48 protein-coding genes and 1 riboswitch (2 of these 49 cut by a window edge) are annotated in these 57,671 nt (G+C 47.8%); of the genes, 20 read left to right on the top strand and 28 right to left on the bottom strand.

Going from position 1 to position 57,671, the window contains the following annotated elements:
* The 25 genes from Q4551_RS03495 to Q4551_RS03375 form a co-directional block, all read right to left on the bottom strand.
* Positions 1-40, bottom strand: partial view of a hypothetical protein gene (locus tag Q4551_RS03495; RefSeq protein ID WP_303431821.1) — the beginning only. 650 nt of this gene lie to the left of the window's left edge; only the first 40 of its 690 coding nucleotides appear in the window; it begins with the start codon at positions 38-40; its stop codon lies beyond the left edge, outside the window.
* On the bottom strand, positions 3-2,225 hold the full coding sequence (locus Q4551_RS03490; RefSeq protein ID WP_303431820.1) for a polysaccharide biosynthesis tyrosine autokinase: 2,223 nt from the start codon (positions 2,223-2,225) through the stop codon (positions 3-5). Before Q4551_RS03490 ends, Q4551_RS03495 begins: the two co-directional genes overlap by 38 nt.
* Positions 2,226-2,232: 7 nt before the next feature.
* Positions 2,233-2,784, bottom strand: a complete 552-nt coding sequence (locus Q4551_RS03485) for a polysaccharide biosynthesis/export family protein (protein WP_303431819.1) — start codon at positions 2,782-2,784, stop codon at positions 2,233-2,235.
* Between the two features lie 83 nt (positions 2,785-2,867).
* Positions 2,868-4,058: an outer membrane beta-barrel protein gene (locus tag Q4551_RS03480; protein ID WP_303431818.1), complete on the bottom strand. Its 1,191-nt coding sequence runs from the start codon at positions 4,056-4,058 to the stop codon at positions 2,868-2,870.
* A 532-nt stretch (positions 4,059-4,590) separates the two neighbouring features.
* A complete protein-coding gene (locus Q4551_RS03475; protein WP_303431908.1) occupies positions 4,591-5,994 on the bottom strand; it encodes an undecaprenyl-phosphate glucose phosphotransferase in 1,404 nt (467 codons plus the stop codon).
* A gap of 405 nt (positions 5,995-6,399) precedes the next feature.
* On the bottom strand, positions 6,400-7,833 hold the full coding sequence (locus tag Q4551_RS03470; RefSeq protein ID WP_303431817.1) for an MBL fold metallo-hydrolase RNA specificity domain-containing protein: 1,434 nt from the start codon (positions 7,831-7,833) through the stop codon (positions 6,400-6,402).
* A gap of 131 nt (positions 7,834-7,964) precedes the next feature.
* The gene (locus tag Q4551_RS03465; RefSeq protein WP_303431816.1) at positions 7,965-9,134 is read right to left on the bottom strand and encodes a nucleotide sugar dehydrogenase; all 1,170 of its coding nucleotides are present in this window, start codon (positions 9,132-9,134) and stop codon (positions 7,965-7,967) included.
* 64 nt (positions 9,135-9,198) lie between these two features.
* Positions 9,199-10,623, bottom strand: coding sequence for a phosphomannomutase (locus Q4551_RS03460; RefSeq protein WP_303431815.1), 1,425 nt, complete (start codon positions 10,621-10,623; stop codon positions 9,199-9,201).
* 80 nt (positions 10,624-10,703) lie between these two features.
* Positions 10,704-11,702: an acyltransferase family protein gene (locus tag Q4551_RS03455; RefSeq protein ID WP_303431814.1), complete on the bottom strand. Its 999-nt coding sequence runs from the start codon at positions 11,700-11,702 to the stop codon at positions 10,704-10,706.
* Between the two features lie 61 nt (positions 11,703-11,763).
* Entirely contained in the window at positions 11,764-13,203 is a 1,440-nt protein-coding gene (locus Q4551_RS03450) for a mannose-1-phosphate guanylyltransferase/mannose-6-phosphate isomerase (RefSeq protein ID WP_303431813.1), read from the bottom strand.
* Between the two features lie 329 nt (positions 13,204-13,532).
* Positions 13,533-15,512, bottom strand: coding sequence for an acyltransferase (locus Q4551_RS03445; protein ID WP_303431812.1), 1,980 nt, complete (start codon positions 15,510-15,512; stop codon positions 13,533-13,535).
* Between the two features lie 51 nt (positions 15,513-15,563).
* The gene (locus Q4551_RS03440; RefSeq protein ID WP_303431811.1) at positions 15,564-16,595 is read right to left on the bottom strand and encodes an acyltransferase; all 1,032 of its coding nucleotides are present in this window, start codon (positions 16,593-16,595) and stop codon (positions 15,564-15,566) included.
* Between the two features lie 135 nt (positions 16,596-16,730).
* Positions 16,731-17,528 (bottom strand): sulfotransferase family 2 domain-containing protein, encoded by a 798-nt coding sequence (locus Q4551_RS03435; RefSeq protein WP_303431810.1) that lies wholly within the window; start codon positions 17,526-17,528, stop codon positions 16,731-16,733.
* An 18-nt stretch (positions 17,529-17,546) separates the two neighbouring features.
* A complete protein-coding gene (locus tag Q4551_RS03430) occupies positions 17,547-18,842 on the bottom strand; it encodes an oligosaccharide flippase family protein (RefSeq protein WP_303431809.1) in 1,296 nt (431 codons plus the stop codon).
* 5 nt (positions 18,843-18,847) lie between these two features.
* Entirely contained in the window at positions 18,848-19,624 is a 777-nt protein-coding gene (locus Q4551_RS03425) for a sulfotransferase family 2 domain-containing protein (RefSeq protein ID WP_303431808.1), read from the bottom strand.
* A complete protein-coding gene (locus Q4551_RS03420) occupies positions 19,624-20,472 on the bottom strand; it encodes a glycosyltransferase family 2 protein (RefSeq protein ID WP_303431807.1) in 849 nt (282 codons plus the stop codon). Before Q4551_RS03420 ends, Q4551_RS03425 begins: the two co-directional genes overlap by 1 nt.
* Entirely contained in the window at positions 20,459-21,688 is a 1,230-nt protein-coding gene (locus tag Q4551_RS03415; RefSeq protein ID WP_303431806.1) for a hypothetical protein, read from the bottom strand. Before Q4551_RS03415 ends, Q4551_RS03420 begins: the two co-directional genes overlap by 14 nt.
* Positions 21,682-22,770 (bottom strand): glycosyltransferase family 4 protein, encoded by a 1,089-nt coding sequence (locus Q4551_RS03410; RefSeq protein ID WP_303431805.1) that lies wholly within the window; start codon positions 22,768-22,770, stop codon positions 21,682-21,684. The genes Q4551_RS03415 and Q4551_RS03410 overlap by 7 nt, the downstream gene beginning before the upstream one ends.
* Positions 22,770-23,480: a WecB/TagA/CpsF family glycosyltransferase gene (locus Q4551_RS03405; RefSeq protein WP_303431804.1), complete on the bottom strand. Its 711-nt coding sequence runs from the start codon at positions 23,478-23,480 to the stop codon at positions 22,770-22,772. Before Q4551_RS03405 ends, Q4551_RS03410 begins: the two co-directional genes overlap by 1 nt.
* Positions 23,470-24,552, bottom strand: coding sequence for a glycosyltransferase family 1 protein (locus Q4551_RS03400; RefSeq protein WP_303431803.1), 1,083 nt, complete (start codon positions 24,550-24,552; stop codon positions 23,470-23,472). The genes Q4551_RS03405 and Q4551_RS03400 overlap by 11 nt, the downstream gene beginning before the upstream one ends.
* Positions 24,553-24,578: 26 nt before the next feature.
* Positions 24,579-25,979 carry a sulfate adenylyltransferase subunit CysN gene (gene cysN, locus Q4551_RS03395; protein WP_303431802.1) on the bottom strand — a complete coding sequence of 467 codons (1,401 nt, stop codon included), beginning with the start codon at positions 25,977-25,979 and terminating at the stop codon, positions 24,579-24,581.
* A 321-nt stretch (positions 25,980-26,300) separates the two neighbouring features.
* On the bottom strand, positions 26,301-27,209 hold the full coding sequence (gene cysD / locus Q4551_RS03390; RefSeq protein WP_303431907.1) for a sulfate adenylyltransferase subunit CysD: 909 nt from the start codon (positions 27,207-27,209) through the stop codon (positions 26,301-26,303).
* Positions 27,210-27,257: 48 nt separating this feature from the next.
* Positions 27,258-28,079, bottom strand: a complete 822-nt coding sequence (gene cysQ / locus Q4551_RS03385) for a 3'(2'),5'-bisphosphate nucleotidase CysQ (RefSeq protein WP_303431801.1) — start codon at positions 28,077-28,079, stop codon at positions 27,258-27,260.
* Positions 28,063-28,695, bottom strand: coding sequence for an adenylyl-sulfate kinase (gene cysC / locus Q4551_RS03380; RefSeq protein WP_303431800.1), 633 nt, complete (start codon positions 28,693-28,695; stop codon positions 28,063-28,065). Before cysC ends, cysQ begins: the two co-directional genes overlap by 17 nt.
* Positions 28,696-28,723: 28 nt before the next feature.
* Positions 28,724-30,508: an SLC13 family permease gene (locus Q4551_RS03375; protein ID WP_303431799.1), complete on the bottom strand. Its 1,785-nt coding sequence runs from the start codon at positions 30,506-30,508 to the stop codon at positions 28,724-28,726.
* Positions 30,509-31,093: 585 nt separating this feature from the next.
* Here Q4551_RS03375 and Q4551_RS03370 point away from each other — a divergent pair.
* From Q4551_RS03370 to Q4551_RS03360, 3 genes are all read left to right on the top strand, one after another.
* Positions 31,094-31,705, top strand: coding sequence for a hypothetical protein (locus Q4551_RS03370; protein WP_303431798.1), 612 nt, complete (start codon positions 31,094-31,096; stop codon positions 31,703-31,705).
* A 125-nt stretch (positions 31,706-31,830) separates the two neighbouring features.
* Positions 31,831-33,198: an O-antigen ligase gene (locus Q4551_RS03365; protein WP_303431797.1), complete on the top strand. Its 1,368-nt coding sequence runs from the start codon at positions 31,831-31,833 to the stop codon at positions 33,196-33,198.
* Positions 33,195-33,854 (top strand): metallophosphoesterase, encoded by a 660-nt coding sequence (locus tag Q4551_RS03360; protein WP_303431796.1) that lies wholly within the window; start codon positions 33,195-33,197, stop codon positions 33,852-33,854. Before Q4551_RS03365 ends, Q4551_RS03360 begins: the two co-directional genes overlap by 4 nt.
* A 95-nt stretch (positions 33,855-33,949) precedes the next feature.
* On the opposite strand, the gene Q4551_RS03355 is transcribed toward Q4551_RS03360, so the two are convergent.
* Both Q4551_RS03355 and Q4551_RS03350 read right to left on the bottom strand, forming a co-directional pair.
* Positions 33,950-35,383: an AmpG family muropeptide MFS transporter gene (locus tag Q4551_RS03355; protein ID WP_303431795.1), complete on the bottom strand. Its 1,434-nt coding sequence runs from the start codon at positions 35,381-35,383 to the stop codon at positions 33,950-33,952.
* A complete protein-coding gene (locus Q4551_RS03350; protein WP_303431794.1) occupies positions 35,383-35,868 on the bottom strand; it encodes a YajQ family cyclic di-GMP-binding protein in 486 nt (161 codons plus the stop codon). Before Q4551_RS03350 ends, Q4551_RS03355 begins: the two co-directional genes overlap by 1 nt.
* A gap of 416 nt (positions 35,869-36,284) precedes the next feature.
* Here Q4551_RS03350 and Q4551_RS03345 point away from each other — a divergent pair, with 416 nt between their 5' ends.
* The 10 genes from Q4551_RS03345 to yacG all read left to right on the top strand — a co-directional run bounded on the left by Q4551_RS03345 (position 36,285) and on the right by yacG (position 47,778).
* Positions 36,285-37,220, top strand: a complete 936-nt coding sequence (locus tag Q4551_RS03345) for a ketopantoate reductase family protein (protein ID WP_303431793.1) — start codon at positions 36,285-36,287, stop codon at positions 37,218-37,220.
* Positions 37,221-37,318: 98 nt separating this feature from the next.
* Positions 37,319-37,573, top strand: a riboswitch (cobalamin riboswitch).
* Positions 37,574-37,719: 146 nt separating this feature from the next.
* On the top strand, positions 37,720-39,906 hold the full coding sequence (locus tag Q4551_RS03340) for a TonB-dependent siderophore receptor (protein ID WP_303431792.1): 2,187 nt from the start codon (positions 37,720-37,722) through the stop codon (positions 39,904-39,906).
* Positions 39,907-39,963: 57 nt separating this feature from the next.
* Positions 39,964-41,241, top strand: coding sequence for a hypothetical protein (locus Q4551_RS03335; protein ID WP_303431791.1), 1,278 nt, complete (start codon positions 39,964-39,966; stop codon positions 41,239-41,241).
* 616 nt (positions 41,242-41,857) lie between these two features.
* On the top strand, positions 41,858-42,313 hold the full coding sequence (locus Q4551_RS03330; protein WP_303431790.1) for a pilin: 456 nt from the start codon (positions 41,858-41,860) through the stop codon (positions 42,311-42,313).
* Positions 42,314-42,421: 108 nt separating this feature from the next.
* A complete protein-coding gene (locus Q4551_RS03325; protein ID WP_303431789.1) occupies positions 42,422-42,874 on the top strand; it encodes a pilin in 453 nt (150 codons plus the stop codon).
* A 97-nt stretch (positions 42,875-42,971) separates the two neighbouring features.
* A complete protein-coding gene (gene pilB, locus Q4551_RS03320; protein ID WP_303431788.1) occupies positions 42,972-44,669 on the top strand; it encodes a type IV-A pilus assembly ATPase PilB in 1,698 nt (565 codons plus the stop codon).
* A gap of 55 nt (positions 44,670-44,724) precedes the next feature.
* On the top strand, positions 44,725-45,957 hold the full coding sequence (locus Q4551_RS03315) for a type II secretion system F family protein (protein WP_303431787.1): 1,233 nt from the start codon (positions 44,725-44,727) through the stop codon (positions 45,955-45,957).
* Between the two features lie 2 nt (positions 45,958-45,959).
* Positions 45,960-46,850, top strand: a complete 891-nt coding sequence (locus Q4551_RS03310) for an A24 family peptidase (RefSeq protein ID WP_303431786.1) — start codon at positions 45,960-45,962, stop codon at positions 46,848-46,850.
* Between the two features lie 6 nt (positions 46,851-46,856).
* Positions 46,857-47,495: a dephospho-CoA kinase gene (gene coaE, locus Q4551_RS03305; RefSeq protein WP_368501360.1), complete on the top strand. Its 639-nt coding sequence runs from the start codon at positions 46,857-46,859 to the stop codon at positions 47,493-47,495.
* A gap of 46 nt (positions 47,496-47,541) precedes the next feature.
* Entirely contained in the window at positions 47,542-47,778 is a 237-nt protein-coding gene (gene yacG / locus Q4551_RS03300; RefSeq protein WP_303431785.1) for a DNA gyrase inhibitor YacG, read from the top strand.
* 81 nt (positions 47,779-47,859) lie between these two features.
* On the opposite strand, the gene Q4551_RS03295 is transcribed toward yacG, so the two are convergent.
* Positions 47,860-48,444 (bottom strand): copper chaperone PCu(A)C, encoded by a 585-nt coding sequence (locus tag Q4551_RS03295; RefSeq protein ID WP_303431784.1) that lies wholly within the window; start codon positions 48,442-48,444, stop codon positions 47,860-47,862.
* Between the two features lie 271 nt (positions 48,445-48,715).
* Between Q4551_RS03295 and prmA the strand changes: the two genes are divergently transcribed.
* The 7 genes from prmA to Q4551_RS03260 form a co-directional block, all read left to right on the top strand.
* A complete protein-coding gene (gene prmA, locus Q4551_RS03290; protein WP_303431783.1) occupies positions 48,716-49,615 on the top strand; it encodes a 50S ribosomal protein L11 methyltransferase in 900 nt (299 codons plus the stop codon).
* A gap of 187 nt (positions 49,616-49,802) precedes the next feature.
* The gene (locus Q4551_RS03285; RefSeq protein ID WP_303431782.1) at positions 49,803-51,527 is read left to right on the top strand and encodes a DUF3426 domain-containing protein; all 1,725 of its coding nucleotides are present in this window, start codon (positions 49,803-49,805) and stop codon (positions 51,525-51,527) included.
* A gap of 130 nt (positions 51,528-51,657) precedes the next feature.
* Complete coding sequence (gene dusB / locus Q4551_RS03280) at positions 51,658-52,647, top strand: tRNA dihydrouridine synthase DusB (protein ID WP_303431781.1); 990 nt, start codon at positions 51,658-51,660, stop codon at positions 52,645-52,647.
* 74 nt (positions 52,648-52,721) lie between these two features.
* Positions 52,722-52,958, top strand: coding sequence for a DNA-binding transcriptional regulator Fis (gene fis / locus Q4551_RS03275; RefSeq protein WP_303431905.1), 237 nt, complete (start codon positions 52,722-52,724; stop codon positions 52,956-52,958).
* 90 nt (positions 52,959-53,048) lie between these two features.
* Entirely contained in the window at positions 53,049-54,677 is a 1,629-nt protein-coding gene (gene purH, locus Q4551_RS03270) for a bifunctional phosphoribosylaminoimidazolecarboxamide formyltransferase/IMP cyclohydrolase (RefSeq protein ID WP_303431780.1), read from the top strand.
* Positions 54,678-54,729: 52 nt separating this feature from the next.
* A complete protein-coding gene (gene purD, locus Q4551_RS03265; RefSeq protein ID WP_303431779.1) occupies positions 54,730-56,016 on the top strand; it encodes a phosphoribosylamine--glycine ligase in 1,287 nt (428 codons plus the stop codon).
* Positions 56,017-56,140: 124 nt separating this feature from the next.
* On the top strand, positions 56,141-57,671 hold the 5' portion of the coding sequence (locus tag Q4551_RS03260) for a response regulator (protein WP_303431778.1). It continues 806 nt past the right edge of the window; 1,531 of the gene's 2,337 nt are visible here — the first part of the coding sequence; the start codon lies at positions 56,141-56,143; the stop codon falls past the right edge of the window.

The raw sequence follows: 57,671 nt of genomic DNA, 5'->3' as shown, positions 1-57,671 counted from the left end.
AATCAGGACGGTTTATCATCAGCGGTGTAACCATAGGCATCGTAATAACCAGCATAGTAGCCATAGCTACTGTAACGAGCTTCCTTGTTTACATCCAACTGATTCAGCAACACACCAAAGATACGAGCGTTTGAATCGTCCAGCTTGCTCAGACTTCCTTTCACCCATTTATCCTTGGTCGCATCCGCTTTCACAACGTACACCACACCATCAACCAGCGTTGAAAGATACAATGCATCACTGACCAGGCGCATAGGCGCAGTATCGATAATGATACGATCATAACGGCCACGCAAGGTGTTCAGTAATTGCTCAAAATTACGAGAGCTTAGCAGTTCCAGCGGGTTTGGAGGAATCGGTCCTGACGGAATAACATCAATACTCAAATCTTCCAGGTGATGAATACATTCATCCAGTGCATCCGGATACGCCACCGCATTCGACAGACCTTTACTGTTATGAGGCAAGCCCAATTTCTTCGCCAGAGTGGGGCGGCGCATGTCAGCATCGATCAGCAAGGTTTTTTCCATCTGACCATAAGCCTCAGCCAGGTTGGCAGAAGTGGTCGTTTTCCCTTCACCAGGCACCGACGATGTTAACAGCACCACCTTGGCTGAATGCTCCAGGCCAGCCAGCGTCAAACTGGTACGCAACGTCCGTACCGACTCCGAAAAACCATGCAAGGCATCATCAGAGAACGCCCGTACCAGTCGCCCTTCCTCAAGCCCCAGTTTTTTTAATACTGACGCCTCAATCATAGGCAGCATACCCAATAACGGCATACCCAACTTACGGTCAACATCTTCAGCATTTTTGAGCGTTGCATCCAAGGCATCCAGCAAAAACGCCAACCCAACCCCAAACATTAAACTGACTATCATCGCCAAGGCAACCACCAGTTTTTTATTGGGCTTAACCGGTGCATTAGGCAATACCGCCGGGTCAGAAATACGGGCATTGGCAGTTTGCAAATCACCGGTTTCCGTGGTCTCACGTATACGATTAAAAAATGTCTCGTACATGGTCCGGTTGGCATTCACTTCACGTGTATATTCATTCAAGGCAAATTCTGTGCGATTCAAATTCCGCACATCCTCGATTTTGTCCGCCAAGGCTTGCTCTAATGCTGCTTCTTTGGTTTTAGCTGAAGCATATTCAGTTTCAATAGCGGCAGCCAGCCGTCGCATTTGTGTTGCTACTGATTCACGCACAGCATCCAGATCCGATTGCGCGGCAATCATTTTGGGGTGCTTGTTACCATAACGTTTGGAAAGCTCAGATACTTTTAATTCAGCCTGGGTTTCATTTCCCCGAAGATTGACTACCAACGGGTTACTGAGAATCACAGGCAAACTGCTCAAACTGTTATAACTACGATCTTTTAACGACTGCAGTTGCTGATAAACAGTTTCCGCTTCCAGCCGCTTGGAACTGGCATCCACCAACCGCTCAGTAATTTCATCCAGCTGTTTTGACACCAAGGTATCCACACCAGCAACATCAATCAGGTTATTGGCTTCACGATAATTCTGCAGCTTTTGCTCCGAGGCTTCCAGTCGCTGCTTTAAACCACCCAAGCGTTCTGTCAACCAAACAGCCGCCTGCTGAGTCAAGCCAATACGAGCTTCCATTTGCGACTGAATATAGGCATTCGCCATCGCATCTGAAGCTACCTGCGCCAGCTTTGGATCACGACTTTCTACTGATATTTTCACCAACTGGGTTCTCGCTAACGGCGCAATAGACACAGATTTCCAGAAGGTATTAACTGTAACAGCAAGAATAGCCGCTTCAGTAGGAGGTTCCCTTTCTCCGACAATATATTCACGTAGAGAAAAAGATTTTCTATTCGCTGGGTGAAAGGGATTAAATTCCGGGTTTTCTACCAAATTCAATTCAAGCGCCACTCGCTTGGCCAACTCCCGAGACTTCAGTATTTCAAACTGGGTCTGAAAATATTCGGACGATTGACCATTCAAGCCATATACTTCTTCAATCGATAAAATTTTGGCTTCTTCTGCTTCAATCAATAATGTAGTGGTAGCCCGATACACAGGCGTCATCGACATTACCACCAAAGCGGCAATAACAGTCGCCACAACACTGAGAGCAATAATTTTGGTCAAATGGCGACGAAACACATGCCAATAATGCATCAAATCGATAACTTCGACTGATTGAGGTACTGAAGAACCAAACTCCAGTGTTCTTTCATTCATATTCATATACCAATCAGAAGAAACTCTGCTCCACAGTAATCACATCGCCAGGTTGAACAACATCGTAAAGCTTTAACGCCTTCTTCTTTTTACTTTGCTGTTGCTTTTCACTCACCGATTCATAAGGGCTTTGGTCATGCATGACAAAAATTTTGCCTTTGGAAGCACGCTCAGTGAATCCCCCCGCAATAGAAATAGCCTTATCAACCGTCAACCCAGGGTGAAAAGCATAATTCCCTGGCCTTGCTACCTCGCCAGTGACATAAAACGGCCGATACTCTACGATAGACACTGTCACACTGGGATCCAGTAAATACGGACCCTTCAAGCGCTTGACCAGATTTAACTCTAGTTCTTTAGGGCTGAATCCAGCAACGGTCACATCACCCAACAACGGGAAAGAAATATCACCAGACAAGCCAATACGCACGTTCAAACTCAAGTCTGGCTCATCATACACACTGATTTGAATAACATCACCAGCACCTAAACGATACTGACTGGAGTCCGCCAATGTGGCGAAGGAGAGAAAAACAAGAACAAACAGGCTGGGCAACCGCAGCATTAGGACATCCTGTAAACAACTAACCAAAAAAATCACCGGCCATAAAACTGACCGATGATTTACAAGCTTCAAGAGGTGTTAACTCAGAATGCCAAGTTAAGACCCACTGATAAGACTTGCTGCTCATAATCAAGGCCAGAAGCATCGGAGCTTCGAGACGTTTTTTCCAAACCAGCAGTTACATCCAGCATTTTATTTGGCGAGAAAATTCCTGTCACACCCATAGCCGTTGTCGTATCTTGACGATCTTCATCATCACCACTGGCCACTACGAAGTTATCCTTGTTCAGAGATAACTTGGCATTCAAAGCCCATCGGGGAGAAAAAGTATGATCCCAACTCAACTTGGTATATTGATTGGCATTGTAGTTGCCTGGCCCGGTAGTCTCTTTCGCTGACTCACTAGTGGTGAAATTCAGTACAGAATACGTTTTAGGAGACCAGGTAATACCTGCCTCCCAAGCAAAGCGGCTATCACTATCCACATCCTCACCATCAAAGTCGCGAGTTGTGGTACCAACTTTCACATTACCAGTTGTTTTACCGGCAATATCCCAACTGGCACCGGCCAGCAGCGTCATAATGCTACCATCCTTTTCCTCGATAGCTGTATCAGTATCGTAGGCCAGAGTCGCATTACGTAACTCAAATAAAACCCGTGTTGCAGAGCTGACTTTCAACCCCAGCTCAGCGCCAATTGTTGTTTTGTCATAGTTCAAATCGTCGGTGGCTGAGGCATTATTGGAGTATTCCTTGTTAAACATAGTCCCATACACAGTTACATTGGCAAACGCGCTGTCTGCACCATAAGTGTAGTAACCATCGATCGTTGTATCCTTGTACACACTGGGGTCAATTACAGTTTGCCCTTCCAATGAGCCAGAACCACGTGGATCATGGCCTTTATTCAGAGAGAAATTCAATCCCAGTTCCTGACGGGACGTCATTTCGATTGCGCCTCCAAAAGTCAGCAACTGATCAAGGTAATTATCATCGGAGTCGGCATCGTAGGAAGCACTTTCCACTTCATAATAAGCCGCCAGCTGAGTAGCGCCCAAGTCTGCCGCCAAGCCAACATTAGGCCGGATCGTGGTAATTGTTGAGCCTGTTTCATCGTTTTCTTGCAGATAGATGTTGCTATCGTCACTGATGGATACTTCCACACCAGGCAGCAATGTCACCCCACTTCCAAGCATAATTCCATCTGGTTGAACTGCATATGCCGTCGTGCTCACGGACGCCATTGCAAACAAAGGTAGCTGCCAAGCTTTCATATCAATCCTCTCATAACTGGCTTGTATAAGTTTTACGTCTGCCAGAGTCTCTGGCGTCCAAAATTCGGGCAATTATGACCGTTACTTACAGAAATTAACAGCGAGCAAATTCCCATTCACTCCAAAACACGACTCATCGACAATTCTCTTGCCAGTGCCGTCACAAGAACAGGCCATTCTCTGGTATCACGCAACAAAACAACCCAGTCGTTCATAAAATTCCAACAGCATCGTTACCAAAACCAAACTACCACACCTTGTCTTCAGAGGTTGGGTGCAATGATTAATTATCGAAAAAACCAACCCAATCCCGACAAAACTTCACTCACTATCCATTGCTTTTACAAAACAAGCACTGACCGTGAGTCTACGTTCGGGATGTGAACAATATATGAAAGAGAGTGACTCCAGTCAAAAACACGTCACACTTAAAAGTGATAACACAAGAAATGTCATTGACATCCAATCGCTCCTGCACCTCGATCGCATAATAATACCTGGCATGGAATCGAGGCGCCCACAAAGGGTCGAATCAGTGAACATGACTACCGGTAAAACCTTTGAAAAAGGTCAAAAACACAATTTTGACATCCATCCACAGTGACCAGTTTCTAATATAATCAAGGTCATAATCCACGCGGCCAGACATTTTATCCAGCGTGTCTGTTTCACCCCGGTAGCCGTTAATCTGCGCCCACCCAGTGATCCCCGGTTTCACCTTGTGACGCAGCATGTAATAGGGGATCAGCTTGCGATACTCTTCATTATGAGCCACTGCATGGGGGCGAGGCCCAACCACTGACATACGTCCCTGCAACACATTGATAAACTGCGGCAGTTCATCCAAGGATGTCTTGCGTATAAATGCCCCAACACGGGTAATCCGTGCATCCCCTTTACGAGCCTGAACAACGGTATCGGAATTTTCCATCACACTCATGCTTCTGAATTTCCACACCTGAATCTTGCGACCATCCAATCCGTATCGGTATTGTTTGAAAATCACAGGGCCGGGCGAGGTGTACTTTACCGCAGCAGCAATAATCAGCATAGGCAGAGCAATCACACTTAACACACAAAGAGAAAACGTCACGTCAAACAGGCGCTTCAGGACGTCGTTAAAACCAAAGATAGGGGTATCGTAAACACTGATAGTCTGCATGTTGCCCACCTCACTCAAGCGAGCATGAATCAGATTGTAGGTAAAAAAGTCTGGTATCAGATGAACAGATGCGGTGGTATCCCCACAATGCTGCAAAATTTCATCTATGCGACCTTGAGCCTTGAGCGGTAGCGCCAGAAAAATCACCTCGAACTCGCCGTTACGCGTGCGGGTGATCAATTCATTAATGCGGCCTTCCAAGTTAATGTCCGGATACTCTTCCAGTACCCGATTACTGCTGCGATCATCAAAGAAACCACCAAACTCGTAACCCAGCTCAGGGATAGATTCCAATTGCTCGCGCATGGCCAGGGCACATTCATTAACACCAACGATGGCTGCTCGGCGGGTGTTAACCCCCTTGGCTCGCAAATACCCCAGGAAACGACCAAATCCCAAGCGCCACAGCATCAACAACAGCAGGCTGGACAACATCCAGCCCCCCATCACCACTCGGGAATAATCAGCCGTTACCTTGGCAAAAAAGGCAAGTGCCATCAAACCGACACAAACCATCAGCCACACCGCCCCTGCAACAGAAAGAATACGCAGAGCCGAAGTGCCACGCCAGGACCGATACACCCCAAATGATTCAGCCATCAACAAGTAAGCCACGGCTGCCAGCAAACCAGTCGACACATACACGGAGGTCATGGGCTGGCTGTAAGCCCACAAACACAGTGGTAACAGCCCCAGGATCAGCACAACATCCAATAAACGAAACAGAGCGCTATAAGTATTTTGATACGATCGAATCATTCCCTGAGCTGTCATCACACGTCTCTCATTAACATTGTTTGACTCAATCTGAACACATCCATAACCATGTCTATCCATCTACTTCTGATTTACTGCTTACCTACTTCTCCGTACCCGGGCTTTTACCTACCTACACCCAGGCTGCTATCTTTAACGGCCCGTCCAATCCACTCCAGCCATCACATGGAAAACAACATCAATCTTACAGTCGTCACCCTGTGCAGCTAGCAAAATTATCCTGACTACACCGTGAAGTGTCCATCACTTTAAAACAGCAACAACATCAATTCTTCCTCAGACAGTCCAGTAGCAGCACCCAAAAACACTGACGGAAGCTATTTTCTGACACACACATCGTGCGCCTGACCACAGCCCAGGAAATTATCCTCCAGAAAAATCCTCACTCTCCTGAAAGACGAGTTACTCCGCAACTGCCGCTATAACCACTCTGGCATCAGGCAACACCGTCTGTAACCGGCTTTTCAGTGCCTGCTTGGCAGCGGAGTCGCCATGCACAATCCGGATATCCAACGGCGGATATCGCATCCGCCTGACAAAGTTGATCAAGTCTTGCTGATCCGCGTGGGCACTGTACCCCGACAAGGTCTGAACATTGGCTCGAATGGTTACACGCTCTCCATCCAAAACCACGTACCCTCTTTTCGGCCCCCAGTACTGGATATCCCGCCCGGGTGTCCCTTTGGCCTGATAGCCTACAAACAGTACATCTGTGCGTTTATCGGGCAGCAGCGCTTTCAAGTAATTCACAATACGCCCGCCAGCACACATGCCACTGGCAGCAATTACAATTGCTGGCCTGCCAGTACGCCGCAAGTAGTCTACCGTTTGTAGATGCTCTTCATGGGAATTAATCGTCAATAATTGCTCAAATGACAATGGATGACGACCTCGCGCCAAACGCCCTCGCGCCTCCGCATCCCACAAGCGACTCAAACGGCGATACTGACGTGTAAATTCAGCCGCCAGGGGTGAATCAATAATCACATCCAGATATTCATGCAACAGTGAAGGCTCAGCAGCAGACCGGTTCACTCGGTAGAAAATATCCTCCAGCTCATACAGCAATTCCTGGGTGCGACCAATCGAAAATGCCGGAATCAGAATACTTCCGCCATCTTGCAAACAATGCTCCAGCGCCCCCTGCAATCGTTGCCGCCTGAGCCGACGACTTTCATGGAGACGATCACCATAGGTACTTTCAATAATCAGGGTATCAGCTCGATAAGGGGCCCTGGGAGCCGGTAATAACGGGGAATATGGTGCCCCCAGATCACCGGAAAAAATGACTCGCTTGCGATCACAAGCCAAGCTCTCAGTACCAATATCCAACTCAATATATGCCGACCCGAGGATATGCCCGGCCACCCGAAAACGGGCCTTCACCGGTGCTGAAGACTGCTCAAAACCCGCAACATCAAACCAGTGATCATAATCCATCGGTACCAGTTGCGACGCCAGCGCACCGACTACCCCATCGATAATCGAACGATTACGAGTCACCCCGACTTTAAGTGCATCTTCAATCACCATCGGCAGCAATTCACCGGTCGCTGAAGTTGCATAGATTGGCCCATCAAATCCAGCCGCCAGCAAATAAGGAATACGCCCAACGTGATCAATATGACAATGCGTGACCAGTAATGCCCGGACACTGCCTACCTCAAAACCAATACGTGTACGATCCTGTTCATTGTCCGGCTCGCCGGATGCTGTCGCCTCAGCTCCCTGAAACAAGCCACAGTCGACCAGTAACGACTCCCCGCTGTCGACAGTCAATCGGTGACAAGAGCCTGTTACACCAGACACGGCACCGTGATGCTGAAGATGGTACATTCTCCCTCTCCCTCCCTGGGACAACCCAAAAGGACATCACCCCAAACGGTACGATCTTTTTTATTCAGATGTCCTGCTGGCTAGTCCGTTAGCCGAGTTTTGCAATATTAATAAAAACCAATGGTTACTGATCAAGCATCCCCACCAAATAAATCCCGGGTGTACACCTTGTCTTCAACCCCTTCAAGATCCGCTGACAAGCGATTCGCCACAATCACATCACATGTCTGCTTGAACGCATCCAAGTCACGAATGACCCGAGAGTGGAAGAAATGCTCTTCTTGAAGCACCGGTTCATAAACCACAACCTCAACACCCTTGGCCTTGATACGCTTCATAATGCCCTGGATCGCCGACGCTCTGAAGTTGTCTGAGTCCGACTTCATCACCAAACGATAAATACCAACTACTTTGGGATTCCGTCGCAAGATAGCGTCTGCAATATGATCTTTACGAGTTCTGTTGGCATCCACAATGGCTCTCACCAGATTACTTGGTACTTCTTCAAAATTGGCCAACAACTGCTTGGTATCTTTCGGCAAACAATAACCACCATAACCAAATGATGGATTGTTGTAGTGAGAGCCAATTCGAGGGTCAAGGCCAACCCCTTCGATAATCTGACGGGTGTTCAGACCATGGGTTTCTGCGTAACTGTCCAGCTCATTAAAATACGCTACACGCATCGCCAGATACGTATTGGAAAACAACTTCACGGCTTCCGCTTCGGTTGAATCGGTAAACAGTACATTAATATCCTGCTTGATCGCGGCATCGGACAGCAATTTGGCAAACACCTGGGCACGTTCAGAACGCTCACCGATAATAATCCGTGAAGGATACAGGTTATCGTACAGTGCCTTGCCTTCACGTAAAAACTCTGGCGAAAAAATCACATTGGTGCAGTTCAATTCCTGCTTCAAGCGCTTCGTAAAGCCTACTGGAACCGTCGATTTTACCACCATCACAGCGGTAGGATTGATTGCCATCACATCCCGAACCACACTCTCTACCGTAGAGGTATTAAAGTAGTTGGTTGCCGTGTCGTAATCCGTAGGTGTTGCAATCACAACATAAGAGGCATCAGCATAAGCTTCTTGTTTATCTAGCGTCGCACGAAAGTTCAGCGGTTTTTCGGCCAGATAATGCTCAATCTCAGCATCCACGATAGGAGACTGCTTCCTGTTCAGCATCTCGACTTTCTCTGGAATCACATCCAGAGCAACAACTTCATTGTGCTGGGCCAGCAACATGGCATTGGACAACCCGACATAACCCGTGCCTGCAATGGCAATTTTCATAGTATTTTCCATAAACAATAAATAAACTTATCAAGCCAACAAGCGTTAGCGACACGAGTACAACCTACCCACTAACAATCCGTTGTACTCGCTCCAGACACTGGTTAACCAATGCCTTCGCTTTTATATAATCATCTGCCTCGGCATAACAACGTAATTCTGGCGCATTACCCGATGGCCGCAAATGCACAATATCACCAGAAGACAAGGTAACCCGCAAACCATCGGTTGTATCCACCGTTATCGCCTCACCGGGCAAATGCAATGACTCCAGCATCGCATCAAGATTATTGGCCCAATCGGCAATTAATGCCTTACTGCTAGTGGTTGGTACATCCTTGATGCGATCGCTGGCGGTAAAGCGTTCCGGCAATTCAGCCAACAACGCACTGACTGGTTTGCCCTGCAATGAACTACCGGCCAGCAACATCAGTGCAGGCAACAGCGCATCACGAGTGGGCAGTGGAGCAATAACTGAATTCTCCATAGCCACGGCACTTTGTAATAAAAATCCACCGTTGGCTTCAAAACCCGCAACCCGGTCAAATTGCTTTGCCAAATCCGCCATCCCCTCAATCACATAGGGCGAACCAATACGCGTACGTTTTACCTCAGCAAATGAACCGCTTTTTTCAATCGCGGTATTACAACTGACCGGTACCGCCAACGCCTGGATATTCAACGCCCGAGCACACAACAATCCAAGAATATCACCTCGGAGCCAATGACCATGCTCGTCTGCGATCAAAGGGCGATCGCCGTCACCATCGGTTGAAAAAATCGCATCCAGCTTGTATTCAGCTGACCAGGTCAGCGCCTGTTGTTGATCTTCCTCAGAGACAGCTTCGGTATCGATGGGCACAAAAGTATCGGTGCGCCCCAGGGAAATCACCTCAGCCCCCAGACTTCTGAGTACATCTGCATTCAGCTCACGGCCGGCGGCGGAATGTTCATACAAACCAATACGCTTGCCCTGTAGCAAATCTGCCGCAAACAAGTGTGTATAACGCTCCATATACAATTGACGCGCTTTAACCGATTCGTCTGGCAACAATGGCAATACCGATGGAATCTCAACCTCAGCCTGTAAAATAGCCTGCTCATCCACCTTGGTGATTTCACCATCCGGGCGATAAAACTTGATGCCATTACGGTCAAAAGGAATATGACTACCCGTAATCACAATAGCTGGAACACCATCCTGCATGGCTTGCAAAGCCAGCGCTGGCGTAGGTAACACGCCATAATAATCGACTTCGACACCCAATTTCACGGCAGCCGCAGCACACGCAGCAGCCATTGCTGGACTACTGGGGCGGCGATCAATCCCCAGCGCCACCCGCTCAACAGTAAACTCCTGCTTCATTACATGCAGAAAGGCCTGTGTAAACGCGGCACACACCGGATCAGTAAATTGTTCAACCAGACCACGAGCGCCACTGGTGCCAAACTGGATACCACTCTGAGCAAGTACAGTGTTTGATAACATAAATGACCCCAATATTGTAGTTTCAGTAGAAAATATCTCTCATTATTCCAAAATTAATTAATAATACCAACCCTAAAAAATCATCCTTTCAAATATCTAAGATATTTCTTCCAACTGGGCACTTTAGCTTCAAGAAAGTCAACAATAGAAACCTGTATATAAACCAAAATTATACTACTAATTAACACACCGAAATAACGCACACCCCATTCGTACTCAGACAACGCATATACAGACAAAAAGGCAATATGCCAGAGATAAATCCATATAGAGTTCCCTGACACAAATCCAACAAACATTTCCATTTTCAAAAAAATTAAAAAATGCGACATATAAGACCTAACAATATACAGAACAAAACTCACACACATAGCATAGGAAAGATACATTAACTGTGGAGGATATTTATAGCTCTGAGTATTAACCCACCCTCCTTCATAATTTACAAAGAAAGAAAAACTAAAAACCAAAAAAGAACATAAAAAAGCATAAATCAATTTCTTTGAACCAACTGCTGCAACCCAATACCCAAGCACAAAAACCCCCAAATAACCAAGAGTATAAAGAATTAATACTGAAAATATTTTCCCCAAACCATCAAGCAAATAACCATCAAAACAAAAAAACAAAACTTGAACAAGAGAAATTAAAAACAAACCTATAAAAGGCAAATTAATTTCAAATCTTTTAGAAATATAAATGACTACGGGCGCTAAAATTGCCATCAAAAGAAACACTCTTATTATCCAAACATACCCAATACCACCCGTTAGAAATAATGTTCCAAATAATTGACGAAAGGTAAATGACTGCTCTAAAACCACAATAAAAAACATAAAATAAAAAGCAAAAAATATCCAAACTGGCACCACTAGTCTTTTCAATCTTTTTATGAAATATTTCAAATAGCTTCCAGACATACCACCTGAAAGAAAATAAGAAACCCCTGACACAAAAACCATCAAAGGGACATCAAAATTCCTCAACTGAAAAACAAAATAAGGGGGAGATACATGGGCAAGGACGATACATAAAAGTCCAATCACACGCATAATATCAATACCAAGATCTCTTTTCATAAAATATCCATATATAAAAAACCTTACATTAAAAATCAAGTCCCCCTATTTCTATTTCACATCAAGCCCTGCCGTACAAATCCTTAAACCGTACGATATCGTCTTCTCCAAGATACGATCCGGACTGTACTTCGATCATTTCAAGCTCAATCACACCGGGGTTTTCCAGTGCATGCACCTGACCAATAGGAATATAGGTGGACTCGTTTTCTGTCACCAGATACGTTTCTTCACCATTGGTTACTTTTGCCGTACCAGATACCACAATCCAGTGCTCAGCCCGATGATGATGCATTTGGACCGATAATTTTGCACCTGGCTTAACCGTAATACATTTAACCTGGTAACGTTCGCCATTATCGACGGAATCGTATTTACCCCAAGGGCGATAAACTTCCCGGTGCTGTTCGAACTCGGAGCGCCCCTGTTGTTTGATTTGAGCCACAATTTTTTTGACTTCTTGCACCTTGTCTTTACTGGCAACCAACAAGGCATCCGGTGTATCGACCACAACCACACCATCCAGGCCCAATGTCGTCACCAGGCGAGCACCGCTATAGACAAAACTGTTGGTGGTATCTTCCAGAATAACGTCACCGCTGCCCAGAGTGGCATTACCGTTTTCGCATTTATCAGCAATATCCCAGAGAGCAGACCAGCTACCCACATCGCTCCAGCCAGCATCCAAGGGTGCAACCACAACCTGAGCCTCATCGCCATCCAAAGCCGACAGTGGCTCCATAATGGCGTAATCAATGGACTCATCCGGGCATTCCGCAAAGGATTCAGCATCGACCCGAACAAAGTCCATATCTTCTGCCGTGGCTGACATCGCTTTCACACAGGCAGCATGAATATCCGGACGGAAGCGCTCCAGTTCTTCCAGATAACGATCGGCCCGCACCATAAACATGCCACTGTTCCAGAAATAATTTCCGGCATCCAAGTATGCTTGCGCTGTTGCTGCATCTGGCTTCTCAACAAATTGCTGTACTGCCAGGCAACCACCGTCAACTTCCGCTCCCGCCTGAATATAACCATATCCCGTCGCCGCTTCAGTGGGAACAATACCCAAAGTACCAAACTGGCCTGCTTTTACGGCCGGCAGCAGCTGCTCTGCCGCAGACTGGAATGCTTCAATATCCTGAATCACATGGTCAGCAGCCAGAATTAGTAGTACCGGCGCATCTTCACCATCAGGTAAATCTTTCAACACCTGCAATGCAGCCAATGCAATCGCTGGTGCCGTATTACGGCCAACAGGTTCAAGAATAATTGATGTCTTTTTACCACCCAACAGCATTTGTTCCGCCACAAGAAAACGGTGCGCTTCATTACAAATCACCACAGGATCCTGATTTGACAAGCCATCCAGGCGTGCCGCCGTTTGCTGCAACATGGTTAATTGCCCACTCAGCTTCAAAAACTGCTTGGGGTAGGCCGTTCGAGACAGAGGCCACAAACGAGTGCCGGAGCCACCGGCCATGATGACGGGGATCATAAATAAATTCCTTGTACGGTCATTTAACATTTAATTTTTGGTCTTTGTCACAAAATTATATGACTATTCAAAAAAATTCAACAACACACATTTAAAAGCATAACTCCTTCCATCATTGACTATAGAACAGCTCACGATAGCAACTCCAAATAAGGCTTTAGCATAAAACACTAACGAACAACCAACGCTTGTCTCTACACCTTCATTTCAGCACAATATATTAAAACCAACTCAAAATTTGATCACAACTCAGCCAGTCAATTCCTTATAATGAAAGACAATTTCCTAACGACAAAAGCCATCCTAAAAAGTAATTCACACCTAAAAAACTATCTCAACAACAATTCATCCAACCATAGTGCTGTTTTCTCATCACTCAAACTTCGTTCCCCGAAATTCTTAATACCTTCGAGGGTAAGGTGATCACCATCACGCCAGTATATAAAATCACAACTAACTATATCTTTTTTTGGATCAAATGAAAATATTTCCATTTGAGAGTGATATAAAATAGATTTTCTCTCATATATTTTATTTTTAATTTCTCGCTCAAGCCGTAAAAAATTTTCTTCTTGACCTCTTCGTAACTTAAATGAATAGTCACACCCTTTGTTGACAATATAATTAATAGAAAAATGTGGCTCTATTCTAGGCCCATACCACACTACTTTAGTTTTTTCCGAAAACAACTCCAAGTAATCGAGGACCAAATCGATAGCATTGAAATCGATAGAAAGCATTCCCATGCTGCCTTCTGCTTGAACCCTATTAAAGACAGCACGTTCATGCAACATACCTTCTGGTCTGAACAATTGGTATCCGGCTTGTTCAAAAATAACGACTTCAAAAATATCCGGATCACTTTCCATCAACTTCACAAACTCCAGATAAGGACATTCAGAACCCATATCCTGGACTCGACAACCACCCTTGGTTGTTCCAAAAACAAATGGATATCCTGTATAAACAGATTTAAACATATCAAAAGTATTAACACTATGACTGTCACCTGAAATAGCAATTCCAGGCCCATATTTTTGATAACAATCATTCAATCTATTTACCACCAATTCATTTATTTCCCATACATTAAAAATACAATCTTCATTATCACGATTTATTTTTAAATCAGTTATATCCTTATAAAGATTATAAGTTTTTATTTGTACTTCATCATGCATTCTATTCCATAACTTCTCGTGCATGGGCACAGTAAGAGCCAGCCCTGCCAACCCCACAACACCAACAGATAAACCTGCAGAACGAGAAAACACATATTTTCTTGAAAATCTTTTCCGGTCCCGAAATGGCAACTCAATATACTTCCAGCTCAGGTAAGCAGCAACCACGGTAATAATGAAAAATTCACACATAACTAGCACTGGTGGCTCTGCATTATAATAATATCGTGCAAAAGCAAAAACCGGCTGATGCCAGAGATATAAACTGTAACTAATTAATCCAACACTGACCATAAAACGGGAGGATAGTAACTTTCCTATGATATCCGCTGAAGAAACACAGCCAATCAAGAGTACCGTCCCAATCACTGGTGGTATTGCCGCAAGTCCAGGGAATAAGATTTGATTGTTGTAAATCAACATAGTTCCTACTACTAATACAACACCAATCCATCGCAACAGCGCTACTACTCTACAAGGAAAATTTCGTATTTTATCTATATTGACTGCAAGATATGCCCCTGCCAGTAATTCCCAAGCCCTTCCAGGAAGTAGAAAAAAAGTAGCTGATGGAGCTCTTTGTATTAACCAATGAGAAAATATCAAGCTACCCAAAATACCAACCAATATAATACCCGACAAATACTTTCTACCAGAAAGCCGAAATATAAAAAGTAAAACTAGCGGAAAGAAAACATAATACTGCTCTTCTACTGCTAAACTCCAAGTATGGAGCAATGGCTTTAATTCTGAGTCAGAATCAAAATAACCACTTTCCATCCAAAAGCCAATATTGGATGAAAATCCAACAGTCAACATTAGGCTTTTAAGATATGCATCCATATCAGATGGTAGCATTAGCCACACTGCCAGCAAACTTGTCACGATCAGAACAACAATCAATGCCGGAAATATTCGTCGAATACGGCGATCATAAAAATCAATCAGACTATATCGACCAGAATCCATATCATTTACTAAAATCGTTGTAATCAAAAAACCACTGATCACAAAAAAAACATCGACACCAACATAGCCACCAGGAAGCAAATTAAAGCCGGCATGGAATAACATAACAGGCAGTATTGCCAATGCCCTAATACCGTCAATTTCCGGTCTATACTTCATTTTAGCCTCATTCTATTCAAATATCTTATTCTGCGCATGATTAATGATCAGTTATTTTTTTGAAAATAAATTTTCAAATAAAAATCGTTTAGGAGGTTTCAAAATAAAATTAATATTAAAAAATATGGCCATTTTTAGCATCACCAATGGAAGAACTACTCCAAACATCATTGCTGCAATAACATGAATATGAAAATCATCAATACCAAAGGCCGCAGCCAATATGATTCTTATTCCGCTAGTAGCAAAAATATGTAGCAAATAGATAACCATACTCATCGAACCTATATATAACAAAACAGGAATATCAAACTTTGACAAAAAGACAGAGCAAGAGATCACAAACCCAATAGATATGAAAGCTATTATCATTGACAACCCCCCCCTATCAAGGTAAGTAAAGCCAAGATAGACATGAAAGTACCATTGCATGACTAAAAAAAGAATCCCAAGCATCGGGAGGAAAAACAAATTTTTACCGCCTACAAGATTCATCAATGTCCTAGAATAAAAAGAAAATATAACTCCAATCATAAAATAAACAAGATAATTTGCATATGAAGAAATCACCCACATACCTAAAAAGCAATCAGAAAAAATCATCATAATCATAGAAACAAAAAACAACCACCACAAGCACTTCCGCCCCCCAATATAATAAACAATCCCAACCAGAGCAAAAATAAAAAACAAAGCATACAAAAACCAAAACTGTGCTCTCGGAATCCATATAGAAAAAATATCCCAAGCCTCAACACTACCATTAGTATATCCAGAAAATAAATACTCTATTGCTCCTTGCACTAACGACCATAAAACATAAGGATATAAAATTGTATCTATTTTATTTCCAAAAAATTTACCAACTCCTCTTTTATCAAAAACATGAACCATATAAATACCAGACAAAAAGAAAAAAAGCGGCATATGAAAACTATATATAATCGAATCCAGAGTATTCATATAAAACTCAGGCATAGCTATACCCGCACTATCCAGTCCGCGTACAGCATGCCCAAAAACCATCAGCAAAATCCCAATAGCTTTGGCATAGTCTACCCATATATCTCTTTCTGTCGTCATATTTTCAATAATCCTCTACATTCGTATAGATTTTACTTTAGACTCTTAAAAAACACACGAATTCTAGAAAGCCTTAAAAAGAAAAACTTGATTTTTTATTTTAACAGAAGCCACACACAAGAAATATTTCATCGATTAATAGCCAAACTTATCAAAAATCAAAGACTCTCTATCTCTGACCAAGTCAATAGTGTCTTTATCATAATAGTCAATATAGTTTGCACTTCGCTTTGACGTATTACTCTTAGGCCTCTGAATAATTTTTTCCCTTTGTTCTTCTTTTATCACAACATTCAAATCATCCAGAGCTTGCAATAAATCCTTTTCCAGTGACTCATTTCTGACAAAATTTCTAATCAGACATTTTTTCTGTTCAAAATCTGCCACTTCGGCAAGATTTAAAAATGGAGGGACTCGTTCATTTTTAGCAGTACAAAATAAATCCAGATAACGAAATGTCAATAATCCAATATGCTCTGCTGCACCAGATACTCCATATCCTTCTCCAAAATCATAATAAAATTCTGGAGCATTTATCATTCTAATCCATTCACGGAAATTTTTCTTATTATTACGATCGGAATATACCCTCTCCCAGGCATTTTGATTTTTATTACGCAGATGCCAAACTTCCTTAAATGCAACCTTGGCATCCTGCTTCCAGCCTAGGCCCATAACTGAGCGATTACCATTAGTTGAATTAGTATAGACGGAACCTTTTCCATCACAGCCGTAGGACCACAAAGAGACATACCAATCTAATGGATTTCTAACAGAGCCAATAAAAGAAACATTCTCTTCGATCATTGCTCGTGGTACTTTATTATGTTTACCAATAAAACTCCCACCAACGACATCCATAAGAATTTCACGAATATGAGTGCACGCCGTTTTGTGCAATTCCAGAAATATAATATTATCGGAAACAAACATACTTAACTCCTGAATAAGTTATCGCCAAGCAAACAATGGGAAAAAACCAAGTCGCCGTTTAACCATAAATAATGCCATTATATTTTGCATAGCTATTGCAAATGCAGTTGCATAAGCCGCACCCTCCACACCCCATTGCCAGGTTGCTCCCACTGCTATCAGTATGGATGAAATGCCTGAAATCAAAGTTATTCTACGAAAATCTTTATCATGGCCACTCATGTTAAGTAAATACCCCACAGAACCGGTAGCCACATTAATCATCTGCCCAGTCGCCATAATAATTAACAAGTGAGATCCCGCCGAATATTCAGGACCAAAAAGCAGCAACACTTTGTCTGAAAAGAAAATAGCACAAAAAAACAAAGGCATTGCAGCCAAAATCATTACTAACGTAGAATTTCTAGCCAAGCTAGATAGCTCCTCTATTTTTTGTGCCTTCCATAACTTTGCATATCTAGGAGCGACTGTCATATTAATTACAATTAATACAAAACTAATCAGACCTGCTGTTCTTTGTGCTGCAGATAAATATGCAAACAGTTCAGGCTCAACAAAAAAACCTGCGGTTATATTAGCAGACCACTGAACCAATAAAATCATAGTTGCTGCAACCCAAAGATTTGAACTGGACTTCCATAACTCTCCATCAAACAAGCTCTCTTTTGGCCTTCGAAAAACATCAAATATGATAGTTTTGTCTATCGCACTCTGGCGATACCATAACCAAACAGCCAATAGTGAAAAAATAATTGAAGAAAACATAAACAGCTCAAATGCAGCTTTTGCATCAATCGTTCCTCTATCAAAATAAACAACCAGTGCAAAAACAACAAACAACAACCTAACACCCAAATTTTGCAGAACATTGGCAATAAAAAACCGCTGAATACCTTGAAATGAAAAACCAAAAAGACATACCAGAGTAAGAAATGGCAGAGTTAAGCATACATACCGAAGAATTGGTGTAAAAGCATGATCTCCATACACATTAATTGCTACTGTTTCAGACAACAACAGGCCAAGCAAGCAGGCAATACCCACCAAAATAACCACCCAGATTGACCCCCTAGCAAAACGGAGAGTTGTTTCATTAGTAATACCTTCCGCCCCAAACGACCGAACCAGAACGTTATCGAGTCCCATTCTAAAAAATGAAGACCCAACGGTAACAAGACTAAGAGCAAAAAGAAACATTCCTGCTTCTATAGGTGTCATCAGCCGAGTAGCAAAAGCTGTTATTAAAAAAGTAATTCCAACAGAAGCAATCCTAAGAACGCCATTGATTATAGTATTGAGGAAAATCCTGTTCATTTATTCTATCTCTGCAAACGCATTTCATAATCACTAATCAAAAGTTTTTTCTCTCTCGCTAGTAAATACAAGTTATAATCATCTGCATACAACCCCTTAACAATTAATTCTATTTCTTCTTTTTCTTCCTGACAAAGGTAATTTTCCATTTTTTTCTGAGTAGTAACATTATAACTAACAATATCATCACTTATATGATTATTGTTTTTTAAGTACTGCTCAAGCTCATCAATATCCTCAATCGCATATACTCTATCTACTATTTTATTGCCACTATCATCTAATATAAACCAACTTTGAGGCCACAAAGCGTAATCATATTTATATATATTATTGAAATTTGGCTTAAGCCAGTTTTTAACAAATGATGAAAAATCATTAAAATCTGATCCAGAATAAAAATCAGCACATTCAACTTCCACATCATTAGTCCCACCTGATTTAAGAAATCGGTAAGCAGAATACAGACGATCCATAGGATCTCGCACTAAACTAATTGATATTTTTGATGTTCGTAGTGAAGGATCTGTCTTATATATAAAGCCAGCCATTTGATGCCCTATTGATTTTTTATAAAGAGCTCTTGATATGGTTGTACCTGCGACTTTTGGAACATGAACAAAGACAACTGACGACTGATATATTTCTCTGGGCACAAGATTAATTAGATATTTATTGATAACTTTCAAAACAGGACTGGGAAGAATTCGCACAAGCCATCGTTTCATATCAGCAGATCGACGATATCCAATATACTTCGCTACTAGTTTTTTCAATATCATTAAATTCTATCTCCTTGTGGCACCAATGGTCCAACCAAAAGGCATAAAAACCGGACTGAATATGTGCGTATTTTTTTTCTATTAAATTTGACAATTCCAATACTAATGTAAACTAGACAACGTATTAATTCATAACAATAGATACGATAATAACCATTCTTGACTAAAGCTAATGCATTTCCCATAGAATAGAAAAACACTCTGTGAAGCAATGCTTTTTGATCAGTATCGGCTTTTATTGGAGGATGGTTTAATTTGAAGTCATGAGTAACCTGGCCCTTATAGCCTAGTTTAATTAATCTCGCTCCAAGATCGAACCCTTCGCTAGAGCCATGAATACAACCAATTCCCAATCCTTCATCAAATTTTGTTGCCATAAAACAGTCACGTTTAAAAAGTAAACCGGGTTCCGAGAAAGCCCCACGTAGAACCTTTGGTGTTATTTCAAAATCATGATCATGGGATTGAAGTGCTTTCAGCTCGCCTTCACATATCACATTAGCAACAATATAATCCAGAGATTTTTCTGAAATTACAGACAATCCGTATTCTAATCGTCGATTATCCGCAATTGTTGTATCATCATCAACAAACCAAACATAATCTCCCTTAGCTTGTTTTGCTCCCTCATTTCGGCAACGGCAAACATTACGAACAGGAAATAAAATAAATTTCACATCAGGGTATTCTTCAAAAAAATCTTCTTCTGCTTGTCCTTGCCACACTACGAAAACTTCAATATTTTTATGAGTTTGGCTTTGAAGGCTTTGCAGTACATCGATAAAACGTTGCCGCCGCTCCTCAGAGCCTGCAGTAGAGATAATGATAGATACTTTAGCTGTATTCATAAGAATTTCTTTCCTGGCATCGTTTCAGAATGATTCCGGTAAAAAAAGCATATGCAGCAGCCGCCTTAATAGATAAGATCAACACACCAAAGAGAGTGGCTACAACAAAAAATAAAGAAAACATCAGTGTGTATATTTTATTAACTTTTAAACCACTCGCCAATCCTAATACCAAGTAATAGAAAAAGGCGGCTCCTAAAATACCAGCACTATTAATAATTAAAACCAGCCCACTATCGCCTCCCGACATCCCTGGAGGCACTACCAGCCGCCCACTAATCAATTCAACCCAGCCCGAGCTAATAATAGGTAAAAAGCTGGTACTGATTCGATATTCCAATTCTCGTGTTAACATATCTCCAAAAACCAAGTAGATTAACAAAAGTGTAATAAATATCAGCATAGGCAAAATAACAATCAACGCGGAAGATATTAAACCAGAGAGTCTAGAAACCACTATAGAAAAAAATATAAAAAATACTGCTATGCGAGTATCAGAAAAAGCTGACAAACATACACACACCAAAAACTCAATATAAATCCCTTTAACTCTATAATTATTTTTAGCATAAAAGAATAAAAAAGCAAAAAAACCAAAATATCCCAACGTTAATGGTTCAATAAAAATAGAACTAACTCTATGAGATATGCCGGTAAAAGTTCCACCTGGTCGATACACTCCACTATATAAATCCCCGGTATCCAAGTCTGTTTGATCCAAGCCTTTTCTATCAACAACTCCTGCCGCCCATTCACGAGTAGATACATAATAATCCAATGGGTTAAAAATTTTCACATAATATTCAGTAAAAAATATTTCAAATAATGCCAACCCAAAAACCACAAAAAGTAAAATTCGAACAAATTGATAATCTTCTGATTTATAATTCAACCCAAGCATTACAAATAAAGGAACGATCAGAAGCCCATACACCCCTTGTATAGATACTCCTAATTTGATAGGTATTACTACAATTATCAGCATCAGTAATACAACAACACGCCCAAAATAGCGCATTGATAATTGATTCATTGTTTTATAGACAACATAAACACTCATTGCTGTCACCAACAACTGAACCAAAATCACTACTTTACTGTTTAAACCAAACATATTTGCATTTATAAATGCTAGAACTGCATTCATAAATATCGCAGCTAGTACACATATAGCTATATTACGATCAGATTTATCAACAGGTAAAAATCCTAACATTTAATGCCTCGAACTACATGAGCAACTTGATTGGCAATAGCAGACCATGAAAAGTTTTCTACTACATGCTCATGTTGTTCTTGTAATTTATCCACCCTCATTTGATCATCTCGCAGGTTTTTAATTTTCGCCCTTAACGAGTCAATATCTCCAGCCTCAAACGTATTCTGCTCTCCTATTACCATAGGAATCCCCCCTACATTTGAGCCAATAGCCGGTGTTCCACAGTATATAGCTTCAGCACATACCCGTCCAAACTGTTCTCGCCAGTATGGAGTATTAAGACTTGGTAAAATAAAAATATCTAGACTGGAATAAAAACAATTCAACTCATTTTTCTTCAATTCTCCAATATAAAGTACCCCTGATTTTTTTAACTTATCCAGCAGCCAGTCATCAAGCACCCCACCACAAACGATGACTTTATAATTATTCTCTTGCGCTAAAGGAATTAATATCTCCAGCCCTTTTGGTTGCCAAATACGACCAGCAAAACCAAGTACTAATTTCCCTTCAAAAGAATCTCCAAACATTTTTTTACGGGCTTTAATTTTATCTACAACATCAAATGTTTCTTTGGATACACCATTACCAATAGGGCTATATATTTTATTTTTATCTGCTCCACGAGCAACCAACACCTGCGCTACTTCTTTATTTTTTGGAAGAATAGCATCAATTTTTTTATAAACTATTTTCTCAAGAAAATTAAACCCTTTAAAGTTTCCTTTCATATTAATAACTGATGTCTCTAGCACCCTAACTTTTGCTGGACAAAATATCACTATAAAAAAAGCCAACAAAGAATGAGGTTCTTCATGTATATAAATAATATCAAACCTCTCCTTTCTGACAGATCTAATCATTTTATATGAAAAATAAGTTAGCCAATGCATAACCAAAAAACAGTCAAAAAGAGCTGATGACCATTCTTTCTTTGAGATCTCTTGAAAAGTTTTCCCCATAAACTTTCGTGGTCCATACACTTTCAAATCAAAAAGCTTAGATAGAGCAGAAAACCGATCCTGATACAAATCATTTCCAGCCTCATGCCATATTAGGCACATTTTTTTCTTATTCATTATGCACCTCGGACAAAAGTATAATAAAAAATCATCAGGTTTTTGAAATAACGAGGAATCATACGTCGTGGCTCCACTATCATTCGATAAAACCATTCGATACCTATAGTGGACATCCACTTTGGCGAACGAGACACATTACCTATAGCGAAATTTATAGCATTACCACAACATAGTATTGTACGTTGCTGACAATCCATATTTTCCAACACATCAAATGCTAATATTTCTTGTTGTGGAGACCCAACAGCAAAAAAAGCGACATCCCATTCAATAGAAGAAATCTCGTAAACCAGTGCATTAAATTCATCTGGATCATTAATAAAACCAAAAGAAGGAACCACAAGGTTTACTTCACTTACACCATATATTCTTTTCACCTTTACTGCTTGATTCTCATCCGACCCTACTATCAATACCTTCCTCCCCTTACATTCTTTTAATATATCAATGGTTAAATCTGATCCTCGCACGACATTATTAATGCGCCTTCTCTTTAATATAGAGATATATTGTAGTATTTTACTATCGCACACACACAAATTTGCTTGACGATATAAATCACGAAAAGTATTACTAGAATATATTCGACACATATGATCAACATTTGGAGTAACAATAACTCCATTCAAACGACCATCAATAATACCAGAAGTTACATCTTTAAGAGGTATATCATCGATTTCTACCGGGAAAACTTTATTTTTCATTTATAAACTCTCTCTCCAAAGTCTTCACTGTAGATTCCCAAGTAAAAACCTGGCTTCTTGTAACTGATAAAGAAGAGTATTTCTCATAAACATCTGAGTCATCCAATAGCTTATTGACAGTATCAGTCCATTCTCTTATATCTTTACTTTCAAGCAAAAACCCTGAGTCAGCAACAACCTCCGTTACTGCTGATCCACTACTTGCAACCACTGGTATACCTTTTGCCATTGCCTCAACCAACGGAATGCCAAACCCTTCTTCTAACGAAGAGTATAAAAAAATACTTGCTTGCTTATATTCTTGTGCCAATTCAATATCGCTAATATCAACACGAATTTTAATATTTTTTTGATAAGATTTACTCTTCACATAGGATAACAAATCATCATAACCCCAGCCCTTTCGACCACAGATAACAAGCATCGCCTGTGGCTTATATAATAATATCTCCCCTAACAAATCCACTAGGAATTTATAATTTTTTCGAGGCTCAATAGTACCAACAGACAATAAATTTAATTTTCTATCCCCCTCTGAAAATTCTTGATCCTGAAAAATTGAAGCCACACCATTATAAAGAATATTATCAACTTTAACGCCGAGTATGTTTTTAATCTTTTCAGCGGAATAATGAGAAACCGTAAAAACTTTTTTATATCGCGTCAAACCATACTCTTCCATTGGCTTAAAATAATATTTAGCCTTCCATGGTATTGTCTCGGTCCGTATCCAGGGTACTACATCGTGCAACACCCGATAAACAGAAAAATTCTTCCGAAACAATGCTGCAATCCAAACAAAGGGAGATGCAGGAAATGCTGGCAAATATAATCCATCGGCAGCTATGCCTAGCATATATACAGGATACAAAAAATGACAAACAAATTTATTTGAAAATGGCAAATGGATATTTTCCACATTGCTATTCAAATCATTATAACCAGCAGGTAGTAGGCACACATATTCTATATTTAATCCATTAGACAGACGTTTATAGATTTCTATGGCAAACCGTTCTATACCAGTAATTCTTCCGTCACCGAGAAATGTCAGGTCAACAAGAATCTTCATATGTGTACCAGAACTCCTAAATCAGTTTATGCAAAGTATTGACGAGCAAGAAAATCAACTTTTTTGTTGAATTCTGCCAATCGCTCTTCATAACTCATATCCGCAATCGACTTGGTAGCTCCACCATCAACCAGCTCTCGAACCATGCCAGCTGCAATCGTGATATTGGAAATACGATCAATAATAACCAATGATCCAGTACCGGGAACTTGTCTGTATTGGTCCAGGGCAGCCGGTGCATTCAAAGAGATAGTAACCAAACCAACCTCATTGAGATTCAGTTCAGTTGCATCCAAATGTTCCATCGTATTGACATCAACACGGTGTTGGATACTTTCAACAATACCATAAACGTTTTTAGTACCTACTTTAAACAGGTATTCCTTGCCTGTTTTCATCGGGGTTTCGTGCATCCATACCACTTCAGCCTGGTAGCTATCGCCAAATAACGGGGCTTTACCTGTGTAAATCAAGTCACCACGGGAGATGTCGATTTCATCTTCCAGTGTCAGGGTTATGGCTTCGCTTGCAATGGCCAAATCAAGGTCACCATCCGCAGTAACAATGCGATCTACTTTACTGGTCTTACCCGATGGCAAAGTAGTGATTGTGTCACCTGGATGAATTTCACCTGCTGCAATGGTGCCGCAAAAACCACGAAAATCGAGATTCGGGCGGTTAACGTATTGTACAGGCAAGCGAAAACCTTCAAATTCGTCCGCTTTATTGGTTTCAATGGTTTCTAATAGCTCAACCATGGTTGGGCCAGTATACCAATCGGTGTTAATACTGCGATCGACTACGTTGTCACCTTTTAATGCAGACAATGGGATTGGATGAATATTATTAAAACCCAACGATTGTGCAAATTCGGTGTAGTCTTTACTGATTTGTTCATAAATGGTTTGATCAAAATTGACCAAATCCATTTTATTAATGGCTACAATGACGTTTTTAATACCCAACAAGCTGACGATATAACTATGACGGCGTGTTTGTGTCTGAATACCTTTTCGGGCATCGATCAGAATAACGGCAACATCGCAACTGGAAGCACCGGTTGCCATATTGCGCGTATATTGTTCGTGTCCAGGGCAGTCGGCGATGATGAACTTACGCTTTTCAGTAGAGAAATAACGATAGGCAACATCGATGGTGATGCCTTGTTCTCGCTCAGACTGCAGTCCATCGACCAGCAATGCCAAGTCAAATTCTTCATCAGTGGTGTTAAATTTCTGTGAATCATTTTTGATAGCAGCAAGTTGATCTTCAAAAATCAGTTTGGAATCATGCAGCATCCGTCCGATCAGAGTGGATTTGCCATCATCAACGTTCCCACAAGTCAGGAAGCGTAGAATATCTTTTTCTTCATGTTGCTTCAGGTAGCCGAGGATGTCATCGGCGATCATATCGGATGCGTGAGCCATTTTATTACCTTTTTACATTCCAGCATTGCTGGAGTATCCATATATTAAATTTATTTCGATCAGGTCACTCTGTGGCCGAATCGTTAATTTATTTTTCTGCTGGCCTGTTGTGTGACGTGTCAGTATAAAAGGCCTGCGTTTTACCGTTCAGGTAAGTTCTTATAACGTCGGGAAAGTGACTACCCTACGTTTTACTTACAACTCTCCCTCTTCCCTCTTGCAACCCTCACCACTCACTTTCTGACTGGTGTTGTTGTAGTGGTCAATACCCTACCTGCAAGTAGGAAGAAGTAGGTTCTTTCATCTGAACAGTATGGAGAGTCAGAAATATCCTTCCATTTTTTTCTTTTCCATCGAGCCGGATGAATCGTGGTCGATAGCACGACCCTGACGCTCGGACGTAGTAGTCAGTAGCATTTCCTGAATAATTTCTGGCAGAGTGGCAGCCTCAGATTCAACGGCTCCTGTCAACGGATAACAACCCAAGGTCCGGAAGCGCACCATTTTTTCTTGGACTTCTTCGTCATCCTGGATCGGCATACGCTCGTCATCGACCATAATCAGCATGCCATCACGTTCCACAACCGGACGCATAGCAGCGTAGTACAAAGGTACAATCTCGATACTTTCAAGATAGATATATTGCCAGATGTCCAACTCAGTCCAATTAGAGAGCGGAAAGACACGAATGCTTTCGCCTTTGTTGATACGGCCGTTGTAGATATTCCACAGCTCAGGACGCTGGTTTTTCGGATCCCAGCGATGGTTTTTATCCCGGAAGGAATACACTCGTTCTTTGGCACGTGACTTTTCTTCATCTCGACGCGCACCACCAAAGGCGGCATCAAAGCCGTATTTATCCAAGGCCTGTTTCAGCCCTTGGGTTTTCATTACATCGGTATGTACCGAGGAACCATGAGTAAACGGGCCAATACCTTGATCTACGCCATCTTGGTTAACGTGCACAATCAGATCCATACCGACTTTGGCAGCCATGGTGTCGCGGAAGCTGATCATTTCTTTGAACTTCCAGGTGGTATCCACATGCATCAAAGGGAATGGTGGTTTGCCAGGGAAAAAGGCCTTGGTGGCCAAATGCAGCATCACAGCGGAATCTTTACCAACGGAATATAGCATCACCGGGTTATCGAACTCGGCCGCGACTTCTCGGATGATATGGATACTTTCAGCCTCAAGTTGCTTGAGGTGGGTAAGGCGTTTTTTACTGATAGTCATAATCGTCACTTTTTCGAATGTGGGCTGACACTAGGCTTATGCTTATGCTTGTTCAGGTTGAGCCAGTTCGGTAAACACTGCGCTCCAGCGCTCACCGGCCTCAGCACAAACAATAAAATACGGGTTAAGTAAGTCTTCTTTTTGACCGTACTGTAATTTTTTCAATGTCGGAGTTAAGACCTGCCCCCCAGCATGTTCCACAATAGCTTGCGCGGCGGCGGTATCCCACTCGCACGTTGGAGCCAGTCGCGGATAAAGATGTGCAGCACCTTCAGCCACCAGGCACAGCTTCAAAGAGCTACCCATCGATACCAAATTAACTTCTCCCAGTTGCTGAGAAAAGGCGGCCAATGCTTCAGCGCCATGGCTACGGGAACCGACAACGTTCCATGCTTCGTCAGTACCTGGTTCATCAGCCACACTTAGCTTGACAGCTTCCGCGGTACCATCCTGGCGATAGGCACCAATTTCATCGGCGGCATAATACATACGATCCAGAGGTGGGCAATACACCACCCCCAGAACAGCTCGTCCACCTTGGATCAAGGCAATATTGACGGTAAATTCATCATTTTTCTTGATAAATTCTTTGGTGCCGTCCAGCGGGTCGACCAGCCAATACGTGTTCCATTGACTGCGTTTTTCCCAAGTCATATCTTCTTTATTGGACTCTTCTGATAGCACAGGATAGTCACTAATACTGGCCAAGCGATCGCAAATAATATGGTGCGCGGCGAGGTCGGCCTCTGTGAGCGGGCTGGAATCACTCTTTTCGTACTGTGCAAAATCAGTGTTGTAAATTCCCAGAATTGCCGCTCCAGCGGTGCGGGCAATATCGATAATTTGATTAACCAATAATGGCATCGGAACCTTCCTTAACGGGTTTGAGATAACCGTGCTGATCCAAATAGTCAATTACTTGTTGCGCGGCGTCTTGAATACTGATGTTGTCATTCTTGATACAAATTTCTGCAGCTTCCGGAGCTTCATAAGGAGAATCGATACCCGTAAAATCTTTGATCTCTCCGGCACGGGCCTTTTTGTACAAGCCTTTGGGATCACGGGTTTCACATACATCGATGGGAGTATCGATATGAACCTCGATAAATTCACCACCTGACAACATCTGGCGGACCATTTCCCGGTTACTTTTAAACGGAGAGATAAATGCCGTCAGCACGATAAGCCCGGCATCAACCATAAGGTGCGCAACTTCTCCAACCCGGCGGATATTCTCGATACGATCTTCTTCACTAAAACCCAAATCGCCACATAACCGGTGGCGTACATTATCACCGTCCATCAGATACGTGTGCTGTAAACGTTCAGCCAGCATGCTTTCTACGGCCCCTGCAATCGTCGACTTACCCGACCCACTCAGGCCAGTAAACCAGAGTAGGCAAGGTCGTTGCTTTTTCATATAGGCACGAATGGATTTATCCACCGCATGGTTATGCCACACTATATTTTCGTTTTTCACCCTGGCTCCTTGTAAAAACAGCTCATCTCTAAAATGACCAGACTACCGGTATAACACTGATAGACGTAACCGCAACAATAATGCTGAGCGGTGTTCCGAATTTAACATAATCCATAAAACGATAGCCTCCTGGCCCCATCACCATCAAGTTGGTCTGGTAACCAGTGGGTGTCATAAAGCTGGCAGAAGCTGCAACCATCACGGCAATTGCAAATGGCTCATAATTGACACCCAACACTTCGGCAGTCTTTAAACATATTGGCAGCATAATGATGGCGGCTGCGTTGTTGGTCATCATTTCGGTAAGTAATACCGTTGCCAGATACACGGCAATCAAGGCACTGAGTGGCGAGTCGGCAACAGCCAACAAACCATTGGCTATGTCTTTGGCCAAACCAACTTTCTCAACCGCAGCACCCAACCCGAAAGCACATGCAACGACCAACAAGATTGAGTAGTCAATTGACTTGCCAGCATCTTCATAGGCTATACATTTCATCGCCAACATAGCGCCTGCTGCCGCTATCGAGCTAACAAGAATACTCGTCATTCCAGTTCCAGAAGCGACCAGCATGACTGCAAAGATTGCCAATGCGGGCAAAGCCTTGGTTTCATCGGCCAAAGGAGGTGTGCCTAACTTGCTGACCAACAAAAAATCCCGGCTATTACGATGTCTCATCAGGAAGCCTTTCTGTGCTTCTAACAGTAAAGTATCCCCTTCGCACAGGACAAGTTCGCCCAACTTACCACGTAACCGCTGACCATGACGCGATACACTTAGCACAACAGCGCTGTATCGATGACGGAAACGCGCTTCGCGGATAGTTTGGCCAATCATGGGATTGGAAGGCGATAACACGGCTTCAAACAGGCGCCGGTCCGAGCTGGCGCCATTCAATTTGAAGCGCTGATCATTAGCGAGGACCAAACCGTGAATATTGCGTAATTCAAGTACGGATTCCGGGCTACCGGCAAACACCAACCGGTCTCCGGCTTCGAGCACGGTGCGTGGCCGAACAGCCGATATAATTTGTTCTTCTCTTTCTATTTCGACCAAAAAAAGCCCCGGCAAGTTACGCAAACCCGCTTCCTGAATGTTTTTACGCACCAACTCACTGCCCGGTTGAATCATCATTTCAACCAGATATTCACGCACCTGATCAAATTGCTCGACGGAGCTTTCTCTGTCTGGTAACAGGTAACGACCAGCCAGAAAGATATAAATCAACCCCAAAATAGCAATTGGAACCCCCACCCAGGCAATTTCAAATAAGCCAAAGCCTGTATATCCCCCTTGTTGCAGCATGCCATCAACCACCAGGTTCGTGCTGGTACCGATCAGAGTACAGGTTCCTCCCAGAATCGAAGCGTAACTAACCGGAATAAGGATACTGGATAACTGGATGGAAAAACGTTTACTTTGACTTTGCAGCAACGTAGTGAACATGGCAACCACCGGGGTGTTATTAACCACCGCGCTCAACAGTGTTGTCACAGGCAGGACACGAAAGCTCGCAGATGCCTGGTTCTTGGGACTGCCAACCAGGTAACGCCGCAACACCTGGGTTGCACCGGATTCCTTTAACCCACCCACTACCACATATAATGCAGCGATGGTAAAAATGCCGGTATTGGAAAAACCGACAAATGCTTCTGCTGGCGCCAACACTCCAGCCAACAGCAAAAGCATCAGTGCGGCGGTAAACAGCTTTTCCGCTGAAGCGACATTCAGTGCAAGGCCAACCAGCACGACAACCAACAAACCGGCCACAAAGACAGTATCCACCAGACTGTTGCTGTTCCCCAGATCCATAGTAATTCCAGTCCGTTAATTCAGGGCTTTAAAGCCTTTTGCCTCATCCAGCACGGAGTACAAGTGCTGTAGGGAATAACCTTACCGAGCGAAGGCGCATTCTGCACGATCACAGAATAAATCGCCATGCCTTGTAAAAATTTGTAACCACGATAGCTCGAACAAACTTCACCACTGTTACCTTTTCATGACTTGCTCTATTTGTAAGGTGAGACAATGAGTAAGGTCACTGCGTGGGATGCAACACTGAGTGATAACCAGTCCACCAGTTCGCTTTCAGTACTCTCTATATAAAACATGTGACCCAATTATCCCAAACGCAAAATCAACAAAATAAAAGGGACGATGCCTCAAAATAAGCCAAATTTAGTAGGCCGTGTCATTGCGGCAACGGCAGCAACGAGAGACTCTTCCTTTACGCACAACTCCAACAACCACCCAACAACCACTGAACAATTCCCAACAACCACGACGCAAAACGTTGTTTGTATAAAATATAACCATTTTTAGCCAACCAGGCTTTGCAGCCACTTTGCCCTCGGGGTACAATTAGTCAGATTTTCTAAATTCACAGGGATTACGATCATGCGCAAAATTTTACTGGGTGCCATTATCGGCCTGAGCAGCATGTCTGCTTCTGCCGCTATCACCGACTACCTGTCTGTCATGTCTTTGGGAGATGCCTACTTGCAGGCCTCTGCAGATTGTGGTGGATCTTGCGATGCCCAGCTGGCTGCCGACTTGGCTGCTGCTGGTTACAGTGCCAGCGATATCATTGCTGCCGTTATCGCTTCTGGTGTTTCTCCAGTGTCTGTTATCCAGTCAGCAGCCTCTGCAGCACTTGAAGCAGGCATCAGTGTTAAAGATATTATGGCAGCATTAATACAAATTGACGGCGTTAGCGCCATTGATGCGATTGCTGGTGTTACCCAGGCTGCTGTTGCCAACAACGTGCCGGTGTCTTCTGTGATGCAGGCAGGCATTGCTGCAGGTATTCCTGCAGAAGTGATCGTTGCCGGAGTGGTCAGCAGTGGCCAGTCCAGCACAGTAGTAACAGCAGCAGCGGCTTCTGTTGGTTTTTCTTCAGCCGATATTGCCAAAGGCATCGCACTGGCATCAGGTACGACGACATCTGTAATCTCAGTGGCACTTGACGAAGACAGCAACACTACGCCTCCAGCGACAAGTCCATTCTAATCCTGTAGATTAGAAACCGGCTAGATATGGCGGGTTTATACTGATCAGTTAAAAAGCCCGGTTTTCCGGGCTTTTTTTGTTTGTTGTTCCCACCGGTGATTTCTATTTCAAGGACTGGCAGTACCATGACTCGTTGGCGTGCTTATCTGCTTTTGCTATTTGTATTACCTTTGCCATTTGGTGGCTATACCGATTGGGCCTGGCCGTTATACACAGCCATTACCAGCGGTCTGCTATTGCTGGAACTTCGGTTACATACTCAGAATCTCACAACACTCCCGGTTGCATTTGTACGCAGTCGTTGGCTCTGGGTCGGTTTATTGCTTATCCAGCTTTGGGTTGCCGCTCAAGCACTATGGATCAGCTCTGCTCATTATGATACCTGGATGTACCTGTTCAAAGGCTTTGGTTATGCCGGCTTCTTTATGCTGACCTTACTGCTTGTTCATTCGCAAAATCGTATCCAGCAAGCAATCTGGACGATTGTATTGGCCGCTGCTTTCCAGGCTTCGTACGGTTCACTCATGGTACTGACAGGTTGGGAATACGGCTTTTTTGAAGCCAAATGGGCATACACAGGCACCGCAACCGGTACTTTTGTCAATCGTAACCATATCGCCGGATACCTTGAAATGGCACTGGCACTGGGAATCGGCTTTTTACTGGCGCAGTCAACGGTTTATCGGGGATCGCTAAGGCAACGACTGCGGCAGGCCATACAGGTATTACTGAGCAGCAAGGTTATCTTGCGACTGTTGCTGGCCATTATGGTGATTGCCCTGGTGATGACTCGCTCGCGCATGGGTAATACGGCGTTTTTTGCCAGTATGATGATTGCCGGTGCCTTGGCTCTGGTGCTGATGCGCCATAAATCAAAATCGACCACAATCCTGTTAGCCAGCCTGCTGGTTATTGATATCGCTATTGTGGGTACATTTTTTGGTGTCGACAAGGTTGCCGAACGCTTGCAAAACTCATCCGTTGATACGGAAAGCCGCGATGAAGTAACTCGGGACAGCTTCCTTATGTGGCAGCAACAACCATTTAGAGGTATTGGTGCCGGCAGCTTTCAGACCACCTTTCCCAAGTACAAGTCCCCTGACGTTGTAGACTCCAACGTCTATAACCATACCCACAACGACTATGTTCAGTTCCTGGCGGAATTTGGTGCTCCAGCGTTTGCCGTGATGCTGGGCGTGGTGTTGGTCTCTTTATGGCGAGCAATCCGCGCGATGAGTGTCCGGCGTAATGAATTACTTAAAGGTGCCGGGTTTGGCGCTACCATGGGAATCATTGCCATAGGGATACATTCTGCGGTCGACTTCAACCTGCAAATACCCGCCAATGCCTATATGTTTATGTTTTTACTGGCAATGGCTAATATTGCGCGCTGGGCAGAGCATGGCCCTCGGGCGCACTCCAGCGTTCAAAGAACACCCAAACGCGCCAAACACCATGTCACACACGCCACAACAGAGACACCCAACCCATGAAAGTACAAGCCAGACTCTTGCGCCTTGAGACCAACCAGCAAGGACGTGATTTTGTTGTTGGTGATATCCATGGTCATGTCTCAAAACTGATGGGCCAACTTGATCAGTTGCAGTTTAACCCGGACTCAGATCGGGTGATCTGTGTTGGCGACCTGATTGATCGTGGCCCGGAATCACCTCAGGCACTGGCTTTGCTGGATCAACCCTGGTTTTATTCTGTATTGGGCAACCATGAATACCTGATGGTCTGTGCGATGAAATACAAGCACAGCGAACATCGCATGACCTGGCTGACTCACGGTGGCGACTGGATCGCCCAGACCTCCCCAAATGACTGGCCAGCCTGGTTTGAGACGATCGAACAGCTGCCTCTGGCAATCGAGGTCTCAGGGAAGTCTGGCACTCGTTACGGCATTATTCATGCTGAATATCCCTTCACCCACTGGGATGATCTGGAACAGCTGGATGCCGATGAAGCACTACGGACTATCTGGTCACGCACACAATTCCAGCAGCGCTCTGAGCATGTCATTGACGGCATTGATGTGGTTATTCATGGCCATAACATCAGTGATGGCGAGCTGCACCTGGGCAACCGGATATACATTGAACCAGGGGTTTATCAAGGTAAGGATTTTATTATCAAGGAGCTGTAAGTCCGAAGCGCTCGAAGCCACAGACCCACAGACCCACAGACCCACAGACCCACAGACCCACAGACCCACAGACCCACAGACACTGTACCCAGCACTCAGCCTGGAAGTGATTTGTTACGCGCTTCCGGCTGCTGTTTCATCAATACCAGCACCAGCAAAACCGCAGGAATCCCCAATGCAGCGGCGATAATAAAAAAGTCACTGTAACCCCAGCCATCAACAACCCAACCCGAAAAGCCACTGATAAACTTGCCCGGCAAGGTCATCAGCGAACTGAACAAGGCATATTGCGTTGCGGTATAACTCTTGTTTGCCAGGCTGGAGAGGTAAGCCACGAAGGCGGTACTGGCAATCCCTCCGCTGAGATTATCAGCACTGATGACTACTGCCAGCCAACTGAGTGGCGGGCGACTGCCATCCCAGGTCATGGCCATCACAGCAAACAACAGGTTAGTACTCGCTACCAGGATTGCACCTAGCAGCAAGGGCCGGTACATGCCCCACTTGACAACCATAACACCACAGACACCCGACCCGACCACTGTCATCACAAAACCAAAAATTTTGGCGATACGGGCAATGTCTGATTTGCTGTACCCCATATCCAGATAAAACGGATTGGCCATCACCCCCATGGTGATATCACTCAAACGAAAAACGGCGATAAACGACAGAATCAGCAACGCAAACCAGCCATTACGTTGGAAGAACTCCAGCAACGGGCAAATCACCGCTCCCAGCAGCCAGCGCTGCCAGGCCGGACGTTGCATCAGATGCATAGGACGCCCGATCAAACGATCGATCAACTCAGCGTCCATGCGGCCACGTTGCTCTGCATCCAGGTGGTTGGGTTCGTCGCACCAGAACGTGGCGGCAATCCCCACCAGCATCAACGCTGCCATACCGATATAAGACCAGCTCCAGCTGTACCAGTCCGCCAAATACAAGGCTCCGGCTCCGGAAAACAGCAAGGCCACCCGATAGCCAAAAATATAACTGGCCGACATGGCACCCTGATACTCATCGTCAACCGCTTCAATCCGGTACGCATCCAGCGCCACATCCTGGGTCGAAGAGGCAAACGCCACCAAGAGAGCAGAGGCCGCAATCCACCATAAATCCGTATGCGGGTCGAGCAGGCTCATCCACAACAAACCGCTGGCAATCCCTGCCTGCCCAACCAGAATCCAGCTGCGTCGCTGCCCAAGCCAACGGCTCAGCAAGGGGATACTGACGCGATCCACGACCGGTGCCCAGAATACCTTGATCGAGTAGGTCATACCGATCCAGGCAAAAAAGCCGATGGTCGTGCGCTCCACTTCCGCATCCCGCAACCAGGCTGTCAGGGTCGAAAACACCAACAAAAATGGCAGCCCGGCACCAAAACCCAACAAGGCAATCGCCAGTACCGGCTTACGGGTGTAAATTTTCCGGGCATCACGCCACCAGCCGAAAAAAGACGTCGAGGTCGTGGCAGAGTCCAGGCTGGATTGAACAGAAGAGCGATCCGTTACCTTACGGTCAGACATCAGTCTTTGAAATTCTTGAACGCCAGCGGCATCTCGATGGAATCGTCATTACGAAACAGTGCCATCACCGCTTGCAAATCATCTCGCGCCTTACCTTGTACCCGCACCATCTCTCCCTGAATCGATGCCTGCACTTTTAATTTGCTGTCTTTGACAATCTTGACCATTTTACGAGCCAGGTCCTTGTCGATACCCTGACGCAAGGTCGCGATCATTTTGACCTGCTTGCCTGCACCGGCCAGATCGCCATATTCCAGGCAGCTGACCTTGATCTTGCGCTTGATCAAAGAGCTTTCCAGCATGGGTTTCATCTGCTCGATCTGGAATTCCTCATTAGCCGTCAAGGTGACAGCAAAATCTTTTAACTCAAAGCTGGCATTAACCCCTTTAAAATCAAACCGAGTGGACAATTCCCGATTGGCCTGATCAACGGCATTCTGGGCTTCGTGTTTATCCACTTCGGAAACGACATCAAACGATGGCATTGGGCTTCTCCTGTCAATAACCTGTCAATAAATATATACAGTCATAAGGGGGCATCTATTTAATCCGGTGCTCACTCTGGGCTACCGGATGGTTTCGAATCACGAAGCCGACTTGCAGGCCTGACGGGTCAAGTCAAAAGTCGGCGACACCGAGTCGAGATCATCCGGCAGCCCCCGAAGGGCGCGGGTTGCCGCCGTCCAGTGCGGTGTTGACGAATTTGAAAAGGACTCGTCATTTCGCTGCATTCGTCGCCTTGCTCTGAACAACGGCAACACTCGCGCAGAGACGTGCAGGATTAAATGGATGCCCCCATAAGCATGGCAATAAGCCGGACTGTATACCTCTGTCAGCACTGAAAAGCAAAAGTCATCCGCCCGCTCTGGCTCCAGCTCATCAAGCGACTTATAATCCTGCCATGACATTATCCATCGGCCTGCTTGGCCTGGGTGCCATTGGCACCGTCATGGCCAGCTACTGGCGTCAGCACCGTCTTTATGTGCTTGGCCGCTCACCACAATCCCCGACAATGGCCACCCCGCCGTTGGAACGTACCCTGCAATACGGGCCAGATATTCGTGCGAGTCATCCTGAATGGCCAGAGACCCTGACCCTGTCACTGCCACCATGGAACCATCAGCGGCTGGACTGGCTGGTGATCACCACCAAAGCCGGTGACACCCTGGATGCCCTGTTACCTTATGCCAGCGAACTGCATCAGGTTGACCGCATTTTGCTGCTACAAAACGGTATGGGCCAGCATGAACAAGTCGCTCACTGGCTCAAAGAACAAGGGCAGAGCTGCGAGCTCTGGCACGGCATCTCCACCGACGGCGCTTACCGCCTGGAAAACAACAGCGTCATATATGCCGGACTGGGCGATGTCTGGATTGGTCTGCCTTCCGCACAGGCAAATGGATTACCGCGACAGAACACCAGCCGCTTGCCTCATACCCAGGTTGTCTCGGATATTCTTACACGGCAACGACAAAAGCTGGCAATTAACGCAGTGATCAATCCCCTGACCGCCTGCTACCGCTGCCTCAATGGCGCATTAATCAGCAACCCTGAATACCGTACGCCGCTACACTCGTTGGCCATCGAGATAGAACAGCTGTATCAACATCAAGGCTGGCCATTACCAGATCAACTGCCAGAGCAGGTAACACAGATTGCCCTGTCGACAGCGGATAACCGCTCATCCAGCCTGCAAGACGTACTGGCCAACCGCCCAACCGAGCTGGATCATATTTGTGGCTATCTCTTGGCCCAGGCCAGCGCGGCAAAAATCGATTTGCCCTTAACCCGGGCATTAATGGATCAGCTTAATATCCGCAGCGGTCTCCCCACCTAGGGACGCCCTTCCCTGCTTACAGGCAAACCACGGCCACAGACGGCGCCTGACTCGACGATTTTACTTTGCAATTCTTGACGCCTGCTATTACCACCGCTACTCTGCGCCCAGAATCAGGTGCCCATGGGCTGAATCATTCAGCCTCGGGTTAAACGGGAAGACCGGTGATGTAAAAACATAAACCGGCGCTGCCCCCGCAACGGTGATCGACCCATTCAATAACAGGTTCCTGCCCATACAGGACACCAGCCACTGCCGAGCCAGCCAACAGGCACCGGTGGGAAGGCGTTATGAACGAGCAGCATCTGCTCAGGTCGTCAGCCCGGATACCGGCCTGTTTTTATCAACCGACGTTGCGGAGGGCAGCGGGAGGGATTTGTGCCAATCGCCAATCGCCGCCCCGGCGATGTCTTCCGCCATCGGCGGAAGCAATGATTGCTTGCCTGGTCTGCTCCCCCTGCTCTTGCCGTTATATTCTGACCCGGTACTCAGGACTTCCATGACATTACGTTTGCCCTTCTGGTGTTATGCCTTTCGCAAGCCGTTGTCTTGCCACCTCCAACAGGCAAGGACACCATCATTGCTGTCGAGCCTGATGTTGAGCCTGTTATTGTCTGCCCCTGCCAGTTTTGCCGATTCGGTAACCCCGACACACAACGATGATACAAACGATACGCCGGTCGCCGATGATGAGCTGGTTGTCTATGGCCATCAAGAACCCGCCGCAGACACCAGCTACCGACTCTACGATCAGCAAGCCCTGGCGGCGGGTTATCAGAACCTGGGGGAATTTCTAAGCCGTATCAACGGCCTGCAGGTGCAATCCCTGGGGGGGCTGGGCGACCCGGTACTGATTTCCATGCAAGGAGCTGATGCCAAACAAACCCGCTTACTGATCGATGGCGTTGACGTAACCACAGGTCAATACGGCCAGTACGATCTTAATGCCATCCCGCTGGCTTCCATTGAGCGAGTCGATGTCCTGACCAGCGGCAGCGATGCCGACGACAATGGCCTGATCAGTGATGAAGCGATCGGCGGTACCATCAACATCGTGACCCGTCGCAGCCCATCCAATACCAGCAGCAGGCCTACCCAACTATCCGCCGCAGCTGGCAGCTACGGTACGGCGACCCTGAATCTGCAACAACCGTTACGGACTCAGCCTCACAGCACTACAGATTTATTGATCGACCACCAACAAAGCGACAACAATTACCGCTACCCGGTAAGCAGTCCGGAAGACACTAGCCAACCAGCCGGACAACAACAAGCACTCAACAATGCCGCCTATCGTCGCGACCGCCTGACACTGAAACATCAGCAACCCGGCCTGTTTGCCAGCCTGTACTGGCAAGATGAATCCAAACAACTGCCACAGTATTATCGCAACTCCTCGAGTAACCGCTCCCGGCTGGACAGCAAGCAACTGGGCGTACAACTGTCGGGCAACTGGGGACAAGATTTTCGTCAGCACTGGCAACTCTGGCACTCGCTGAACCGCCAGGCATTTTACGATCCAACCGCGGTATTCGGTTATGTCGACAGCAACAACCGTTATCGCTACCAACACAGTGAAGCCAAACTTGGCAGCCAGGTACAATGGCATGCCTGGGATTTGGGCAGCAGTATCAAGATAAGCCAGCAGAGCTATCGCAGCCGCTACCTGATTGACAGCGACAGCGGTGATTGTGACTCCCTCAGCAGCCGCTGCGACCAATATTCCTGGCTGCGACAAGTACAACTGAGTGGTCGGGCACAATGGCAAAACAGCGACAGTACACGCCAGTTCAGTCTCAGTAGCAGCCACCACCAGCAAAACAGCCTGTTGCAAACCAGCGCTACCGATAGCAGCGACAGCGACAACACCCATCAGCAGCAGTCCTGGACCTCCGGGTTGGTCAGCCTGAAACAATACTGGCTCAGCGATACCGGCAACGGCCAGCTGCAACTAAGCTGGAAACAGGCACTCAGAATACCCAGTTTGTATGAACGCTTCGGCAACCGCGGCCTGACCCGGGGCAACGACGACCTTCAACCAGAGCAAAGCCAAACACTGTCGTTAAACATCAGCTGGAGCGGAGACTGGCAACAACGTCCCCAGCAGCTCAGCCTCAACCTGTTCCACCGCCAACTGGAAAACGCCATCGTCGCCGTGTATGACCCCTCAACCGGGGCTGGTCGCTATGAAAATACCAGTGATGCCACCATGGCCGGGCTGGAATGGCAGCTGCACAGTCAGCTCAACCGCCCTGTGACCGCAGCACCCGCAACAGAGAGCCTGGGGATGTGGCAATTGCAGCTGGCAGGCAGCCATTACCAAAGCCAGAGCAGCAGCGATATCGTTGGCTTTGATAACAAATACTTGCCCGGCATCTATCACCTGCGGCTGATTGCCGGATTACTCTGGCAATCCTCCATGACCACCCGGCACCACAGTATCGATTTCCATGCCGAGCTGGCTGACGACCTCTACCTCGACCGCTACAACAGCGTACCCGGGGATCAACGTCGCCTCTGGAACATCCATTACCGCTATCAATGGCCAGTGCCATCCAGACCGTCACTACTGCCGACCCACGCCGGTTTGCGGATTAACAACCTGTTTAATCACAGTTTTAACGACTTCAGTGGGCGCCCGGCTCGTGGCCGGGAATGGACACTGTACCTGAGCTACTCGCTTTGAATATTCATATCACCAGCAACCAACAAGTTTGCCAAACGACACCCAAGGAATTTTGTTATGCCTAACCGTCTGCCTGATCACCCAACAACATTATCCCGCACCTGTTTGTCCCCGTTCAGCACCGCCGGACTGCTTCTCTCTGCGACCCTGATGCTGAGTGGCTGTGCCGGTGACGACGACGACGCCCAACCCATTGCAGAAGGAGCCTATGCGGTACAAACCACCGCTGCCGACTACAGCAGTGGCCATGTTGCCATCGGTAATATCACTGGCGACCGCAGCGTCCAGCAACAATTATTCAGCGACACCAACACCAACTACACCATCACCAGCGAAGCCAACTGGCTATACCGGATTGGCCAATATTACGTCGATACCATCAGCCGCTACGATGCCACCGCCAGCCTCAGCAGCCCGGAATGGACCTACACCACCAACGATGATGGCGACAGCAGCGCCAACGTCTATACCCTGGTACATCAGGACGACCAATACGGCTGGCTGATGCGCTACGGCGCGGAAACAGCTTGGAAAGTCGACACCACCGCCAGCAGCGAAGACGACTTCAAGGTCGACACCATCGACTTGTCCGATTACAGCGTCAGCGGTTACAGCACCACACCGGGGATGGTCGATGCCGCCATCGACAACAGCCAACTGTTTGTTCTGACCCAGCGTTACGGCTATGACGGCAACAACACCGCCTACGTCGTGGTGTACGACCTCGACACCCTTATTGAAATTGATACTGACACCAGCACCGATGGCCTGAAAGGCATTCCTCTGACCGTGACCAACCCCACCAGCATGGAACTGCTTAATGGCCAGCTGTATATCGCTGCCCGTGGTGACTACGACGACAATAGCGGCGGCGTCGATGTCATCGATACCACCACCTATGCGATCAGCAATATCATCGATGGCACCACCTTCGCCGAGTTGAACGACACCAGCGTCTCACCGGCACAGTACTACCATGTCAAAGACATCACCGTTGTCAGCGAAGACAAGGCCTACGTCAATATCAATGTTGAAGCCGGATGGAGCACTGTTGCCAGCTACCTGTATGAAATCAGCCCCAACAGCAGCAGCGACCCGGTTGCCATTGATATCAACAGCCTGATGGCCAGCAACGTCAGCGACCCGGAAGACAGCTATACCCTCGGCGATATCACCCTGGATGAAAACCAGCGCCTGTGGGTCGGTATCACCAACGCTACCCAGCCTGGCCTGCTGGTGCTGGATACCGACACCAACAGTGTCAACGGTGACTTTATCAACCTCGATCTGGTACCTGCCTCAATCACCTTCCTGACGGATGAAGTGTCCGAGTAATACCTTTTGTCTGAGCCGTGGGGGCCGGCGCTGCCCGTACCCCACATCCCTCACATCCCTCACTCCCCAAAACCCCAGCCATATCCATCCGTGCCCGCTACCTGCACCCTTTTCTCCCTGGTGACCTGCTCTGTCCCTGCCCAAACCGGCCCTGTCCGTATCCTTTGACGGTATCCATCAGGCCCACACATCAAGACCACAAAAGTCACTACCGCCAATATGGCCAGATATATCTGACAACCACATACCCGAGTGACAATATTTGTCACATTGTACTCAACTGGATACCCCGCTTTTCTGCAAGGCAGGCGATTCAATCAACGCCCACCGGTGGTTTAGCGAACCAGATCACATAAACCTGTTTATTTTAGCCAAAATATACTTGGCACGATATTAGCTTGATATTCTATGTATGCGTATCCAGTGATAGACGCACAGAAGCCAGTGGCTTGAGTCCGGGAAGACCCCCTCTTCAATTTCCCGAACTCACCAAGTGCTTCGACAACGAAGTGTTGGGATGTTTTGGGATGTTTCCCATGGCAAAACCCCTCATAATAGTCATCGCATAACACGTGTAATATTGCACAACCCTAAAATTTTGAGAGTGGAGACTTCCATGAAAACGATGCAAAAAGGTTTTACCCTGATTGAATTGATGATCGTAATTGCGATCATCGGTATTTTGGCCGCTGTGGCGATTCCTCAGTATCAGGATTATATCCTGCGTACTGAAGCCACCAACTCCCTGTCGGCTGCACGCCCACTGCAGTTGTCAGTTAGTGAATACGCCGCACGTTACTCTGCACTGCCTGCTGACTGCGCTGCACTGACTGCTTACACTGGTGTGTCTTGTACTGCTACCGAGCACGCAGCTGGTAATGTTGCCTCAATTGCAGTGGGTAGCAAAGGCGTACTGACCATTACTTTTGGCGCAACAACTGCCGGTGTTCCAGCCGATATCGCTGGGGACGCCTATACTCTGACACCTACCCGTGCTTCTGCTAACGGTTCTGTTACCTGGGCTTCTGCTGTTGACTCTCTCGACGCCAAATACCTGCCACGTGTGAACTAAAACACCTGAGCAGTCAAAGGCCCGCTTCGGCGGGCTTTTTTATAGGCTACGCTTGAGTTTATGAGACTTTCATCACACGTAAACCCTCTATCAACGTCAGGAATTTATATGAAAACAATCGCCGCTGGTTTTACCCTGATTGAGTTGATGATTGTTATCGCGATTATTGGCATTCTCGCCGCAGTCGCCATCCCCCAATACAACGAATATATCCTGCGCACCGAAGCCACTCGCTCCCTGCATGTGCTGCGGCCATTACAATTACAAGTCACCGAATACGCCTCCCGTTTTTCGGCCCTGCCCACCACCGCCGCGGCGCTCACCACGCACTTTGGTATCTCCGATGTGCCAGAAGACCACGGTGCCAGCAATGTGGAATCCGTTACAATCGGTGCCAACGGTCTGCTCACCGCCCAATTTGGTTCGGTTGCCGATGGTGTTCCCGTTGATATTGCGGGCAAGACCTATTCCATCAAGCCAGACCGGAGTTCTGCAGGCCAAATCAGCTGGTCAGCCATTGCCGGTACGCTGGAATATAAATATCTGCCACGAATGAATTAAAACTGTTTACCAGTCGTTGTCTTTCATATCCTGATACTGGTACAGAACGTATGGCTTTGATATGTTGCAACAAGGTTTTTTAAAGAGTATCAATGACATGGCCGTTCTGACTGGCATTTCGAAACGACTGGTTGAACACAACCTGCTCTCACGAGAACAAGCAGAAGAATTGCTGCTTGATGCTCGCGAGAAGAAGACCGGTTTTATCGCCACCGTCGCGGATTCGGGCAAGCTCTCTACCTCAATACTGGCCACGGTGACCGCAGAAGAGTTTGGCTTGCCGGTTATGTCTCTGGATGCTTACGACCTGGAAGTGATGCCACAGGAACTGCTGAGCGGCGAACTGATAGCCAAATACCGTGTTATCCCGTTAATGGTCAGAGGCACGCGCCTGTTTGTTGCCCAGAGTGACCCCTCTCAAATCCAGGCCATCGATGAGATCAAGTTCAGCACCGGCATGACGGTTGAACCTGTGATTGTTGAGCATGATGTATTACACCGCTTGATTGAAAAAATCGCCGCAGCCAATGACTCCAGTATGGGCGATCTTGATGCTGAACTGGATGACGTCGATCTGGAAGACCCGGACGCTGCCGACAAGGCCCAGGAAACGGCGACATCTTCTGGAGAAGACGACGCCCCGATCGTGCGTTTTGTAAACAAAATGCTGCTCGATGCTATCAAGATGGGCTCGTCCGATATTCACTTTGAACCCTATGAAAAACGTTATCGGGTACGTTACCGCACCGATGGCATATTACACGAAGTCGCCAGTCCACCAGTCACACTGACCGGCAAGATTGCTGCCCGGCTCAAGGTGATGTCACAGATGGATATTTCCGAGCGACGGGTTCCCCAGGATGGCCGTATCAAGATGCGGCTTTCCAAAAGCAAGGCCATTGATTTCCGCGTTAATACGCTGCCGACCCTGTTTGGCGAAAAAATCGTGTTACGGATTCTCGACCCCTCGTCAGCCCAGCTGGGTATCGATATGTTGGGTTATGAGCCGTTACAGAAAGAGCTGTATATGCACGCCCTGTCGAAACCCCAGGGGATGATTCTGGTGACAGGCCCTACCGGCTCTGGCAAAACCGTATCACTGTATACCGGCCTGAATATCCTTAACGTTGAAGGCACCAATATTTCAACCGCGGAAGACCCTGCCGAAATCAACTTGGAAGGGGTTAACCAGTGTAACGTCAGTGCCAAGGTCGGCCTCGACTTTGCTGCCGCGTTACGCTCTTTCTTGCGTCAGGACCCGGATGTCATCATGGTAGGGGAAATCCGGGACCTGGAAACTGCCCAGATCGCCATCAAGGCAGCACAGACTGGTCACCTGGTGTTATCAACCCTGCACACCAACAATGCCCCGGAAACCATCACCCGTCTGGCCAATATGGGGGTGCCATCATTCAACATTGCCACCTCGGTTTCCCTGATTATTGCCCAGCGGTTGGCACGACGGCTATGCAAGTCCTGTAAGATACCAGCCGATATCCCCAGGGAAGCCCTGCTTGAAACCGGCTTTACCGAAGAAATGCTCGAAAACGCAGAAATTTATCAGCCCGTTGGCTGTGATCAATGCAAGCACGGCTATAAAGGTCGTGTCGGAATTTACGAAGTGGTTAAAATAACCGATGCCTTGTCTCGTATTATCATGGAGGGAGGCAACTCGATTGAAATTGCTGATGTTGCCCGCCAGGAAGGCTTTAACGACTTACGCACATCTGCCCTACAAAAGGTCGCCCAAGGTGTTACCAGCCTTGAAGAAGCCAATCGAGTGACAACAGACTAACCAGCGGCTGCTATCTTTGGTAGCCAAATGATTTTGCAGAGGCGTTCCAGCAGTTATGGCCAAGCAAGCAAAGAGTATTGATTTTGTCTGGGAAGGCGTCAACAAACGCGGCCAGAAAATAAATGGTTCCCTGTCCGGCCAGAATCTGGCCGTGGTCAAGGCCCAGCTGCGCAAGCAGGGTATTCAGCCCGGCAAGGTCAAGCGCGCACCCCAACCGTTATTTGGCCTCGGTGGCGGTGCTGCCAAAGGCAAAAAAATCAAAACAGCTGACATCAGCTTTTTTACCCGCCAAATGGCCACCATGATCAAGGCCGGGGTACCACTGGTACAGTCATTCGAGATTGTCTCCGATGGGGTCGATAACCCCAATATGAAAGACCTGATCCTGAAGCTGCGTGATACCGTATCCGCCGGTAATGATTTTGCCTCGGCACTGAAAGAGCATCCCCAGTATTTTGATGAGCTGACCTGCAACCTGGTGGAATCCGGTGAGCAATCCGGTGCGCTGGAAACCATGCTCGACAAGGTGGCTATCTACAAAGAGAAATCCGAAGCACTGAAGTCCAAAATCAAAAAAGCCATGGGGTATCCCATTACTGTGGTAGTGATCGCGGCTATTGTTACCGCGATTCTGCTGATCAAGGTGGTGCCAACCTTTGATGCCATGTTTAAAAACTTCGGCGCTGAGTTACCGGCTCCCACCCAGTTTGTCGTCTTTTTGTCTGAGGTTATGCAAGCCTATTGGCTGTACACCCTGGGGGTGATTATGGCTCTGGTTACCGCATTCAAGCATATGATGAGAACCTCCCAGACGTTCCGCGACCAGATGGATTATCTGACTCTGAAACTACCTGTCTTTGGCGATATCATGCACAAGGCCGCAGTGGCTCGTTTTGCCCGGGTATTATCAACCACCTTTGCCGCCGGTGTACCACTGGTTGAGGCACTGGAATCCGTTGCCGGTGCCGTGGGTAACAAACTCTACCGGGATGCGGTACTGGAAGTGCGCCAGGAAGTGGCTACCGGCCAGCAAATGCACTTTGCCATGCGTTCTACCGGTGTATTCCCGAATATGGTGGTACAGATGACCAGTATCGGTGAAGAATCCGGTGCCCTGGATGCCATGCTGGATAAAGCTGCCGAATATTATGAAACCGAGGTGGATGAGTCGGTCGATGGCCTGACCGCCATGATGGAGCCGATGATTATGGCATTCCTCGGGGTGGTTATTGGTGGTTTGATTATCGCCATGTACTTGCCGATTTTCCAAATGGGATCGGTCATGTAACCATGGAAAATCTATCACAACTGTTTGCCCTGATCGGCAGTCACTGGCTGCTGCAGGTTCTGTTTATTGGTGTGCTGGGGTTATTACTCGGCAGTTTTATGAATGTGGTTATTCTGCGCTTGCCAATCATGATGTTCCGGGCCTGGAAGCTGGAATGCCAGGATATCGACCAGCTGCCAGCTCACCCGGCACTGGATGATCTGGACAAACCGTATAACCTGGTAACGCCTCATTCCCATTGCCCCAAGTGCCAAACGCCCGTCAAGGCCTGGCAGAATATTCCGCTTCTCAGCTTTTTCCTGTTAAAGGGCCGCTGCGCTGGCTGTGCCAACCCGATTGGCTGGCGCTACCCCATCGTTGAACTGGTCACTGCGCTATTCAGCCTGACGCTGATCATCGCCTTTCCCTGGGGCTGGCAGCTGGCCGCCATGCTGGTGTTTACCTGGCTGCTGATTACCATGTCGGTAATTGATATTGACCATCAGATCCTGCCCGATACGCTGACACTGGGATTACTCTGGCTGGGCTTGCTGGTGAATACCCAGGGGCTGTTTACCGATCTGAACTCTGCGGTATGGGGAGCTGCCATTGGTTATCTCAGCCTCTGGTCGGTGTTCTGGCTGTTCAAGCTGGTCACCGGCAAAGAAGGCATGGGTTTTGGTGATTTCAAACTACTGGCAGCACTGGGAGCCTGGTTGGGCTACCAAAGTATCCTGCTGATTATTTTACTGTCGTCCGCCGTGGGCGCAGTAGTTGGCATTGCCGGGGTGATTATTCTTGGCCGCGACAAAAACCTGCCTATCCCGTTTGGCCCCTATCTGGCCATGGCTGGCTGGATTGCGGCCTTGTGGGGGAATGACCTGATTCATTGGTACCTGGGCGGTATGCACTGATTCCCGATGAAACGACAGACAGGAGCCATGCCATTGAACTGGGTATTGGGCATTACGGGTGGTATCGGTTGTGGCAAAACCGCCGCTTCGGACTATCTTGCCAATAAAGGCATCCATGTGGTTGATTCTGACCAGGTCGCCCGTCAGGTTGTTGAACCCGGCCAACCGGCCTGGCAGGCGATTGTGGCACACTTTGGTGACGAGGTACTGCAGCCCGACCAGCAACTGAATCGCGCCTGGTTACGCAGCCGGATCTTCGAACATCCACAAGAGCGCCACTGGCTGGAGCAACAGACTCACCCCGTCATACGCCAGCACACGCTGCAACAACTGGCGCAGGCGGCGGGTCCTTATGCCGTTCTGGCATCACCCTTGTTATTCGAGAGTGGCCAGCAGGCGCTGGTGCATCGTACCCTGGTGATTGACCTGCCAGAATCCCTGCAGCTGCAACGCGCCAGCCAGCGTGATGACAATTCCGAAGAACAGATCCGCCGTATCATCAAAGCGCAGATCAGCCGGAATGAGCGATTACAACGGGCGGATGACATTATCGATAATTCTGGCCCGCTGACAGACCTGCAGCAGCAACTCGACCAGCTGCATCAAGGCTATCTGTCGTTTGCGTCTTCGGTACGACCCTCTTAAACATCACAGGACAACGACCATTGATTCGCCAGACGAGGCATCCAGCATGAGCAATTCCCCCACCGCCACACCGACCACCAGCCATTCTGCCGCCAACGATGCCGTGCTGGCGGTTGAATGTCCGACCTGCCAGAAATCTGTTCCCTGGACAGCCGCCAGCCGATTCCGGCCATTTTGTTGTGAGCGGTGCCAGCTGATTGACCTGGGAGAGTGGGCCAGTGAATCCCATCGGATTCCCGGCAGTCAGGATGAGAATGATTTGATGTCGGACGAATTGTATTAATACACCGCAGTGAATCACGGCCTGCAGACGAAGCGCTGGCCAGGCAGAACCCAGCCAGCAGCGACTATTGGCCTGGCGCTGTTATTGACGCATATCCACCAACTTGGCGCTGATATTTTGGCAACCTGTATGCTCAAAACACAGCGTCAACGGTAACGATCCTCCAATAGCGGCAGGCAAGGGTTGCTTCAGCCCAAACAACATCAGATGCAAACCACCGGGTTTCAGGGTAACCACACGTCCAGCAGGAATATCCAACCCATTAATCTGACGCATTTTCATCACCCCGTCTTCATGGATGTGTGTGTGTATTTCGATATGGTCAGTCCAGCTGGATTTGGCACTCACCAAACGATCCGGTTTGGCACTCTTGTTGGTCAACGTCATGAACGCGGCGCTCATGGCCCGTCCTGGAATGGGGGCGCGTACCGTGGCATGACTGATGTCCAGCTTGCCACCGGCGCTATGCTCCACGCTTTCCATACCCTTCATATGACTCATATCATGGCCCTTGTCGTCGTGCTTGCCATCTGCCTGTACAGTCAGACTGGTGGCAGCCAATACCAGTGCCAGACTGGCCCAGCGCAGCGGATTGACGCCGCGCTGGGCGATAGAAAGAGGCTGGCTGTGAGTCGATAACGGGCGCACCTGGCGGCAACGAATCATAACGGTATCCTTGGTTGTCTTTATTGATAGTCTTTATTGATAAGCTGGCGAGTATAACAAGCAAACCAAGGGCTGCTGGTGACCGCCATCACGGCATACAGCGACAAAATGTCACAGGCTGAAGTCAGCCTCACCGGTACAGCGTGATGCCGCCCCGGCCTTGCCGCTCCACTGGACGCTTGTGGATATTTTCGGCACACTCCGCGCTTTGCCGTGAGTCCGGGTTAACGTATTTCCTGATGACTCCCCGGCCCAGCATCGGAGACAGATCATGAGTCAATGGGTTCAACTGCGCATTCAAGCCAAGGCAGCACAAGTAGAAGCCTGTGAAAACGCCCTGCTGGCTCTGGGAGCCTTGTCAGTGACTCTGCAAGACAATGCCGACCAACCGATTCTGGAGCCTGAACTGGGCACGACGCCGATATGGGACGACACCCAGATTATCGGTCTGTTTGATGCCGAGACCCATACCGATGCCGTAGTGGAACAATTTCCGCTGATGTTTGCTGCAGAAGGCGGCAGTGGCCCGGTTGACTTGTTGTGGGAGCAGGTCGAAGACAAGGACTGGGTCCGAGCCTGGATGGATACCTATAAACCCATGCAATTTGGCCCACGACTGTGGGTCTGTCCAAGCTGGTGCAAGCCACCCCAGCCAGATGCCGTTAATCTGATGCTCGACCCCGGCCTTGCCTTCGGCACCGGCACCCACCCAACCACCGCCCTGTGCTTGCGCTATCTGGATGAACAGATCCAGGGGAATGAACTGGTGGTCGACTTTGGTTGTGGCAGCGGCATTCTGGGTATGGCGGCACTCCTGCTGGGAGCCAGTTCGATGGTGGGTATCGATATCGACCCCCAGGCACTGACCGCTACCCGCGACAACGCCCAACGTAATGATATAGCGCCAGAGCGCTTTGAGGTGTACTTGCCACCGCAAGCACCTGCGATTCAGGCAGATGTCACCGTGGCCAATATTCTGGCCGGGCCATTAAACGAACTGGCACCGGTTCTGGCCCAATTAACACGCGCCGGTGGTAAATTAGCGCTGTCCGGCCTGCTCTCACAGCAGGCAGACGAGGTTATTCAGCGTTATAACGAGTGGTTTGTGATGGATACACCAAAGCAACAAGAAGATTGGGTTATTATCTCTGGCACCCGTCGCCAGGGATAGGCCGCCGCTTGCTGAGTCCGTTTGGCAGTGCCGACCAGGAGCACGGAGCTCACGCGCCCATCCGATCGCCTGCCTTGTAGCAGCCACTTGATACACACCATAGGGTATCAAGTGGCCAAAGCATCCCGGCATTCGCCATTGGCGCATTTACTGTTTTGAACAACCGGAATAACCCTGAGGATTCATCATGGCCACGCATGTGACTCGCTGCCCACATTGCCAAACCAGTTTTCGCGTCCGCGACGAACACCTCACGATCGCCAAAGGCAATGTCCGCTGTGGCTCTTGCCTGCAGATTTTCAACGCCCAGAACCATCTGGTCAGCCCGACCGATGAAGACGCTCTCAAATCAACCAAACCCAACACCGGCACACCCAACGTATCAGCCCCCAAAACAGCAGCAACCAACACCGCCAGACCACGGACTGACCAGACCATCGCCGGAGCGGCAGCGGCTGCCGCGATGGCAGCGGCCGCCGCCAAACCCGGTAAAGACAGACCGAACACATCCAAAGCGACAGTCACTCCTTCTGGTGACACCTCATCCACCCCTGCGGCTACTCCGACACCCGCAGCCAGTGACACCGATGCATTGGGTTCCATCAACCTCGAGTCCCAGCAAGAAGTCTCCACCGACGAATTGCTCGACAGCCTGTTTGGCAGCGCCAGTAATGACCAGGAAAACCAGGACGACGGTCTGGAATTTCTTGATACCGATAAGCTCGACGGTTTCGACAACTCAATCACTCTGGAAAGTCAAAGCCATGCACAGCCCAGCCATCAACCGGATGAGCAACACAACAGCCAGCCTGAGAACGAACAGCCAGACGATGACGATGACGATGACCTGCTGATCCACGACGACATGGATCAACCGGATGATAACGACGCTATTGCCGATGACCCCTTTGCTGATCTTGGTCTGCGGGAACCCGAATACCTCGACCGTCCGGCACCCAGCTCCAGTCTTGATATTGACGACTCGCTGATCGATCTCGATATCATGGGCACCTCCCCGCTGAGCTACGATGTCAGCCTGCAAGAAGAAATCGAAGAAGAAGACGATACTGATGAGGACGATGACGAAGCCTGGGCCAGAGCGTTACTGAGTGACGACGACAACAGCGAGCCACCAGCAGAAATTACTCGCGAACTGGGTTTGTCTGACACCAGCAAGGCAGCGCCACGTCAACGTCCCCCAGCGCCCAACGTGGCAGCGGCTGCGGCTGCCACTACAACCACCGCCAGCAGCACGCTCAACCAGAGCAAACCGGCCATCAGCTTTGAACTGGCCCCGGTACAGCCCGCGGACTCAAACGACCATGACACGCCCGGAAACAGCTTGCCACCCGGTTTCGGACAACCGTCACGCCATCAGGAATTGGCTGGCAATATCCATGCAACACCCTTACAGCTCGATACCGACAAGCAAAAACGGGCAGAAACCGGCTGGCTGATTGCCGCCATGGTGTTACTGGTACTGCTGGCTGGGCAAGTGCTGTATTTCAACTTTGACCAGTGGTCAAGAAGCCCTGGCACACGCCCTCTGTATCAAACCATCTGTTCCGTACTTGGCTGTCAGTTACCCCATGTTCAGGATGTCCGCACCATGTCGACCCGCAACCTGGTGGTACGTACTCACCCGACCATTGCCAACGCCCTGATTGTCGATACTCTGCTGCTGAACAACTCGGAATTTGAGCAGCCGTTCCCGGATCTGGTACTGATTTTCCGCGACCTGAATGAAAACGTTATTGCCAGTCGCCAATTCACCCCCGCCGAATATCTGGCCGGAGAGGTAGCAGGGCAACACAGCATGCCCGGCAGAACACCAGTACATATTGCCCTGGAGATTCTTGACCCTGGTCAAAATGCCGTCAGCTACGCGGTACAACTGGTAGACAATCAGTAATTCCGGAATAACCACAGGCTGTAAGAAAAATGCCATATTTGTTGGCAAAGTGGCCTTTATTCAACGGATTCATCCGAGTATGATAGCGCCACTTTTTTCCGCACACTTTTTGATCAGTCCATAGCTATCCATGCCCACAATTGGTAAATACACGCTAACCAGCCCCGCCGTGCTGGCACCGATGGCGGGGGTCACTGACCTTCCGTTTCGACGCCTGTGTCGACGTCTCGGAGCTGGCCTGGTGGTTGGTGAAATGATCGCCGCCAACCCCGACCTGCGCGCGACCCGCAAGTCGCGACAGCGGCTCGATCACAGTGGCGAACCCGAGCCGATTGCTATCCAGATTGCCGGGGGAGACCCCGAATCGCTGGCAGAAGGTGCGCGTTATGCTGTGGCCCAAGGGGCTCATATTGTCGATATCAATATGGGCTGCCCGGCCAAAAAGGTGTGTAACAAGGCCGCCGGTTCAGCGCTGATGAAAGACGAAGGTCTGGTGCGTGAAATTCTACAAGCCGTTGTTGCTGCCGTCGACGTACCCGTCACGCTGAAAATGCGGACGGGCTGGGCACCCGAACACCGTAATGCCGACGTCATTGCCAGCATGGCAGAAGCACTCGGCATTCAGTCTCTGGCCGTTCATGGCCGCACCCGGGCCTGCGGCTACAAGAATACCGTTGAGTACGACACCATACGGGCAGTCAAGCAATCGGTATCGATTCCGGTATTTGCCAATGGTGATATCACCACACCGCAAAAAGCGGTTGAGGTCATGCATTATACCGGTGCCGACGGTGTGTTGATTGGTCGCGCCGCCCAGGGAAACCCCTGGATCTTTCAGCAGATCAATCAGTTTCTGGCCACCGGAGCCGAACCGGAAGCACCACCGCCAAACGAAATTTATCAAACCTTGCAAGCCCACCTGCAAGCCCTGTACGCCTTTTATGGCGATTATCTCGGGCTGCGTATCGCTCGCAAGCATGTTGGCTGGTATATCGCCAGACAACCCGGTGGCGAAGACTTTCGCCGCCAGTTCAACCAATTGGATTCCATTGACGAACAAGGACACGCCGTTCGTCAGTTTTTCCTGGGGATCAGGAACTCGAGGGAGATTGCCGCATGAATACCCAAGCCTATATCAAGAAGGTTGATACAGTGACCGAACCAGCAGAACAGCACATCCGACTGGAAACGCCAATGGCGTCCAACCAGACCCTGCGCGACAGTGTCGAACAGGCGTTACAGAACTATTTCGATCAACTGGATGGCCAGGATGTTGCCGGGATTTACGACATGGTCTTGTCAGAAGTAGAAGTTCCATTACTCGAAACGGTAATGAAATATACCCGCGACAACCAAACCAAGGCATCCGTTGTGCTCGGTCTGAACCGTGGCACACTGCGTAAAAAACTCAAGCAGTACGGCATGCTTTAACCGGCATACAAACAGATCATAGCGGCTGCAAGGCCGCTTTTTGTTTTTCAGATATCGAATAATGTTAGCCAACTTGTTGCCAGGAATACTATGAGCCACAGCACTCCGACCGCTCCGTCACAGTCAGGCAGTACGCCTGTTCGCCGCGCCCTGATCAGCGTTTCCGATAAAACCGGTATTGTTGAATTTGCCCAGTCTCTGGTTGAGCTGGGAGTAGAGATTCTCTCCACCGGTGGTACCTACAAACTGCTGTGTGATAACCAAGTAGCCGCAGTAGAAGTCTCCGATTACACCGGTTTCCCTGAAATGATGGACGGTCGCGTCAAGACCCTGCACCCCAAGGTACACGGCGGTATTCTCGGCCGTCGGGGACAGGACGATGCGGTAATGGCAGAGCATGGTATCAACACCATCGATATGGTGGTTGTCAATCTGTACCCGTTTGCCGCAACCGTCGCCCGCCCGGATTGCGACTTGCCACTGGCCATTGAAAACATCGATATCGGTGGCCCGACCATGGTGCGCTCTGCCGCCAAGAACCACGCTCACGTCGCGATTCTGGTGAATAGCAGCGATTACAGCAGTGTCCTCGACGAACTCAAGTCCGGTGGTCTGAGCTACAAGACCCGCTTCAGCCTGGCATTAAAAGCCTTCGAACATACCGCGGCTTACGACGGCATGATCGCCAACTACCTCGGCACCATCGACCAGTCGGCAGATGAACTCAGCGTCGATACACGGCTGGACTTCCCGCAAACGTTCAACAGCCAGTTTATCAAGGCGCAAGACATGCGCTATGGCGAAAACCCGCACCAGCAAGCCGCTTTTTATGTGGAAGCCGATCCCCAGGAAGCCTCTATCGCCACCGCCAAACAGATACAGGGCAAAGCGCTGTCGTACAACAATGTGGCCGATACCGATGCCGCTCTGGAATGCGTCAAGTCGTTCACCAAGCCGGCCTGTGTCATCGTCAAGCACGCCAACCCTTGTGGTGTCGCCGTGGTACCGGAAGCCGATGGTGGCATCCGCAAAGCCTACGATCTGGCCTTTGCCACGGACACCGAGTCCGCGTTTGGCGGCATTATCGCCTTTAACCGTGAACTGGATGCCGACACCGCAACCGCTATTGTCGAGCGTCAGTTTGTTGAGGTGATTATTGCTCCGGCGGTCACTGATGCTGCCGCAGCCGTCATCGAAGCCAAGAAAAACGTACGCTTGCTGGTTTGTGGCCAATGGCCTGCCGAACGTGCCCCGGCACTCGATTTCAAACGGGTGAACGGTGGTTTGTTGGTACAGGAACGCGACCACGGCATGATCCGCTCTGACGACCTGCAAGTCGTTACCCGGCGAGCGCCGACCGAAGCAGAAATCAACGATCTGGTATTTGCCTGGAAAGTGGCCAAGTTTGTTAAATCCAACGCCATTGTTTACGCCAAACAGCGTCAAACCGTTGGGGTCGGTGCCGGTCAGATGAGCCGTGTGAACTCTGCCCGGATTGCTGCGATCAAGGCAGAACATGCCGGTCTGGCTGTCGAAGGTGCCGTAATGGCATCGGATGCCTTCTTCCCGTTCCGTGATGGCATCGATAACGCTGCTGCCAATGGCATCAAGGCCATTATCCAGCCCGGCGGTTCGATCCGCGACGATGAAGTCATTGCGGCGGCCGACGAAGCCGGTATTGCCATGGTCTTTACCGGAATGCGTCACTTCCGCCACTAAACAGTCTGATCAGGCGCCTGCCAGCAGGCGTCTGACGGTTCGGAGAATAATCATGAAAGTACTAATCATAGGTTCCGGTGGCCGCGAACACGCACTGGCCTGGAAAGCCCTGCAATCTCCGCAGGTCGACACGGTGTTTGTCGCTCCCGGTAACGCAGGCACCGCCCGCGAAGCCAATATGGTCAACGTCGCCATCGATGTGATGGATTTTGATGGTCTGCAACAGTTTGCCGAAACCAACGCCATTGGCCTGACCATTGTTGGCCCGGAAGCGCCCCTGGTTGGCGGTATTGTGAACCGGTTTCAGGCCGCCGGTCTGAAAATCTTTGGCCCGTCGGCCGGAGCTGCCCAGCTGGAAGGCTCCAAGGCGTTTACCAAGGATTTTCTGGCTCGCCAGCAGATTCCTACCGCGGAATACCAGAATTTCACCGAGCTTGAGCCAGCACTGGCTTATCTGCGTGAAAAAGGCGCACCAATTGTAGTCAAGGCCGATGGCCTGGCGGCAGGTAAAGGCGTGATTGTGGCAGAAACCCTGGCCCAGGCCGAAGAGGCCGTGCAAGACATGCTGTCTGGCAATGCCTTTGGTGATGCCGGTTGCCGCGTGGTTATCGAAGAATTCCTCAGCGGTGAAGAAGCCTCCTTTATCGTTATGGTGGATGGCAAAAACGTGTTGACCATGGCCACCAGCCAGGATCACAAACGCGTTGGTAATGGCGATACCGGCCCCAACACCGGCGGCATGGGCGCTTACTCTCCTGCTCCTGTGGTAACACCGGCCATTCATGATCGCATTATGTCCGAGGTGATTTACCCGACCGTGCAAGGCATGGCCGCTGAAGGCAATGATTACACCGGTTTTCTCTACGCTGGTTTGATGATCGATGCCGACGGAACGCCCAAGGTTATTGAATACAACTGCCGCTTTGGTGACCCGGAAACCCAGCCAATCATGCTGCGGATGAAATCCGATATCGTTGCCCATTGTCTGGCAGCGCTGGAAGGTACGCTGGACACGGAAATTGCCGACTGGGATGAACGCCCGGCCCTCGGTGTTGTACTGGCGGCTGGCGGCTATCCGGCGGACTACCGCAAAGGCGATGTCATCTCCTTGCCTGCCGACAACAGTCACACCAGCAAGGTGTTCCATGCCGGTACCAAAACAGCGGATAATGGCGATGTATTGACCGCTGGTGGCCGCGTACTTTGCGCCACGGCGTTGGGCAATACCGTGAGTGAGGCCCAGCAGGCCGCTTATCAGCTGGCGCAGCAAGTCAGCTGGCAAGATATGTTTTACCGTACCGATATTGGCTATCGTGCCATTGCCCGCGAGCAGCAATAAAATTCCGGCAAACTCCCCCGAACGTAATAATCAATGGTGATACGGCCGTGGTAATATCAACCGCCACACCGTTATCACCGTCTGGCAGGGCATTGCTTGCACTGCCAGACTCCAAGGTACCCCCATGACTGATATGGCAACAAGGCGACTTGATTTATCCTGGTTGGTACAGCTGCTTTGTCTGCTGCTGCTCAGCTACAATCACAGCAGCTGGGCCAGCAGTCCGGTATTGATCCCTGAGGGGGATTTTAATCACTCCATCAGCAGTTACGCTTCTATTCTGGAAGACCCGGATTCCTTGCTGGGTATTCACGATGTCCTCAGTCAATCGGTGCAACTGCGCTTTACGCCCAGTCATGCCGAGCATCTGCACTTTGGTACCAGCCGCTCTACATTCTGGCTACGTATCAGTCTGTACAACCCGTTTCCGTCTGAAAAGCAGGCCATCCTGGCACTCTCCAATAATCACATTCCCACAGTGTCGATGTTTGATATCAGTGATCGCGATAATATCCAGTTTATCCAGGGTTTTACCGAGTCGTCCGGCAGTTATCAGCAAGCACACCCGTTTTTGTTGACACTGCCCGCCATGTCGACCAGCAGCTATTTATTATCCATCTCCGGTAACAGCCTGCTGAACACCGATATCCGTCTACTGACGCCACAATATTTTTTGCAGAACGAGCAGTCACAATCGATCTCCATCGGCCTGGTTGCTGGCTGGCTGCTGGCGACAGCGGCTTATTTTATCAATATGGCATTAACCCGAAACTCCTGGCTGGCCTGGTGCATGTCGGGCTACTGCCTGGCCTCTACCATTTTTATTGCCAGCTGGCTCGGTCAGCTCGGCTTGCTGTTTGATCTTGAGCTTGAACAATCCAATATCATCACCGACCTGATGACCGGAACGGCCATCAGCTGTCAGGTGCTCACGGCCTACTTCCTTGGCTGGAAAGGACCTCATGCCCAATTGGTGCGACAGCTGTTGAAAGCCATGGCCATTGGCTCGATAGCGAGTGCCATCCTGCTGGTTTTCTTGCCATACAGCTACAATGAAATCCTGGCACCACTGCTGCAGCTGCTGCTGGCAATCTTGCTGGGTACCGGCTGCAGCCATCACAAGCCGGCACAACGCTGGCTGCTGGCCGGCACCCTGATAACCCTGATCGGTATCTCACTGGGCCTGCTGATCAATCACAATCTGCTCGAACTCGATTCGGTCAGCCAATGGATAGCGCTGTGGCTGCCGTCCATCATGACCGCCTGCATGGTGATGGCGGTACTGTGCATCACCCGCCAGAGTGATCAATTTCTCGAGTATCCCAATCGTGGTGGTGTTATTCACCCAGAGATTCTGTCGCAGATTGCACACAAACTGCGCACCCCCATCAACGGCGTGCTCGGTATGAATGAACTGCTATCCGACTCCCCGCTGACAGACGTCCAGCGGGATTTCACCGAAACCATTACTCAAGCTGGCCAGGAAATGCTGCATATCACCAATGAAATTTCCGTACTGGCCAAGATTCAGGATGAATATCTGGAGCTGGATCAGCGCCCGTTTGATCTGGTAGCACTCACCAACAAGATTCTGGAACACCTCCAGCTGGGAGCCAATCGCAAACAGATTGAGCTGATGGTAGACCAGGCCGATG

Origin of the sequence: Oceanobacter sp. 5_MG-2023 (assembly GCF_030548165.1) — a bacterium.
In the GTDB taxonomy this organism is placed as follows: domain Bacteria; phylum Pseudomonadota; class Gammaproteobacteria; order Pseudomonadales; family Oceanobacteraceae; genus Oceanobacter.
The sequence above is the reverse complement of the archived record's forward strand: the minus strand, read 5'-3'. Positions and strand labels throughout refer to the sequence as shown.

Bases quoted from the DNA above. Each gene is read 5' to 3' on its own strand.
- Q4551_RS03490 (WP_303431820.1), bottom strand. From the start codon at position 2,225: ATGAATATGAATGAAAGAACACTGGAGTTTGGTTCTTCAGTACCTCAA.
- Q4551_RS03485 (WP_303431819.1), bottom strand. From the start codon at position 2,784: ATGCTGCGGTTGCCCAGCCTGTTTGTTCTTGTTTTTCTCTCCTTCGCC.
- Q4551_RS03480 (WP_303431818.1), bottom strand. From the start codon at position 4,058: ATGAAAGCTTGGCAGCTACCTTTGTTTGCAATGGCGTCCGTGAGCACG.
- Q4551_RS03475 (WP_303431908.1), bottom strand. From the start codon at position 5,994: ATGACAGCTCAGGGAATGATTCGATCGTATCAAAATACTTATAGCGCT.
- Q4551_RS03470 (WP_303431817.1), bottom strand. From the start codon at position 7,833: ATGTACCATCTTCAGCATCACGGTGCCGTGTCTGGTGTAACAGGCTCT.
- Q4551_RS03465 (WP_303431816.1), bottom strand. From the start codon at position 9,134: ATGAAAATTGCCATTGCAGGCACGGGTTATGTCGGGTTGTCCAATGCC.
- Q4551_RS03460 (WP_303431815.1), bottom strand. From the start codon at position 10,623: ATGTTATCAAACACTGTACTTGCTCAGAGTGGTATCCAGTTTGGCACC.
- Q4551_RS03455 (WP_303431814.1), bottom strand. From the start codon at position 11,702: ATGAAAAGAGATCTTGGTATTGATATTATGCGTGTGATTGGACTTTTA.
- Q4551_RS03450 (WP_303431813.1), bottom strand. From the start codon at position 13,203: ATGATCCCCGTCATCATGGCCGGTGGCTCCGGCACTCGTTTGTGGCCT.
- Q4551_RS03445 (WP_303431812.1), bottom strand. From the start codon at position 15,512: ATGAAGTATAGACCGGAAATTGACGGTATTAGGGCATTGGCAATACTG.
- Q4551_RS03440 (WP_303431811.1), bottom strand. From the start codon at position 16,595: ATGACGACAGAAAGAGATATATGGGTAGACTATGCCAAAGCTATTGGG.
- Q4551_RS03435 (WP_303431810.1), bottom strand. From the start codon at position 17,528: ATGTTTGTTTCCGATAATATTATATTTCTGGAATTGCACAAAACGGCG.
- Q4551_RS03430 (WP_303431809.1), bottom strand. From the start codon at position 18,842: ATGAACAGGATTTTCCTCAATACTATAATCAATGGCGTTCTTAGGATT.
- Q4551_RS03425 (WP_303431808.1), bottom strand. From the start codon at position 19,624: ATGATATTGAAAAAACTAGTAGCGAAGTATATTGGATATCGTCGATCT.
- Q4551_RS03420 (WP_303431807.1), bottom strand. From the start codon at position 20,472: ATGAATACAGCTAAAGTATCTATCATTATCTCTACTGCAGGCTCTGAG.
- Q4551_RS03415 (WP_303431806.1), bottom strand. From the start codon at position 21,688: ATGTTAGGATTTTTACCTGTTGATAAATCTGATCGTAATATAGCTATA.
- Q4551_RS03410 (WP_303431805.1), bottom strand. From the start codon at position 22,770: ATGAATAAGAAAAAAATGTGCCTAATATGGCATGAGGCTGGAAATGAT.
- Q4551_RS03405 (WP_303431804.1), bottom strand. From the start codon at position 23,480: ATGAAAAATAAAGTTTTCCCGGTAGAAATCGATGATATACCTCTTAAA.
- Q4551_RS03400 (WP_303431803.1), bottom strand. From the start codon at position 24,552: ATGAAGATTCTTGTTGACCTGACATTTCTCGGTGACGGAAGAATTACT.
- cysN (WP_303431802.1), bottom strand. From the start codon at position 25,979: ATGGCTCACGCATCCGATATGATCGCCGATGACATCCTCGGCTACCTG.
- cysQ (WP_303431801.1), bottom strand. From the start codon at position 28,079: ATGCCATTATTGGTTAATCAAATTATCGATATTGCCCGCACCGCTGGA.
- Q4551_RS03375 (WP_303431799.1), bottom strand. From the start codon at position 30,508: ATGGATCTGGGGAACAGCAACAGTCTGGTGGATACTGTCTTTGTGGCC.
- Q4551_RS03370 (WP_303431798.1), top strand. From the start codon at position 31,094: ATGCGCAAAATTTTACTGGGTGCCATTATCGGCCTGAGCAGCATGTCT.
- Q4551_RS03365 (WP_303431797.1), top strand. From the start codon at position 31,831: ATGACTCGTTGGCGTGCTTATCTGCTTTTGCTATTTGTATTACCTTTG.
- Q4551_RS03360 (WP_303431796.1), top strand. From the start codon at position 33,195: ATGAAAGTACAAGCCAGACTCTTGCGCCTTGAGACCAACCAGCAAGGA.
- Q4551_RS03355 (WP_303431795.1), bottom strand. From the start codon at position 35,383: ATGTCTGACCGTAAGGTAACGGATCGCTCTTCTGTTCAATCCAGCCTG.
- Q4551_RS03350 (WP_303431794.1), bottom strand. From the start codon at position 35,868: ATGCCATCGTTTGATGTCGTTTCCGAAGTGGATAAACACGAAGCCCAG.
- Q4551_RS03345 (WP_303431793.1), top strand. From the start codon at position 36,285: ATGACATTATCCATCGGCCTGCTTGGCCTGGGTGCCATTGGCACCGTC.
- Q4551_RS03340 (WP_303431792.1), top strand. From the start codon at position 37,720: ATGACATTACGTTTGCCCTTCTGGTGTTATGCCTTTCGCAAGCCGTTG.
- Q4551_RS03335 (WP_303431791.1), top strand. From the start codon at position 39,964: ATGCCTAACCGTCTGCCTGATCACCCAACAACATTATCCCGCACCTGT.
- Q4551_RS03330 (WP_303431790.1), top strand. From the start codon at position 41,858: ATGAAAACGATGCAAAAAGGTTTTACCCTGATTGAATTGATGATCGTA.
- Q4551_RS03325 (WP_303431789.1), top strand. From the start codon at position 42,422: ATGAAAACAATCGCCGCTGGTTTTACCCTGATTGAGTTGATGATTGTT.
- pilB (WP_303431788.1), top strand. From the start codon at position 42,972: ATGGCCGTTCTGACTGGCATTTCGAAACGACTGGTTGAACACAACCTG.
- Q4551_RS03315 (WP_303431787.1), top strand. From the start codon at position 44,725: ATGGCCAAGCAAGCAAAGAGTATTGATTTTGTCTGGGAAGGCGTCAAC.
- Q4551_RS03310 (WP_303431786.1), top strand. From the start codon at position 45,960: ATGGAAAATCTATCACAACTGTTTGCCCTGATCGGCAGTCACTGGCTG.
- coaE (WP_368501360.1), top strand. From the start codon at position 46,857: ATGAAACGACAGACAGGAGCCATGCCATTGAACTGGGTATTGGGCATT.
- yacG (WP_303431785.1), top strand. From the start codon at position 47,542: ATGAGCAATTCCCCCACCGCCACACCGACCACCAGCCATTCTGCCGCC.
- Q4551_RS03295 (WP_303431784.1), bottom strand. From the start codon at position 48,444: ATGATTCGTTGCCGCCAGGTGCGCCCGTTATCGACTCACAGCCAGCCT.
- prmA (WP_303431783.1), top strand. From the start codon at position 48,716: ATGAGTCAATGGGTTCAACTGCGCATTCAAGCCAAGGCAGCACAAGTA.
- Q4551_RS03285 (WP_303431782.1), top strand. From the start codon at position 49,803: ATGGCCACGCATGTGACTCGCTGCCCACATTGCCAAACCAGTTTTCGC.
- dusB (WP_303431781.1), top strand. From the start codon at position 51,658: ATGCCCACAATTGGTAAATACACGCTAACCAGCCCCGCCGTGCTGGCA.
- fis (WP_303431905.1), top strand. From the start codon at position 52,722: ATGGCGTCCAACCAGACCCTGCGCGACAGTGTCGAACAGGCGTTACAG.
- purH (WP_303431780.1), top strand. From the start codon at position 53,049: ATGAGCCACAGCACTCCGACCGCTCCGTCACAGTCAGGCAGTACGCCT.
- purD (WP_303431779.1), top strand. From the start codon at position 54,730: ATGAAAGTACTAATCATAGGTTCCGGTGGCCGCGAACACGCACTGGCC.